This window comes from Bradyrhizobium sp. 17, assembly GCF_023073515.1.
Lineage (GTDB): Bacteria > Pseudomonadota > Alphaproteobacteria > Rhizobiales > Xanthobacteraceae > Bradyrhizobium > Bradyrhizobium canariense_D.
Genome location: NZ_JADPJQ010000113.1, coordinates 152,473 through 207,319, shown reverse-complemented (window position 1 = coordinate 207,319; position 54,847 = coordinate 152,473). Strand labels below are relative to the sequence as shown.

Sequence of the window (54,847 nt, the reverse complement as noted above, 5' to 3'; positions counted from 1 at the left end):
GAGTTTTTCGGCGCGTGCCGGCTCGCTGTCGAAGATACGGATGTCGGTCACGTCAAGGCTCGCCAGGGCAAACGCGATCGCCTTGCCGACGCCGCCGGTGCCGATCACGGCGACTGCGTTTCCAGAGGCCGCCAGCAGCGGCGCGACGGCGCGCGCAAAGCCCGTCGTGTCGGTGTTGTGGCCGATCAGCCGGCCGTTCCTGACGACGACGGTGTTGACCGCCCCCATGGCGGCGGCACCCGGTGCCAGTTCATCGAGCAGCGGGACCACCGCCTCCTTGTAGGGAAAAGTGACGTTGACGCCGGCAAAGCCGAGCCGCCGCACGCCCTCGAGCATCATGCGGAGCCCGCCCGCGTCGGCGCCGGCGACCTCGATGAGCTGGTAATGGCCGCGCAGCCCAAGCCCCTCCGCGGCGCGCTCATGCATGGCAGGGGAGGCAGAATGCGCGATGGGTGCGCCGATCAGGCCGGTCAGGAGCTTTTTGGGTGCGGCGGGTCCGCGCTTTGACATGGTTCGCTATCGTCTCGTTGGGAGCGTTTGATCCCGGCCTTTAGCGGGGAGATCCGCCCAATTCCAAGGGGCTTCCCCCAGGAACGATAGCCTTTCCTCGGCCTAACACAATTACCCTTTTGTGCTGCAAACCTAACATAATGTTATCTCTTCCGCGCCCGTGGCGGCGCGGCCCTGCCTTTGCCCCGCGACGGCTCGACCGCGCGCATCTCCGCGCGCAGGGACTCGATGAAATACTCGACATGAAGCGACAGCGGCGCGCCGCGCTTCACCGCGATATAGGTGTCGAATCGCGTCGGCTCGGTGATCTTGATCAGCTCGATGCCGGGATAGCCCCCATGGGCCACCGTGAACTGGTCGATGATGGCGATGCCGAGCCCCGCCTTCACCAGCGCGCAGACCGTGGTGCCGAAGCGGGCGCGGATGGTGATGTTGTACTCGAGGCGGTGGCGCGCGAAGATCTCGGCCATGATCCGCCCGTAGGGATCATTGGGATCGATGCCGATCAGCGGATAGCGCGTGATCTCGGCGGCGGAGACCTGCTTGCGGCCGGCGAGCTCGTGGCCCGGCGGCACGATGCAATAGAGCTCGCCCGAGGCGAGCGGCATGAAGTCGAGCCCGGAATGCTCCAGGCGATAGCTCATCGCCACGCACTCGCCGCGGCCGAGCATGAGATAGTCGATGGCTTCCTCGAGCTTGAGGATGTTGATGTCGATGCCCAAATCCGGATAGCGCCGCCGGACCCGCTCGATCGCGCGCGGCACCATGACTTGCGAAATGCTCGGCACCGAGCCGATGCGCAATTCCGACAATCCGCCGCGCCCGATCTTGGAGATGATCTCGGAGAGGTCGTCGACCTTCTTGTAGACGCCGTTGATCTGCTCGAAGATGTTCTCGGCTTCCGGCGTCGGGAAATAGCGGCCGTTCTGGCGCTGGAAGAAGCGGATGCCGAGCGAGCGCTCGGTATATTTCACCAGGCGGCTGATGCCCGGCGCCGAAACGTTCAGCAGCTTCGCCGCGCCGCCGATCGTGCCCGTCACCATCACGGCACGGATCACTTCAACCTGGCGCAGCGTCATCATGTCCTGGGCATCCGAAGGTAATCGTGGTCGGCGCTGCCTTTCCCTCTTCCCTTGTGGGAGAGGGCGGATCGCCGCGATAGCGCGAGGCGGGTGAGGGGTTCTCTCCCCGCACGAGCCTCGCGCATTTGAACGCGTGGAAACAACCCCTCATCCGGCGCCATAGCCGATGCGAAGCGTCGGCGTTTTGTTTTAAGAACGGCGGCCGAAGGCCGCCTATGCCACTTCTCCCACAAGGGGAGAAGGAAGGAAACATTCGCGTTCGGTTGTTCGGTTCAGATCAGAGGAAGGCATGGCGCCGAACGGACCGTTCGTGCGCTCACAGCAATTGCGTGCTAGCTCGCCGGTCCGTCCGGCGTGGCGCTCTCTGCCGGCTTGCTGCGCTCGCTTTGCAGCACCCCGCGTGCGAACTCGATGATCTTCTGCTTGTTTGCCGTTTCGCGGACGGCGAAAAATACGCGGTTGAGTTCCAGGCCGAGCACGCTGTTGAGGGCGATGTCCTCGTCTTCCATCGTGGTTTCCCCGCTTCAGACATTGTAGGTGTATCTTGACGTCCCTTCTTCCACAAGTAGATTAAGCCTTCGGGGTCAATGGGATACCGGGAAACTACGGAATCCGTGAATTGAGGCAGTGCCCCAAGACGTGCTATATCGCACAGCGAGGGTCAGGAAACGCACCGATGTCCGCCGTGGATTATGGCCGGGAAGCGCTCGACTTCATCGAGGGGCTTGGGGCCTATCGCAAGGTGCCCGACGCCATGAATGCGCTCGAATCGGCCTTTGGTCGCTTCGGTTTTGAAACTATCATCGTGACGGGGTTGCCCAATCCCGACCAACAGTTTGCACAGATGGTGCTCGCCAAGCGCTGGCCCGCGGGCTGGTTTGGTCTCTACACCGAAAATAACTACGACCGTTTCGACCCGGTGGTGCGGTTGTGCCGCCAGTCAGTCAACCCGTTCGAATGGTCGGAAGCACCCTATGATGCGGAGCTCGAGCCGAACGCGGCCGAGGTGATGAACCGCGCCACCGATTTTCGCATGACGCGCGGCTTCATTGTGCCGATCCACGGACTCACCGGCTACGAGGCCGCGGTGTCGCTCGGGGGCGTCCATCTCGACCTCAATCCCCGCAGCAAGCCGGCACTGCACCTGATGGCGATGTATGGCTTCGACCACATTCGCCGTCTGCTCGATCCAGCGCCGTATCCCTCGGCACGCCTCACCCCGCGCGAGCGCGAGGTGATCGCCTGGGCCTCGCAGGGCAAATCGGCCTGGGAAATCGGCGAGATCCTGCACATCACGCAGCGCACCGCCGAAGAGCATCTTGCAACCGCCGGGCGCAAGCTCGGAGCCGTCAACCGTACGCATGCGGTAGCACTGGCGATTCGCAACAAGATCATCAATCCCTAAGCGACGTACTGGGAAATTTCCCAATACCGAACCATCCTCTTTTCGCAGAGGGTGCCCTCCATTGAGGATGAATGGGGGTTTTCATGATTCACGCCATTTCTGCAGTAAATCGCCACCTTTACGAAGATGTACTCGATCAGCATTTTCGGCTGCGGCACGACATCTTCGTCGAAGAGCGGCGCTGGGAGACGCTGCGCAGGCCGGATTGCCGCGAAATCGATTCCTATGACGACGAGGACACCGTTTATCTGCTTGCGCTGGAGGGACGCCGCGTCATCGGCGGTCACCGGCTCTACCCGACCACCAAGCCTTCGATGATGAGCGAGGTCTTTCCCCATCTGGCAGCGGTGCGCGGCTACCCGGTGGATCCTCTGGTCTGGGAATGGTCGCGCTACTTCGTCGTGCGCGATCGCCGCGACGGCGCGCTCAACCTGCAACTGATGGCGGCCGTGCAGGAGTTCTGCCTCGGTCAGGGGATCGCGCAGGTCAGCGCGATCATGGAAACCTGGTGGTTGCCGCGCTTTCATGAGGCCGGCTTCGTCGTGACCCCGCTCGGTCTGCCGGCACTGGTGGAGAACGCATGGACCATGGCGGCGACGATCGACATTCTCCGCGAGACGCTCGATGCCCTGCATGATCGCATCGGCGTGCCTTCCATCGTCCAACAGGACGGTCCGCGTATCAATTGCATCGCCCTTGCCAACCTCTGCGGCCTCGCTGCCGCGCAACGAAAGAGCGCCTGAGATGTCGAACATGATGCGGGACAGCCAGATCATGGCGCAGATCAAGGACGAAAATCTGGGCTACATGTCCGACATGGCGCTCGAACTCGCGCAGATGGCGGAAGACACCGGATTGGCGACGCTCGCCTATCTGTTCCGGATGGCGGCGCTGGAGGCCTCGACGGCCAACAGCGTGCTTGCCGAGCCGGATGACCTTCGCCGGCAGATGACGTCGCACTAGGCGTCTCCATCCACACGTTGCGACGAATTCACACCCTCTCTCCCGCAACGGAGGGAGGGTGATCCGTTTGGGTGCGGCAGGTTGACCCATCCTGCGCGGCAGTCTTCTTGCAAGACCGATTGCAGGGCCAGGACCGATCGGATGCATCGGCATGCAACAAAGTGCATGTTGGGTGTCGAATCGCTCTTGCCTCGGAACGATACTGCCATTACCCATTTTTCCGCCTTGTCCAGGCAGGGGGAGCTCTTTCACTGATGGCGACCGTGTTCGAACATCGGCGCGAACCTGCGTGCGCCTGAAAGAGTTTTGATGCTGCTCGTCGTCGAACAGTTCTTGAACGGATTGCAGTTTGGCCTGCTGCTGTTCCTGCTCGCCGCCGGCCTGACGCTGGTGTTCGGGATCATGGATCTCGTCAACCTCGCGCACGGCTCGCTGTACATGATGGGCGCCTATTTCGCCGCGACCTTCGCAGCCTGGACCGGCAGCTTCCTGCTCGGTGCGCTATTGGCGCTCGGCGCGACGCTCGTGCTCGGCATCGTGCTCGAGATGACCGCGCTGCGGCATCTCTACGGACGAGACCATCTTGACCACGTGCTCGCGACCTTCGGCCTGATCCTGTTCTTCAACGAGGCCGTGCGGCTGATCTGGGGGCCGGCCGGCCTTGCGCTGCCGCTGCCGGCCTGGCTCACCGTGCCGGTGCCGATCCTGCCGGGCATTCACTATCCCGCTTATCGCCTCGCCATCATCGTCGTGGCGCTGCTGGTTGCGCTGCTGCTCTATCTCGGCGTGATGCGCACCCGCATCGGCATGCTGATCCGGGCCGGCGCCTCCAATCGCGAGATGATCGGTGCGCTCGGCATCAACATCAAGCTGCTCTACACCCTGGTGTTCGGTCTCGGTGCCGCGCTCGCGGGCCTTGCCGGCTTGATGCAGGCGCCGATCCTCACCGTGCAGATCGGCATGGGCGAGAACATTCTGATCCTCGCCTTCGTCATCATCGTGATCGGCGGTATCGGTTCGATCCGCGGCGCGTTCCTGGCCGCGATCTTCGTCGGCATGATCGACACCCTCGGCCGCGCCTTCCTGCCCAATCTGCTGCGGCAGGTGCTGAGCGGCGCCGCGGCCTCCACCGCCGCGCCCGCGCTGTCCTCCATGCTGATCTATCTGCTGATGGCTATCGTGCTGGTGGTGCGTCCGGAGGGGCTGTTTCCGGCCAACCGCCGATGAAGGCTTTCACTGTGAGCAAGGTCGTCACGGTCCTGCTGCTGACGGGTCTCGTGCTGCTGCCGCTCTATTCGCAAGCATCCGGCAACATCTTCATCCTGACGCTGCTCACCCGCATCGTCATCCTGGCCCTGGCGGCCGCGAGCCTCAACCTCATCATGGGTTTTGGCGGCATGATGAGTTTTGGCCACGCCGCCTATCTCGGCATCGGCGGCTATGCGGTCGGCATGCTGGCGCAGGAAGGCGTGGGCTCGGGCTTCATCCAGTTTCCGGTCGCGCTTGCGGCCTCCGCGCTTTATGCGTTGGTGATCGGCGCGCTGTCTTTGCGCACCCGCGGCGTCTATTTCATCATGATCACGCTGGCGTTCGCGCAGATGGCCTATTACGTCGCCTCGGGGCTGGCGCGTTATGGCGGCGATGACGGCCTCACCGTCTACAAGCGCAGCGACTTCTCCGGGCTGATTAATCTGTCGAACCGCACGCAATTCTATTATCTCTGCCTCGCCTGCCTGTTCGGCGTGGTCTTCCTGATCTGGCGCATCGTCAATTCGCGCTTTGGCCTCGTCCTGCAGGGCCTGCGCTCCAACGAGCAGCGCATGCAGGCGATCGGCTTTCCCTCGAAACGCTACCAGCTGGTCTGCTTCGTCATCTCGGGCATGATGTGCGGCCTCGCCGGCGCGCTGCTCGCCAACAACACCGATTTCGTCAGCCCGGCCGCGATGTACTGGACCCGTTCCGGCGACCTCATGGTGATGGTGATCCTCGGGGGCATGGGCACGCTGTTCGGTCCGGTCATCGGCGCGGTGGTGTATTTGTTGCTGGAAGAGTTCTTGTCGCAGCTCACCGAATACTGGGCGCTGATCATGGGTCCGCTGCTGCTGCTGATCGTGCTGTTCGGCCGCGGCGGCATCATGGGCCTGCTCGGGAGGCTCAATCGTGGCTGAGCCGCTGCTCCGCGTCGACAGGCTGGTGCGCCGCTTCGGCGGCATCATTGCGACGGACAACGTCTCGCTCGACGTTGCGGCAGGCGAGCTGCACGCCATCATCGGCCCGAACGGCGCCGGCAAGACCACGCTGATCAGCCAGCTCACAGGGCATCTGGAGCCGCATTCCGGCAGCGTCTCGCTGGCGGGGCGCGACATCACCTATCTGCCGGCCTATCGCCGCTGCGCGCTGGGCCTGGCACGTTCTTTCCAGATCACCTCGCTGCTGCTCGATTTCACCGCCGCCGACAATGTCGCGCTCGCGGCGCAAGCGCATGCCGGCACCTCGTTCCGCTTCTTCGCCGATGCACGCAAGGAGAAGGGCCTGCGCGATGCCGCACATGCCGCGCTCGATCGCGTCGGTCTCGTCCATCGTGCCGATGTCCTGGTGTCCAGGCTCAGCCATGGCGAGCGTCGCCAGATCGAGCTGGCGGTTGCGCTGGCAAGCAAGCCGAAACTTTTGCTGCTCGACGAGCCGATGGCGGGACTCGGCGTCACCGAATCCCAGCGCATGGTGCAGCTGCTCCAGGAGCTGCGCAAGGAGGTCTCGATCGTCCTGGTCGAACACGACATGCCGGCGGTGTTTGCGCTCGCCGACCGCATCTCCGTGCTGGTCTATGGCCGCGTCATCGCCTCCGGCGATCCGGCCGCGATTCGGGCGAACGAGGACGTCAAGCGCGCCTATCTCGGCGAGGCCCATGTGGTGACGCACCATGGATGACACGCTGCTCGAGGTCGACGGCATCGAGACCTGCTACGGCCTGTCCCAGGTGCTGTTCGGCTTGTCCCTGTCGGTCAAATCAGGCGAGATGGTCTCGCTGATGGGTCGCAACGGCATGGGCAAAACCACGACCATCCGATCCATCATGGGCCTGACGCCGGCGCGCGCCGGCAGCATCCGCTTTGCGGGCTCGGAAGTGCGGACGCAGCCGTCCTACAGGATCGCGCAACTCGGTGTCGGCCTCGTCCCCGAGGGGCGGCAGATCTTCCCGAACCTCACCGTGCGCGAAAACCTTGTCGCGGCAGCGGCCGATCGTTTCGGCAGCAGCAATCCCTGGACGCTGGCGGCGATCTACGTGATGTTTCCTCGCCTGGCCGAGCGCGCTTCCAATATGGGCAACCAGCTCTCCGGCGGCGAGCAGCAGATGCTCGCCATCGGCCGCGCGCTGATGACCAACCCGAAGCTGCTCATCCTGGATGAAGCGACCGAAGGCCTGGCGCCTCTGATCCGCGAAGAGATCTGGAGCTGCCTGTCGCTGCTCAAGAGCCGGGGACAGTCGATCCTGGTCGTCGACAAGAACGTCGACCACCTCGCCCGCATCTGCGACCGCCACACCATCATCGAGCGCGGCAAGACGGTATGGAGCGGCACCTCGGACGAGCTGTTGGCTGAGCCGGATCTGCAGCACAAATATCTAGGGATTTGAGGGTGAGGGCGCGATGCTGGGCGCCGCTCATACGTTATCGTCCTGGCGAAAGCCAGGACCCATAGCCACCGAATTCAGTTTGGCGAAGATTGGCGGTTAGCAGCCGCGTGCGACAACTTTTCCCTGGGGTAATGGGTCCTGGCTTTCGCCAGGACGACATTGGCAATCACCAGTAAATCCCGTGCCGATGCAGTTCGCGAATCACGCGGGCCTCGGTGGATGGCTGGCGACGTTTCGGCTTGGTCATTTCTCTTGTGCTGGCAATCGGCGCGGCACTGGACTGAGTTGCGGCCGGAGCGATCGCGGTTGTCGTCGCAGTCGCTGCCGGAGACGTTGAAGCTGCGGCCGTGGTCGCCGTCTGGACATTCGTGGGTGCTGCCGCCGGAGCTTGTGGCGGCGTGGCTGCTGTCGTTCCCGGCTCGGCGGTCTGCTGGCTCGCATTTGTCGCCGCAAGGCTAAGGCTCCGTGGTCCGCCGGCATAGGCCTGGCTTGCCAGCAGCGACATTGCCGCGATCAGGATCAGCTTTCGCATGACACCCTCCGTTCGCTAGTCAATCGCTCTTACCTAAATCCGCTGGGCCTCTATCGCGACGAGCGACCCGCCCCGATCTCAATCAGAGTGGCGCGGCAGGACAGGCGATAGATCAAACTGAACAGATGACCCCACATGACCGAACTCCTTTGTTGATCACGGAGCAAATCTACATCGCCCGTCTTTCCGGCGGTTTTCGTGGGCCTTGGAAAATGGCTTCGTCGGGAGCGGTGAAATGTCGTCGGAACTGAGCGGACGAAGTCGCCTCACGGGGAGGTGAGGGCGTGTCTGGCTCAAAACACCTCGAAATATTCGCGGTGCTCCCAGTCGGTCACCTCGGACAGGAAGCGGTCGATCTCGGCATTCTTGATGTGGGTGTAATAATCGACGAACTCAGGCCCGAGCTTTTCGCGGAAGAACGGATCGTCCTTCAGCGCGCTGACCGCGTCGCGCAGCGATTTCGGCAACAGCGGCGCCTTGGTTTCGTAAGGCGTGTCGGCCGACGGGCCGGGATCGAGCTTGCGGTCGACCCCGTCGAGGCCGGAGAGGATCTGCGAGGCCATGTAGAGATAGGGATTGGCGGCGGGCTCGCCGATGCGGTTTTCCAGGCGCGTGGCGGCGTCGCCGGCGTCGCCGAGCACGCGGATCATCACGCCGCGATTGTCGCGGCCCCAGATCGCGCGGTCCGGCGCCAGCGAATAGGAGCGGTAGCGCTTGTAGCCATTGATGGTCGGGGTGGTGAACACGGTCGACGCGCGGGCGTGGTCGAGCAGGCCCGCAAGCCAGGCGCGGGCGAACGCGCTGAGCGGCTCGCCGCCGTCTTTGGCCATGAACTGGTTCTCGCCGCTCGCGCGCGAGACCACCGATTGGTGCAGATGCCAGCCGCTCGCGAACAGGTTCGGCAGCTTCGGCCGGCACATGAACGTGGCGTGATAGCCGTGGCGGTGCGCGATCTGCTTCACGGCAGAGCGAAACAGCACCATGTTGTCCGCGGGCTCAATGCCTTTCTTCGGGGCGAAGGTGAATTCGCACTGGCTCGGCCCGAACTCCACCTCGACCGAGCGCAAGGGCAGACCGAGCGCGACGATGTCACGCCGCAAGATCTCCAGCACCGGCTCCATCTGGTCGAAGCGCTGCTCGGTGAGGTATTGATAGCCGTGGCTGAGCAGGCTCACCGAAGGCGGTGTGCCGGGCTGGCCGGCATCCTCCGGGCGCATATGCGGATCGTCGAGCTTGAAGATGTGGAATTCGACCTCGAGGCCTGCCACGAAATCATGGCCGCGACTTGCGAGCTCGTCGAGCACCTTGCGATAGAGCCCGCGCGTCGCGAACGGCACGGGACGGCCGTCGTTGAAATAGAGGTCGCAGAGAACCCAGCCCGTGGTTGGCGCCCATGGCAAAACGCGAAACGTCGTGGGATCGGCGACCATCAGCACGTCGGCCGCGCCCTCCATCTCCTTCATGCCGAAGCCGCCGCCTGACGTGAACACCGGAAACACCGTGCGGTGCGAGGTGTCCTTGGCGAGCATGGTGGTGGTGATGGAGCAGCCGCTCTCCAGCGAGGCGATCGCCTCGGAGGCGACGATGGTCTTGCCGCGCAAAATGCCGTGCTGGTCCGGGAAGGCGAGGCGGATGACCTCGAGATTCTTCTCGTCGACGATGCGCCGCACGCGCAATGCGGCGTCCTTCTGCTCATCCGACCACAGCGCATGACGCGCGACGAAAGTCACTTTGGCAGTTCCTTCTTGCTCGGCGAGAGTATAGCGCACACTGTCATCGTCCGCGAAGGCGGACGATCCAGTATTCCAGAGACGTCCGTGTGTTCACGAGAGGCCGCGACGTACTGGATGCCCCGCTTTCGCGGAGCATGACAGCGGAGAATGTGGAGCCGCCGTCTCGCCTCGCTAGCGGCGAACTGCATTATCACTCCGCCGCCGTCAGGCGATGCACGTTGTCCGCGATCTCCTTCGGCACCGGCGCCGTCCACGGCGCGCTGCGGCGGCGCTTGACGTCGACTTCCATCCAGTAGATCTCCCAGCCTCGGGTCGGCCCGATGCCGTCCATGGTCGCCGGACCCTGGATCGAACGTGCGGTGGCCTCGTCGAGATGCAGCATCGGCTTCTCGCCGCCTGCGACCTTCTCGATCTCCTGCCGCAGCAGGCGCCGGTACTGCACGATCGCCTTGTCGCTCGTGCCGAGGTGCTCCCGGGTGCGGTCCTGGATCGCGCCCATCGATTCCACCGCCCACTGGTCGTGGACGTTGATGTCGGTGCCCATGCCGGTATAGGTCGCCGTCTGCTGCTCGTGCGGATCGAAGCCGTAATCGTTCGTCCCGTTCTTGCGCGATTTGTAATCCGGCAGCTCATAGAGCTCGAGCCGCTGGTCGCGCATCTTCTGCTTGTCCACGGGGTTCGAATAACTGGTGAAGATCGCGTACCAGTAGCAGTTCTCGTCGTCGACCGGCACGTGCCACTGTGTGATCGTCATCTCCGTGCTCATGGGGATGACGAAGCCGTGCGGAAAGAGCTGGTTGGTGACGCGCACATGGGTGCGCTCCTCGTCGATCTCGCGCAGCGCGATCAGCCGCAGGCCGTATTCGGTGTGCTCGACATTGATGATCGGGCGGTCGTATTCGCGCAAAATCTTCGTCATCGGCAAGTCGCTGCCTGCCGATGTGCCGCGGAACTGCTTGCCGTAGGCCGTCGAGGTGTCCTCGTCCTCGAAAAAGCGATGCAGATAGGAGGCGTGCGCGGGGTCGATGCCGACTTCGAGCGCCTGGAGCCAGTTGCAGGCCATGTGGCCTTTGAACGCGAAGGTGTGCGTGCCGGGCGCGACGAAGCAGTCGAGCTCGGGAAATGCCGGCGGCTCGCCCTCGCCGAGATAAGCCCAGAGGATGCCGCTCTTCTCCACCACAGGGTAAGAGCGCTGACGGATGTTCTGGCAGAGCTTTGAGTCCTTCGGCTCCGCCGGCGTCTCGATGCATTGCCCGGTGGCGTCGAACAGCCAGCCATGGAAGGCGCAACGCAGGCCGCCATGCTCGAGCCGTCCGAAGGCGAGATCGGCGCCGCGATGCGCACAGTGGCGATCGATCAGGCCGTAACGCCCCGTCTCGTCGCGGAACAGCACCAGGCTTTCGCCGAGCAATCTGACGGGACGGATCGGTCGATCGCCGTCGAGCTCGTCCACCAGCGCCGCCGGCTGCCAGTAGCTTCGCATCAGCTTCCCGCAGGGGTCCTTCGCACCGGTGCGGGTGATCAGGTCGTTCTGCTCCTGGCTCATCATGGCGAGTGCATCCTTTATGGAATGGCGTTTGTTCGCCTATTGAACTAATGGGCGAATTATGGCATGCCTTGACGCGGCAGCAAGCACTATTTTGCACGAATGACCCGACACCATGCCCAAGCTGAAGCGAAGCGAGAGCGACGAACGCGCGACGGATTTCGTCGAGAGCCTCGATCGCGGGCTGCGCCTGCTGCAATGCTTCGGCATCACGGCCGGCCCGATGACGCTGAGCGATCTCGCCCGTGCCGCTGAGCTTCCCCGCGCCACCGCGCGGCGCATGCTGTTCACGCTCCAGCGCGGCGGCTTCGTCAGTGGCGACGGGAAGCTGTTCTCGCTGACGCCACATGTGCTGACACTCGCCGCGTCGTATCTGCGGTCGAGCCAACTCGTCACGGTCCTGCAACCGGTGCTCGACCGCGTCGCGACAGCGGCCAACGAAATCTCCTCGCTCGCGGTGCTCGACGGCGATGAGGTCGTGTTCATCGCGCGCAGCAGTCCGGCGCGGATGTTCTCGGGCGGATTGGAAATCGGCTACCGGCTTCCGGCCTTCTGCACTTCGGTCGGCCGCGCCATGCTCGGTCAACTCGACGATGCCGAGCTTGCTGCGCGCCTGACGGCGACGAAGCGCGAAGCGCTGACGCCGCAGACGGTAACCGATCCCAAGGTGCTGCTCGCGCGCACCGTCGCCGATCGCGCGCAGGGCTATTCGCTGGTGGACCGCGAGGCCGAGCCGCATTTCCGCTCGATCTCGGTCCCCGTCCGCCGCTACGACGGCGTGATCGTCGCCGCCATTAACATGGGCGCGCACGTCGATCGCGTGCCGGCGCAGGAATTGATCGAGCGATTTTTGCCGCTGTTGCGTGAGGGCGCGGAGGCGTTGCGGTCGCAACTCTTGTAGCCCGGGTGAGCGAAGCGATACCCGGGAAAGTCATCGTGAAGACCCGGATGTCGCTTCGCTCATCCGGGCTACGCGCCCGTGCAAAAATCACTAGCGGTTGCGCATCCAGTCGGCGAGGCCGGACAACGCCTTGTCGAGGTCCTGCCGCGCTGCGGCGTCCACAACCGTCTCCTCCAGCGCACCGCGCATGCAGAGCATCCACGCGTCGCGCTCGGCATCGCCGATGGCAAAGCCGATGTGGCGCTGGCGCAGCCGCGGGTGGCCCTTCTCGACCGAATAGAGTTTCGGGCCGCCGGTCCATTCGGTGAGATAGCGCTTCAGCACATCCCTGATCAGGCCGAGGTCGTCCGCATGCATCGCGCGGATGATCTTCGCCTCCGGCAGCGTATCCATCCGGTCGTAGAAGCGATCGACCAGTCGATCGATCGTGGCGCTGCCGCCGATCCGCTCGAACATGGCGATTGCGACGTCGCTCTCGGTCATGGGAGTTCGGACCTACAGCGCGACGCTGCGCAGCCCGAAGCTGCGCGCTTCGTTCTGCAGCACCGGCCGGACCGCATCAACCAGGCGCGCCGCGGCGGCATCGACGGACAGCCCCGCCGTGTCGACCACCGCCGTCGCGCGCGCATATAGCGGCTCGCGGCTCAAGAGGATGTTGCGCAGCTCCGCCATCGCGGAGCGGTCGTCGGCCATCGGGCGCAAATCGCCCTGGCGGCGGACGCGGGCCATGTGCTCCTCGGGCTCGGCCTTCAGCCAGATCGTGTAGAACGACGACAGGATCTGGTCGAAGGTCAGAGGTTCGGAGACGATGCCGCCGCCGGTCGCCAGCACCATCAGCTCGTTGCGCGCGAGCAGCTGCTGCAGCGCCGCCTGCTCCATGCGGCGAAAGCCTTCCTGGCCGTAGAGCGCGATGATCTCGGCGACCGACAGCCCGTTCTGCTGCTCGATCTCCTTGTTGAGCTCGACAAAGCTCCAGCCGACCTTCTTCGCCAGCATCCGCCCAAGCGTCGATTTGCCGGCGCCGCGCAGGCCGATTAGCGCGATGCCGCAGAACGGCGCGCGCCGCGGCGCGGAGGCGCTGCCGCCTGCGAGCAGATCTTTTGCTTGTGCGACCTGCGCCGGCGTCGCCTTGCGCAGGAGATCGCGAAACATCTGCCAGTCCGGGGTCGGATCGGCCGAGGGAAGCAGGTCTTCGAGATGCGCGCCCATCGCGTCGGAGACGCGGCGCAGCAGCACGATGGAGACGTTGCCCTTGCCGCTTTCGAGCTGCGCGATGTAGCGCTCCGATATTCCTGATACCTTAGCGAGCACCTTGCGCGACATGCCGCGCAGCGCGCGCATGGTGCGCACGCGCTGGCCGAGCTGTTCGAGAAATCGGGATTCGGCGTCGGGACTGTCGGTCATGGACTGCGGATCATGGGCCTGCTTGAGCGGATGTCTTCTTTTAAAGAGGTCCTGCGGCGCGTATTAATGAAACATAGTGCCTGCTGGCATTGACAGCAAGCCGAGGCGGTGTCTTTCTATGAATTATAATTCTAAATTCAGGGGAGAAGTCCGTGAGCGAGGGATCCTATAACGCGGTGACCTGGCTGCTCGACCGGAACGTCGAGGAGGGACGCGGCAACAAGCTCGCCTTCGACGACACCGTCTCACGCCTCACCTATGGCGAGCTCCAGCGCGAAACGCGGCGCGCCGCCAACATGCTGCGCCGGCTCGGGGGCCGCCGCGAAGAGCGCGTGGCCATGATCATGCTGGATACGGTCGACTTCCCGATCGTGTTTCTGGGCGCGATCCGCGCCGGCATCGTGCCGGTGCCGCTCAACACGCTGCTGACATCAGATCAATACGCCTACATCCTCGCCGATTGCCGCGCGCGCGTGCTGTTCGTCTCGGAAGCGCTCTATCCCGTCATCAAGGACGTCGTCGGCCGCATGCCGGATCTGGAGCATGTCGTGGTCTCCGGCGCCAAACAGAACGGCCACAAGCAGCTCGCCGAGGAGATTGCGGACGAGAGCGATCAGTTCACCACCGCCGCCACCCATTCCGACGAACCGGCATTCTGGCTGTATTCCTCAGGTTCGACCGGCATGCCCAAGGGCGTGCGGCACATCCATTCGAACATGCAGGCGACCGCGGACACTTATGCGAAGCAGGTGCTCGGCATTCGCGAGAACGACGTTTGTCTTTCCGCGGCAAAGCTGTTCTTCGCATATGGCCTCGGCAATGCGTTGACCTTTCCGATGTCGGTCGGCGCCAGCGTGGTGCTCAACAGCGAACGGCCGACGCCCGCACGCATGTTCGACCTGATGAACCGCTACAATCCCTCGATCTTCTACGGCGTGCCGACCCTGTTCGCGGCGATGCTCAACGACGAAGCGATGAAGAGCGAGCGCGGCGGCAAGTCGCTCCGCATCTGCACCTCGGCCGGCGAGGCGCTCCCGGAGTCCGTCGGCAACAGCTGGAGGGCGCGCTTCGGCGTCGATATTCTCGACGGCGTCGGCTCGACCGAGCTGTTGCACATCTTCCTGTCGAACGCGCCCGGCGACATCAAATACGGCTCCTCCGGCAAACCGGTGCCCGGCTATGCGGTGCGGCTTGTCAACGAGGCCGGACAGGATGTCGCCGACGGCGAGGTCGGCGAGCTCCTGGTCGATGCGCCCTCCGCCGGCGAGGGGTACTGGAACCAGCGCCACAAGAGCCGCCGCACGTTCGAGGGGCCGTGGACCCGCACCGGCGACAAATATGTCAGGGATTCCGAGGGCCGCTATACCTTCTGCGGCCGCGCCGACGACATGTTCAAGGTCTCTGGCATCTGGGTCTCGCCCTTCGAGGTCGAGAGCGCGCTGATCACGCATCCCGCCGTGCTGGAAGCTGCCGTCGTGCCCGAAGCCGATCCGGAAGGTCTGCTGAAGCCCAAGGCCTTCGTCGTGCTGCGCCCCGGCGCGACGACGGCGGGCCTGCAGGAGATGCTTAAGGATCACGTCAAGCAGAAGATCGGCCCGTGGAAATATCCGCGCTGGATCGACGTGGTGGATTCCTTGCCGAAGACGGCGACGGGGAAGATCCAGCGGTTCAAGCTGCGGGACGGGGCGAATTGACAACAGGTCGTCATGGCCGGGCTTGACGACGGAGAGAGAAGAGCGACAGAGCATGACCAACCTCGCCCCCACCGGCTTCCTCAGCATCGGCGACGCCAGCCTCGAATACAAATGGCTGGCGCCGCAATCCGCCGATGCACCGACCATCGTCATGCTGCATGAAGGCCTCGGCTCGGTCGGGCTCTGGGGTGACTTCCCCGAGAAGCTGCGAGAGGCGACCTCCGCCGGCATCTTCGTCTATTCGCGCGCGGGCTACGGCCAGTCGAGCAAGGTCGCGCTGCCGCGGCCGCTCGACTACATGCAGCGCGAGGCACTCGACGTGCTGCCGAAGATCCTCGACGCGATCGGCTTCAGGCGTGGCCTGCTGCTCGGCCATTCCGACGGCGCGTCGATCGCGACGATCTATGCCGGCGCGCATCAGGATCATCGCCTGAACGGCCTCGTACTGATCGCGCCGCATTTCATCGTCGAGGACATCTCGGTGAAGTCGATTGCGGACATCAAGACGGCATTTGAGACCACCGACCTGAAGGCAAAGCTCGCGCGCTGGCACACGGACGTCGACAACGCCTTCTACGGCTGGAACGCCGCCTGGCTCGATCCCAAATTCCGCGACTGGGATATCTCGGAATATCTCGCTTATATCCGCGTTCCCGTCCTGATCCTTCAAGGCGTGGACGACCAATACGGGACGCTGCGTCAGGCCGAGATCGCGCAGCACGAATGCTATTGCCCGGTCGATTTGAAAGTCATGTCAGGCGCGGCGCATTCTCCGCATCGCGAAGCTCCGGGAGCGACGCTTCACGCGATTGAGCAATTTGCAGCAGCGGCCCTAGGAGAGGACATGCAACAAAATGCATGTATGGGCCGTTAAAGTCTAGACGCGCGCAACAATATGCATTATTGTGCATCTAACGGTAAACCAAGACGAACTCAAGGGTGGCCCATGGCCGAGGAAGATCGGCGCCTCGCAGGCGGCGCGACATTCATCGATTTCCAGACCGAGCCGTCCCGCTACCGGCACTGGAAGCTCGCGGTTGACGGTGACGTCGCCACCCTGACCATGGACGTCGACGAGAATGGCGGCCTGTTCGAGGGCTATCTGCTCAAGCTCAATTCCTACGATCTCGGCGTCGACATCGAGCTTGCCGACGCGGTCCAGCGCCTGCGCTTCGAGCACCCCGAGGTGAAGGTCGTGGTGATGCGCTCGGCCAAGAACCGCGTGTTCTGCGCCGGCGCCAACATCCGCATGCTCGCCGGCTCGACGCATGCCCACAAGGTCAATTTCTGCAAGTTCACCAACGAGACCCGCAACGGCATGGAAGACTCGTCGGAGAATTCCGGCCAGCGCTTTATCACCGTCGTGAACGGCTCGGCCGCCGGCGGCGGCTATGAGCTCGCGCTCGCCACCGACTACATCATGCTTGCCGATGACGGCGCGTCCGCCGTCGCCTTGCCCGAAGTGCCGCTGCTGGCGGTGCTGCCGGGCACCGGCGGCCTCACGCGTGTGGTCGACAAGCGCAAGGTGCGCCGCGATCACGCCGATTTCTTCTGCACCATCGAAGAAGGCGTGAAGGGCAAGCGCGCCGTGCAATGGCGCCTGGTCGACGAGATCGCGCCGAACAGCAAGCTCGAAGGCAAGGTTGCCGAGCGCGCCAGGGAATTCGCCCAGGCCTCGAAGCGCAAGGGCAGCGGCAAGGGCATCGCGCTGACGCCGCTCAAGCGCATCATCGATGAGACGAGCATCCGCTACGGCTTTGTCACCGTCGACGTCGACCGCGCCGCCCGCATCGCCACGATCTCGATCAAGGCGCCTGAAGCCGCGCCGCCCGCCGATATCGACGGGATGATGGCGCAGGGTGTCGCGTTCTGGCCGCTCCAGGTCGCGCGCGAACTCGACGACGCCATCCTGCATCTGCGTATCAACGAGCTCGAGATCGCGATGCTGGTGTTCAAGAGTCACGGCGACCGCGCCCATGTGCTCGCCTGCGACGCCTTCCTCGAAGCCAACAAGGCGCACTGGCTGGTCAACGAAATCAGGCACTACTGGAAGCGTGTCTTGAAGCGCATCGACGTCACCTCGCGCACGCTGGTGACGCTGGTCGAGCCCGGCTCCTGCTTCGCCGGCACGCTCGCCGAGCTCGTCTTCGCCGCCGACCGTTCCTACATGCTGATCGGCACGCGCCAGGGCGACAACCGCCCGCCGCCGTCGATCGAACTGTCAGCGATGAATTTTGGCCCGTATCCGATGAGCCATGGCCTGACGCGGCTTCAGTCGCGCTTCCAGGCCGATCCGTCCGATGTGGAACGCGCGGAAGCCACGACGGGCACCGCGCTGGACGCCGAGCAGGCCGAAGAGCTCGGTCTCGTCACCTTCGCACTCGACGACATCGACTGGGACGACGAGGTCCGCGTGTTCCTGGAGGAGCGCGCCAGCTTCTCGCCCGACAGCCTCACCGGCATGGAAGCCAACCTGCGCTTCGTCGGCCCCGAGACGATGGAATCGAAGATCTTCTCGCGCCTCACCGCGTGGCAGAACTGGATCTTCCAGCGCCCCAACGCGGTCGGCGAGGAAGGCGCGCTGCGCCGCTACGGCAGCGGCCAGAAGCCGAAATTCGATATGACGCGAGTGTAGAGCGCGAATGGAGAGTGGCGAATAGCGAATAGAGACGTCATTCGCCTCGCTATTCGCGATCCCACAATTCGATGCCCGCGATTTAATGAACTAGTCCCACACGGGAGGTCTTCCATGAACATCATGAACGTCGACTACTCGACCAAGATTCCGAACAACGTCAATTTGGCCGAAGACCGCCAGGTGCTCAAGGCGCTGGAAGGCTGGCATCCCGGCTACATGGACTGGTGGAAAGACATGGGGCCGGAAGGCTTCCAGGAATCGCTGGTGTACTTGCGCACCGCCTATTCGGTCGATCCGCGCGGCTGGGCCAAGTTCGACTATGTGCGGATGCCCGAGTATCGCTGGGGCATTCTCCTTGCTCCCCAGGAAGAGAACCGCGTCGTGCCGTTCGGCGAGCATTTTGGCGAGCCGGCCTGGCAGGAAGTCCCGGGCGAGTATCGCGCCATGCTGCGCCGTCTGATCGTGATCCAGGGCGACACCGAGCCCGCCTCCGTCGAGCAGCAGCGCCATCTCGGCAAGACCGCGCCCTCGCTGTACGACATGCGCAATCTGTTCCAGGTCAATGTCGAGGAAGGCCGTCACCTCTGGGCGATGGTGTACCTGCTGCAAAAGTACTTTGGTCGCGACGGACGTGAAGAGGCCGACGATTTGTTGCGCCGCCGCTCGGGCGACGCCGACTCGCCGCGCATGCTGGGCGCCTTCAACGAGGCGACGCCGGACTGGCTGTCCTTCTTCATGTTCACCTACTTCACCGACCGCGACGGCAAGATGCAGCTGCACTCGCTTGCGCAGTCCGGCTTCGATCCCCTGTCGCGCACCTGCCGCTTCATGCTGACGGAAGAAGCGCACCACATGTTCGTCGGCGAGACCGGCATCACCCGCGTCGTGCAGCGCACCTGCGATGCGATGCGCGAAGCCGGCATCACCGATCCCACCGACATCGCGAAGGTCCGCGCGCTCGGCGTGATCGACCTGCCGACCATTCAGAAGAAGCTGAACCTGCACTATACGCTGTCGCTCGATCTGTTTGGCTCGGAAGTCTCGACCAACGCGGCGAACGCCTTCAACACCGGCATCAAGGGTCGCTATCACGAGACCCAGATCGACGACGATCATCAGCTCAAGAACGCCACCTATCCGGTGCTGAAGTTCATCGACGGTGAGATCAAGCTCGTCGACGAGCCGGCGCTGACCGCGCTCAACATGCGCCTGCGCGACGATTACAGCCAGGATTGCGTCAAGGGCATGCTGCGCTGGAACAAGGTGATCTCGACCGCGGGCTACCAGTTTCAGCTCAAGCTGCCCAACGTCGCCTTCCACCGCCATATCGGCGAGTTCAAGGGCATCCACGCGACGCCCGACGGCATTTTGATCGACGATGCCACCTGGGCGAAGCGCAAGGACGAATGGCTGCCCTCGACCGCGGACGGCGACTTCATCACCTCGCTGATGCAGCCCGTCACCGAGACCGGCCAGTTCGCCTCCTGGATCTCACCGCCGAAAGTCGGCATCGACAACAAGCCCGGCGATTTCGAATATGTGAGGATCGAGTCGTAAGGGCCGCCAGCGAGGCGCGACGGCCGCGCTACATACTCACCTGTCGTCCCGGCGAAGGCCGGGACTACACCGGAGTGTGAGGTGAGGGCGTCGTGCTGACGCGCCCCCGCCTACCCCGCGATCTCCAGCCCCGCGTTCGCGTACACCACGCCGCCATCCACCGCGATGGTGTTGCCGACCACGTAGTCACCCGCGCGCGAGGCGAGATAGATCGCCACGCCGGCCATGTCCTCGTCGGTTCCGATCCGCCGCGCCGGAATGCGCTTGGCGACCTCGTCCGAATGGTCGCGCGCAGCCCGGTTCATGTCGGACTTGAACGCGCCGGGCGCGATCGCGGTGACGTTGACGTTGTCCTTGATCAGTTTCGTCGCCATGCGCCGCGTCAAATGGATCACCGCGGCCTTGCTCGCGGCATAGGAGTAGGTCTCGCCGGGATTGACGAAAATGCCGTCAACCGAGGCGATGTTGATGACCTTGGCGGGCCGCTCATGCGAAGCCGCCGCGCGCAGCGGCTTGGCCAGCGCCTTGGTCAGGAAGAACAGCGACTTGACGTTGAGGTCCATCACCTTGTCCCAGCCGCTTTCGGGGAATTCGTCGAACTCCGCGCCCCAGGCAGCCCCTGCATTGTTGACGAGGATGTTGAGCTTCGGCTCCAGCTTGATGATTTCGCGAGCGAGCCTGTCGCAGCCGTCGACGGTCGAGATGTCGATCGGCAGCGCGATGCACTCACCGTCATATCGGCCTGACAGCTCTCTCGCGGTGGCCTCGCAAGGTCCTGCCTTGCGCGCGGTGATGTAGACCTTCGCGGCTCCCGCGCTGAGAAATCCCGCCGCGATCATCTTGCCGATGCCGCGCGAACCACCGGTCACCAGCGCGACGCGGCCTTTGAGCGAGAACAGATCGTTGAACATGGTGCCTCCCTTGGTGTTTGGCGACGTTTTGAGCGGGGTAGGGAGGGGAGTCAAGGAAAGTGCCGCATCGTCGTCCTGGCTTTCGCCATGCGACGTCCGAGTTCGGGCAGCCAAGACGGAGAGATTAAGCCGCCGCGATCCTGCGGAAGCCGTTCCACATCGCGGTCGCGGCGCCCGAGGTCAGCACCGGCAGAATCCGCGTGTCCTGGTAATTGCCGTTGAGCGAGACCCGTGGCAGCGCCGTCATGCGGCCGGCGTCTTCGGCGAACAGCATGCCGGGCCGCGTCGTCACCGCGGTCTTGAAGCCGGCGGATGCAGCGAGCACGAATTCACGCTCGCCCGCCGCCTCGCGATCGCCATAGGGATAGGCCAGATGTTGAACGTTGCGGCCGAGCGCCTGCTCGATCCGCGCGCGGCTCACGGCCATCTCCTGCGTGGCGATCGCTTCGCTTTGCTTGGCGAGATTGCAATGGCTGACGGAATGCGCGCCGATCGTGACCAGGGGATCGGCGGCAAATGTCTTCACCTCGTCCCAGGACAGGCAGAGGCTGCGGCACAGCGCGGCCATGTCGACGCCGTACTTCGTGCAGAGCGCCTCGATCTCGCGCTTGAGATCGTGCTCGCCGGGCAGTGCGCGCAACCAGTCGTGCAGGCGATCGAACGCCACCTGCTTGGCGGCTGGCGTCGTCGCATCGAGCCGCAGCGCGGCATTGCCGATCGTCACCTCGATCTGCTCGGTCTTGGCGATCACGGCCTCCAGCGCCTCCCACCACAGCCGGCCCGTCCCCTCCGCGAAATCGCTGGCGACATAGACCGCCAAGGGCGCGTCAAATTCGCGCAGAACCGGCAGCGCAAAATCGAGATTGTCGCGATAGCCATCGTCGAGCGTGAAGGCGGCGAAGCGGCGGTCGAACCGGCGCCGCACCAGCCGCTCGTGCAGCTCGTCCATGCTGACGATGTCGATCTCGCGCGCGCGCAGGTGGCGCAGTGTGGCACGCAGGAATTCGGGGGTGACTTCGAGATGCCGGTTCGGCTGGAACGCCGCGCCGCGGGCCGGCCGCACGTGATGCAGCATGAATATGGCGCCGACGCCCGACAAAAGCGGACGCAACAGGTGGTGGGCGCCGCTGAAATAGAGTGCTTCCAGCCCGGCGCGGATGACGTTGTTACGGAGTTGTTTCATGACCCGCTGGCGGACTTTGGCATTCCGCTTTCAACTTACGGAAGAACCCTTGAAGAAAAAGTTATTCCAATTGTCCAGGCCCGGCCTTCGGAAGGGCGTCATTTCCGGTTTGACAGCCTGCCAAGGGTTTGTTTTGTCTCCGGTTCCAGAGTTCGGGTCGTCGAATGCACAAGCTTTTCAGGTGGGCCAGCAAATGGTGGCCGGGGCTGATCCCCTTGGCCGTCATGTGGGGATTTGCGGCCTGGAATAACACTTTGCCGGTCGAGGCGGACCTTTCCGCCCGCAGCTCGGCGGCGCTAAAGGATACCGTTCTGGACAAGACCCGGATCGCGGTGGATGGCCGCGACGTCAGCCTGGCTGCGGACGCGTTTTCTGAGGAGGGGCGCCGCGACGCTGTTGTGGCGGTCGAGACCGTCCCCGGCGTGCGCCTGGTCGACGACCGGACCCGCCTCGTGCCCGAGGCAAAGCCCTTCGTCTGGAACGCCGAGCGCGACGTGGTGCGGGTGACGCTGTCAGGCTCCGCGCCCCTGCCGTCGATGAAGGGCCGCCTGACCGAGGCGGCCCGCAAGGAGGTCGGCGGCACCGAGGTGGCCGATCAGATGGGTTTGGCCCGCGGCGCACCGCCGCGGTTCGAGGCGGCTGCGATGCTGCTGCTCGACCAGATCGGCAAGCTCAAGGACGGCAAGATCACGATCACAGACACCAAAGTCACTCTGTCAGGGATGGCGCGCGATCTCGGCGGCCGCGAAGCGGTCGCAGCGGCCCTTAAAAACCTGCCCGAGGGCTTTTCGATCGCCGCCAACGATGTCAAGGCGCCGCCTTACGTGTTCCAGGCTTACAAGGATCCGGTGGCCGCGACGGTGACGCTGACCGGCTATGTTCCCGACAACAATGTCCACGCGGCCATCGCCACCAGCGCGTCGCGGAAATTCTTCAACGAAAAGGTTGTCGACAATCTCAAGGCCAGCGTCGGCGCGCCCGGCTCCTTCAGCCCCGCCGTGGTCGCAGCGCTCGGCGCGCTGTCGCGACTGTCGACCGGCACGCTCGTCGTGTCCGACCGCGAGGTGAAGCTGTCGGGCGATGCGCTCTATGAAGGTGCCGCCAACGACATCCGCACAGGCCTCGGCAAGGATTTTCCGAAAAACTGGCAGTACAAGCCGGAAATCACGGTGAAACCCGCGGCCGGGCCGGTCGACGGCACCGTGTGCCAGCAATTGTTCTCCGAGCTCTTGGCCAAGGCCAAGATTCGCTTCGGGGCGAAGCGCGCCGAGATCGATCCGGATTCCGCCGGCATTCTTGATCATCTGATCGAGACGGCATTGCGATGTCCCACCACCAATATCGAGGTCGCCGGGCATACCGATGCCGACGGCGAGGATTCCTTCAACCAGGCACTGTCGGAGAAGCGCGCGAAGGCGGTGATCGACTACCTGGTCAAGGCCGGCTTGCCTGGCAACCGGTTCACCGCGGTCGGCTACGGCAGCACGCAGCCCGTCGCCGGCAATGACAGCGAAGACGCCAAGGCGCAGAACCGCCGCATCGAATTTCTGGTGAGGTGACGATGCCCTATCTCGTCTCGTTCCATCTGGGCTGGCTGATCGGCTCGCTGCTGCTCGGCTTCTGCATGGGCTGGATCTCGGTGGTCCAACGCGGCAACGGCACCTCGAAGGTGACCGCGCGCTGGCTCGCCGTGCTTGTTGCCGGCCTGGTCGCGGCCTCGTTCGCGCATGTGGTCCCCGGTCGCTTCGGCTACTGGCTCGACCTCGGCCTGGTCATGTTCGCCTGCTACCTCGTCGGCGGCGGCATCGGCGCCTGGCTGCGCGACCGTGTGGTCGCGCGCAGCATGCCACCGGCCTGAGCGGCTGAGCTGAGAGGCAAACGCGCGCCCGCTATCGCGCTCATCAACTTGCGCTGCCATCAGATTTCCAGGGCGACAAAGCGCGCTTGACAATAATACGTACGTACGTATTGTAACGCCATGCCCAAGCCCTCGCTCAAAGACGCCATTCTCGACGCCGGCCTGAAGGTCATGTTTCGGACCGGCTATCACGGCACCAGCGTGCGCGACGTCACCACTGCTGCGGGCGCGCCGCAGGGGTCCTTCACCAATCATTTCCGCTCCAAGGAAGCGTTCGCCTCCGAGGTGCTCGACCGCTACTTCGAGATCACAAGGGGGCTGGTCGCCGAGGCGCTCGACGACACCTCGCTGACCCCGCGGGCTCGGCTGAAGCGCTACCTGGACATCATCATTGGCCGGCTCGAAGCGGACGGCTACGGCCGCGGCTGTCTGATCGGCGATCTCAGTCTGGAGGCGACCGGCAGCAGCGAGATGCTGCGCGCGCGCCTTGCGGCCATCTTTGCTGAATGGCGCATGCCGTTCGCCGCCTGCATCAGGGATGCCCAAACCAGCGGCGAGATCGCATCCGATTTCGAGCCCGAGGAGCTCGCAGACTTCCTGCTCGCGTCCTGGCAGGGCGCGATCCTGCGCATGAAGGTCGACCGCAATCCCAAAGCGCTCGAACGTTTCAAGAGCATCGCATTCCAAACCGTGTTCAAGGAGCTGACATGACCAAGCAGATCGACATCAAGCTTCGCAAAGCGTCCGTCCTCGGAAGCGGCATGGCCTATCGTGAGGCAGGCGCGCAGAACGCGCCGGTCGCGCTCTTCCTGCACGGCAATCCGACGTCCTCGCACATCTGGCGCAACATCATGCCCCTGGTGTCACCGGTCGCGCATTGCCTCGCGCCCGACAACATCGGCTTCGGTCAGTCCGGCAAGCCCAACATCGCCTATCGCTTCTTCGACCACGTCCGCTATCTCGATGCCTTCATCGAACAGCGCGGCATTACGTCGGCCTATCTGGTCGCGCAGGATTGGGGCACGGCGCTCGCATTTCATCTTGCGGCGCGCCGGCCGGATTTCGTGCGCGGCCTTGCCTTCATGGAATTCATTCGTCCGATGCCGACCTGGCAGGACTTCCACGACACCGAGGTTGCCGCAGAGCAGGAGCATGCCGAGGCGGCGCGGGCGGCCTTCCGTAAATTCAGGACGCCGGGCGAGGGCGAGGCGATGATCCTCGAGGCGAATGCCTTCGTCGAGCGCGTGCTACCCGGCGGCATGGTCCGCAAGCTCAGCGATGACGAGATGGCGCCCTATCGCGCGCCGTTTCCAACACCAGAGAGCCGCCGGCCCGTTCTTGCACTTCCGCGCGAACTGCCGATCGCAGGCGAGCCCGCTGACGTTTATCAGGCTCTGCAGTCCGCGCATGCAGCGCTGGCCGCGTCGTTCTATCCAAAGCTCCTGTTCACCGGCGAGCCCGGAGCTCTGGTCTCACCGGAATTTGCCGAACGGTTTGCAGCCTCCCTGAAGCACTGCGCGCTGGTTCGTCTCGGCGCCGGCCTGCATTTCCTCCAGGAGGATCACCCCGAGGCGATCGGGCGCTCCGTCGCCGGCTGGATCGCGGGCATCGAGGCAGTGCGCCCGCAGCTTGCGGCCTGAGCAGAACGCTACCTCCGAACGACGTGCTCATCGCGGCCGCTGGCGGGCGGCCGCAATGACGTCTGTGATGTCGCAGTGCAACCGGATGATCGAGCGCGAGCCGTCGGCCACGTAATCGTGCGCGCCGCAGCGGCCGCGCGCGGCGCGACCCTCTTTCAACAGCGAAATCCCGCCCATAGATTGATTTCGACTTAAGCCGTGACGGAACATTGTACGGCCGAAATCATCAAAACTTCATGGCGTCTGCGCCAGGATGGCCATGGAGATTCGCGTCAGGCTTGCCGCCGAAAGCGCCAAACCGTGCATCAGGAGCCCGCAACCTGCCTAAAACCTTGAAGCCACGACTTTTTGTTCGAATTGTCGAATTCCACTCCGCCCCAAAACGCGCTAGTGGAGGGGCAGGGGGCATGCGCGATGCCGGAGCCGCCGGCGAGGATTCGTCGGGTGCCTGCGTGTCGTCCGCCTGTTCGCCGGCCACCCTGGCCGCTGAAGCGTTGTTCGAGGTTTAGATGCTGGAAGCCATACGCAGGGCGATGTCGTTTCTGCGCCAGAAGCAAATCCTGCATAAGCTTGGAGTTGTGATCAGCGTCGCGGTCATCGGCATCGCTTGCTATGTGCTCTACCACATGCTGCGCGGCATCGATGTCAACGAAGTCCTCGAAGCGATCAAGAGCACCGAGCCGAGCCAGATCGCGATGGCGGCGCTGTTCGTCGCTGCGGGCTATTTCACGCTGACCTTCTACGACCTGTTCGCCGTGCGCGCGATCGGCCATCCCCACGTGCCCTATCGGATTAACGCGCTCGCTGCCTTCACCAGCTATTCGATCGGCCACAATGTCGGCGCCAGCGTCTTCACCGGCGGCGCGGTGCGCTACCGCATCTATTCCGCCTATGGCCTGAACGCGATCGACGTCGCAAAGATCTGCTTCCTCGCCGGCCTGACCTTCTGGCTCGGCAATGCCGCGGTGCTGGGCCTCGGCATCTCCTATCATCCGGAAGCCGCGGCCTCGATCGACATGCTTCCGCCCTGGCTGAACCGGATGCTGGCGATGATGATCATCGTCGGACTGGTCGCTTACGTGGTCTGGGTCTGGACCCAGCCGCGCATGGTCGGCCGCGGGCCCTGGACCGTGATGCTGCCGGGCGGCCCGCTGACGCTGCTCCAGATCGCGATCGGCATCATCGATCTCGGCTTCTGCGCGCTCGCGATGTACGTGCTGGTCCCTGACGAGCCCAATCTCGGTTTCGTGGTGGTCGCGGTGATCTTCGTCTCGGCCACGCTGCTCGGCTTTGCCAGCCATTCGCCCGGAGGCCTTGGCGTGTTCGACGCGGCGATGCTGGTCGGGCTCTGGCAGATGGACCGCGAGGAGCTGCTGGGCGGGATGCTGCTGTTCCGCGTCCTCTATTATCTGTCCCCTTTTGTCATATCTGTAATCTTGCTGACGTTTCGCGAAGTTATCATCGGCGCACGATCGAAGCGCCTGCAGCAGGCTGCGCTCAAGCTCGACCCCGGCCCCGCGCCTGAAGCCGCTTACGTGAGAAAGCGCAGCGACAGCGGCGCCTGACCGGCGCAAGGCCTTTTGGAGAAGCCCGCCCCGATGGCGATCGACGCCCCAACTTCTCCCTCCTCCCCGCCCTGGTCCGACCGGCTGCGGCACTCGACCGTCATCCTGATCGCCGCGGCGCTCGCGCTATCCGTGGTGGTCTCGCTGGGGGAATTATCGGCGCTGCATGCGATTGCGGTGTTCCTCTGCATCGCGGCCGCAGCGCTGATCCCGTGGCGCCTGCACGATACCGCCGCCTCGCGCGAAGAGACCCGCCGCGTCAACCCGGTCGAGAGCGCGGCGGTCGCCGCAGTGGTCGCCGGCATGCCCGATCCCGCGGTGCTGCTCGACCGCGCCGGCCGCGTCATCCATCTCAACGCCGCAGCCGCCCAGCTCGCGCCGGCACTGCGCCGGAATGAGCTCGCCCAGTTCGCGCTGCGCTCGCCCGAGATCATCACGGCGCTGCGCGAGTCGATCGCGACCACCGAGCCGCGGCGCGCGACCTATCTCGACCATGTCCCGGTCGATCGCTGGATGGAGCTGACCATCACGCCGGTGCCGGTGCCGACCACCTTTGGCGGCGCCGACAAATGCATGCTGATGACCTTTCACGACCAGACGCCGCTGCGCCGGGTCGAGGAAATGCGGGCCGATTTCGTCGCCAATGCCAGCCACGAGCTGCGCACGCCGCTGGCCGCGCTGTCCGGCTTCATCGACACGCTCCAGGGCCAGGCCAAGGACGATCCCAAGGCGCGCGAGCGCTTCCTCGGCATCATGCACAACCAAGCCACCCGGATGGCGCGCCTGATCGACGATCTCTTGTCGCTGTCGCGGGTGGAGCTGTCGGCCCATGTGCGGCCCGACACCCTGGTCGACCTGCTGCCGATCATCTTGCAGGTCGCCGATGGGCTCGAGCCGCTGGCGCGGGAACGCCAGGTCGAGGTCGAGACCCAGCTGCCCGAGACCCCGGTGCTGATCGCGGGGGACCGCGAGGAGTTGCTCCGCCTGTTCGAGAATTTGATCGAGAACGCGCTCAAATACGGCGCCTCCGGTGGACGCATTATCGTGTCGCTGATATCAGGCGCGGCCCCTGATGGAACTCAGGAAATCCGGGTGCTGGTCCGGGATTTCGGCCCCGGCATCGCGCCGGAGCACCTGCCGCGGCTGACCGAGCGCTTCTACCGGGTCGATGTCGGCGACAGCCGCTCGCAGGGCGGCACCGGCCTGGGATTGTCGCTGGTGAAACATATTCTTAACCGTCATCGCGGCCGGCTTTTGATCGAAAGCGTGCCCAAACAGGGCGCCACTTTCACCGCCTGTTTTCCCCAGGGCAAGCCTGCGGCTCTGAGCTAAATTCCAGCGATTTCAGCTGCTTAACACTGTCATCCGACTGTCACCAAACCTTCGTAAAAGCTCAGCTGTCCGCTCCTAAAGGGGCGGCACGGGGAGCGCGATCGGGCGCGGATGGCGCTTCGCTCCCCTGTATGGAGACCAGCATGAATTTCCTCAAAACACTCGTCGCTGCTGGCATTGTCGCCGCATCGACGACGGCGGCCTTTGCTGCCGACATCACCGGAGCCGGCGCGACGTTCCCGTTCCCGATCTATTCCAAATGGGCCGACGCCTACAAGAAGGAGACCGGCAACGGTCTGAACTACCAGTCGATCGGCTCCGGCGGCGGCATTAAGCAGATCCAGGCCAAGACCGTGACCTTCGGCGCCAGCGATGCGCCGCTCAAGGCCGAGCAGCTCGAGAAGGACGGCCTCGTCCAGTGGCCGATGGTGATGGGTGCCATCGTGCCCGTCGTCAACATCGAGGGCGTGAAGCCCGGTGAACTGGTGTTCGACGGCGAGACGCTGGCCAGCATCTATCTCGGCAAGATCACCAAATGGGACGACGCCGCGATCAAGAAGCTCAACCCGAACGTGAAGCTGCCCTCGGAGGCCATCACCGTGGTCCGCCGTTCGGACGGTTCGGGCACCACCTTCAACTTCACCAACTACCTCGCCAAGGCCAGCGCGGATTGGAAGAGCAAGGTCGGTGAGGGTACCGCGGTCGAGTGGCCGGTCGGCGTCGGCGCCAAGGGCAATGAAGGCGTGTCCGGCAACATCAGCCAGACCAAGAACTCGATTGGCTATGTCGAGTACGCCTATGCCAAGCAGAACAAGCTGACCTACACCGGTCTCATCAACAAGGCCGGCAAGCCTGTGCAGCCCACCGTCGAAGCCTTCCAGGCGGCCGCCTCCAACGCCGACTGGGCCAAGGCTCCCGGCTACTACGTCATCCTGACCGACCAGCCCGGCGAGAAATCCTGGCCGATCACGGCGGCGACCTTCATCCTCATGCACAAGGACGCCACCGACAAGGCGGCCTCGCAGGAAGCCATCAAGTTCTTCCGCTGGGCCTTCAAGAGCGGCGGCAAGGCGGCTGAAGAGCTCGACTACATCCCGATGCCGGATCCGGTCGTTCAGCTGATCGAGAAGACCTGGGCTGCCGACATCAAGAGCTAGGTTCGCGACGCTCGTGCCCCGGATGCGCTGCGCTGCATCCGGGGCACGGACCAACAAAAAACGTATACTATTTGGTACAGGGGATCGGCGTGGCAGAGATGGCCGTTCAGAGCGATGTAATCGACGACGCCGGACCGTATGACCGCGCCAAGGCCTTGAGCGCGTTCAAGCTCGGCGACGTTACCTTCTACTGGATTACGCGGCTCTCCGCGATCTCGGTGCTTCTGATCCTCGGCGGCATCATCATTTCGCTGATCGTCGGCGCTTTCCCGGCGATGAAAGAATACGGCGTCTCCTTCCTGTGGACGCAGCGCTGGGCGCCCTCCGCAGATCCGCCGGTGCTCGGCGCGCTCGGGCCGATGTACGGCACGCTCGTCACCTCCTTCATCGCGATGCTGATCGCCATTCCCGTGGGTCTCGGCATTGCGATCTTCCTCACCGAGCTCTGCCCGCAATGGCTGCGCCGCCCGATCGGCATGGCAATCGAGCTGCTCGCCGGTATTCCCTCGATCATCTACGGCATGTGGGGCTTCTTCGTGTTGGGTCCGTTCCTGGCCAACACGTTCCAGCCCTTCATGATCAAGATCTTCGACGGCGTTCCCGTGCTGGGCGCGATCTTCGCAGGTCCCCCGTCCTATCTCAGCCTGTTCAATGCCGCGCTGATCCTTGCCATCATGGTGCTGCCCTTCATCACCTCGATCTCGGTCGACGTGTTCAAGACGGTGCCTCCGGTCCTGAAGGAAGCCGCCTACGGCGTCGGCTGCACCACATGGGAAGTCGTCCGCAGCGTGGTGATCCCCTACACCCGGGTCGGCGTCATCGGCGGCATCATGCTGGCGCTGGGCCGCGCGCTCGGCGAGACCATGGCGGTGACCTTCATCATCGGCAACTCGTTCCGGATCTCGTCATCGATCTTTGCGCCGGGCACCACGATCTCGGCGGCGATCGCATCCGAGTTCGCCGAGAGCGACGGCCTGCACCAATCCGGCCTGATCCTGCTCGGCCTCCTGCTGTTCGTTCTGACCTTCTTCGTGCTCGCAGCGGCGCGGCTGATGCTGATGCGGCTGGAAAAGAAGGCGGGGAATTAGCGCCATGAATCCGATCTATTCACGCCGACGCCGCAAGGACATCGTCGTCCGCGGGCTCTGCATCGCCGCAACCGCCTTCGGCGTCACCTGGCTCGCGCTGATCCTGATCACGCTGCTCTACAACGGGCTGGCGGGACTCAATGTCCAGCTGTTCACCGAGAACACGCCGCCACCGGGATCGAACGAGGGCGGTCTGCTCAACGCCATCGTCGGCTCGCTGATCATGACCGTGATCGGCGTCGGCATCGGCGCGCCGCTCGGTATGTTCGCCGGCACCTATCTCGCCGAATACGGCCGCAATGACCGGCTGACCTCGGTGATCCGCTTCATCAACGACATCCTGCTCTCGGCGCCCTCGATCATCATCGGCCTGTTCATCTACGGCGCCGTGGTGGTGCCGATGCGCGGCTTCTCGGCGATCGCAGGCTCGCTCGCCCTCGCGGTCATCGTGATCCCGGTGGTGCTGCGCACGACCGAGGACATGCTGCTGCTGGTGCCGAACGCGTTGCGCGAGGCGGCCTCGGCGCTCGGCCTGCCGCGTTCGCTGGTGATCAAGCGGATCGCTTATCGTGCTGCCCGATCGGGTCTCATCACCGGCGTGCTGCTCGCGACCGCTCGCGTCGCCGGTGAAACCGCGCCGCTGCTGTTCACCGCGCTATCGAACCAGTTCTTCAGCCTCGGCCTGAACAAGACGATGGCGAACCTGCCTGTGACCATCAACAACTTCGTGCAGAGCCCCTATGCCTATTGGAAGCAGTTGGCCTGGAGCGGGGCGCTGCTCATCACCCTGACCGTTCTTGCCCTTAATATTTTCGCGCGCATCCTTGGCGCCGAGAGGACCGCAAAATGAGTGATCTTTCCGTGTCGATGAGCGCGTCCGGTGGACTGCCGCACGCGGCGGTGCTGCCCGAGGCGCCCCCCAAGGTGACCGTGCGTAACCTGGACTTCTATTACGGCGAGCACCATGCGCTGAAGAACATCAACCTGACGCTCGGCGCCAACCGCGTTACGGCGTTCATCGGTCCGTCGGGCTGCGGCAAGTCGACCCTGCTGCGCATCTTCAACCGGATGTACGACCTCTATCCCGGCCAGCGCGCCACCGGTCAGCTCATGCTCGATCAGACCAACATTCTCGACCCCAGGCTGGACCTCAATTTGCTGCGCGCCCGCGTCGGCATGGTGTTCCAGAAGCCGACGCCGTTCCCGATGACGATCTACGAGAACATCGCGTTCGGCATCCGTCTCTATGAGAAGATCTCGAAGTCCGAGATGGACGGCCGCGTCGAGAAGGCGCTGCGCGGCGGCGCGCTGTGGAACGAGGTCAAGGACAAGCTCAACGCCTCCGGCCTGTCGCTCTCCGGCGGCCAGCAGCAGCGCCTCTGCATCGCCCGCACCGTCGCGGTGCGGCCCGAGGTGATCCTGTTCGACGAACCCTGTTCGGCGCTCGACCCGATCTCGACCGCCAAGGTCGAGGAGCTGATCCAGGAGCTGTCCGAGGATTACACGATCGCTATCGTCACCCACAACATGCAACAGGCGGCGCGCGTCTCCGACAAGACCGCCTTCATGTATCTCGGCGAGCTGATAGAGTTCGACGACACCAGCAAGATCTTCACGTCGCCGTCAGATCGGCGCACGCAGGATTACATCACCGGCCGGTTCGGCTAGGAGACGCGACATGGGTTCTGAACATACCGCAAAGGCTTTCGACACCGACCTCCAGGAACTCACTCGCCTGGTCGCCGAGATGGGCGGCATCGCCGAGCGCATGATCGTCGAGTCCGTCGACGCGCTGATCCGCCGCGACGTCCCGCTCGGCCAGCGCGTCGTCGCCATCGACACCGAGCTCGACGCGCTGCAGAAGCGCATCGAGGAGCGTGCGGTGCTCACCATCGCCCGCCGCCAGCCGATGGCGGTCGATCTGCGCGAGATCGTCGGCGCCATGCGCGTCGCGACCGATCTCGAGCGCATCGGCGACCTCGCCAAGAACATGGGCAAGCGCGTCGCGGCGCTGGAGACGGACTTCCATCCGCTCAAGCTGTTCCGCGGCCTCGAGCACATGACCGACCTCGTGCAGCAGCAGGTCAAGTCGGTGCTGGACGCCTATGCCGCGCATGATTTGCCGGCGGCGATGGCGGTGTGGAAGGGCGACGAGGAAGTCGACGCCATCTGCACCTCGCTGTTCCGCGAACTCCTCACCTACATGATGGAGGATCCGCGCAATATCTCGTTCTGCATCCATCTGATGTTCTGCGCCAAGAACATCGAGCGGATCGGCGACCACGCCACCAATATCGCCGAGACCGTGTTCTACATGATCGAGGGCCAGGCGATCACCGACAAGCGGCCGAAGGGCGACATGACGACCTTTGCCAACACGGTACCGAACACCTGAAGACTTAAGGAGCGACGACCCGATGGGCGCACGCATTATGGTGGTTGAGGACGAGGAAGCCCTGACCGAGCTTCTCCGCTACAACCTCGAAGGCGACGGCTATGACGTCGAGACGGTGATGCGCGGCGACGACGCCGACACCCGCCTCAAGGAGCACATCCCCGATCTGATCGTGCTCGACTGGATGCTGCCGGGCCTGTCAGGCATCGAATTGTGCCGGCGGCTTCGCACCCGTCCCGAGACCAAGCAGCTCCCGATCATCATGCTCACCGCGCGCGGCGAGGAGAGCGAGCGGGTGCGGGGTCTTGCGACCGGCGCCGACGATTACATCGTCAAGCCGTTCTCGGTGCCGGAGCTGCTGGCGCGCGTGAAAGGCCTGCTGCGGCGCGCGAGCCCGGAGCGCCTCGCCACCGTCCTTGCTTTTGGCGACATCGAGCTCGACCGTGACAAGCGCCGCGTGGCGCGCTCGGGCCGGCCGATCGATCTCGGTCCGACCGAATATCGCCTGCTGGAGTTCTTCCTGGAGCATCCGGGACGGGTGTTCTCGCGCGAGCAGCTGCTCGACAGCGTCTGGGGCCGCGACATCTATATCGACGAGCGCACCGTCGACGTGCATATCGGCCGCCTGCGCAAGCTGCTCAATCTCGGCCGCGAGCAGGACCCGATCCGCACCGTCCGCGGCGCCGGCTACGCGCTGGATGATCGCTTCGCGAAGGCGGAGCAGGTGTAGGGTTGCAGGCTTGTTTGTTGGCGAGCTGTCCCTGCATTCTCAGCCGTCGTCCCGGACAAGCGAGCGAAGCGAGCGCTGATCCGGGACCCATAACCACCGAACGTGGTTTGGCGAAGACTCGGAGTGACCCCTTCCGCACGATTATTGCGTGCTCGGAGTATGGGTCCCGGCCCCCCGTGCGCAATTGCGCACTAGGCCGGGACGACACTGAAATTGTTGAACTGTCTTCGCGTGACGACTAACGGGGACCCGGCTTTACCGGTGCGCGGCGCCGATCCGACGCGGGCTGGTACGCAACGCGCGAGTGCTGGGCGCAATAGGGCAGTCCGGACAGCGCCCTTCCACCGCAGAAGAAGAAGTCCGGGCTCGAGGGATCGCCGACCGGCCAGTGGCAGGTCGCCTCGTTCAATTCCAGCAGCGACAGCCGCTGGCTCATCGGCACCACGTTGTCGTAGGTGACCGGATCCGGCTCAGCCTCGACCTCGAAGGCCTGCGCCAGCGCGGTGTTGCCGCGCGAGATCGGGCGGCTCACCCGCATCATGTGCTGCGCGGGGCGCGCCTTGCGCGGCCGCGGCGCTGCCGATGATGGGCTCTTGGCGCGGCCCGAAAGGCCGAGCCTGTGCACTTTGCCGATCACGGCATTGCGGGTCACATTGCCGAGCTCCGCCGCGATCTGGCTGGCCGAAAGTCCGGCCTCCCAGAGCTTTTTCAGCTGCTCGACGCGATCATCGGACCAGGTCAAAACCGTCATTGCACCCTTTCCCTCGCTGCGCGCCAGCCATCCTGGGGCCTCGCAGCGAATGCCTAAGCCTTCAAAAACCCGTGCCGCCAGAATCCCTTAAGGCTCGCCGGGCGCGTCTTGAACGCCCGAACGTTTACGCCGGTACATAAGGACTTAAAGATCAGAACCACTGCACGAGATGTCGTATCTGACAATCCAAACGCTACAATATGGCGTGACTCCCGCGCAAGAGTCCGCCGACTCGCTTCCACATGTTCCGTGGCCAAATCCCGCAAAATCGGCACCGCAAGACTACGGATTCAGCGTTTCGCGAGGCTTTCCGGGCGGCATTGACACCCGTTTCACCAGGCCTAAGATAGTCGCACGTGCCGCCCTCAAGAGGCGGCACGTTTCGTTTTCCGGGCCGGTCGATGGTGCGTTGCGCAATGCACGCTCACTCCGTCCGCAACATTCAAGTGACCATCATGACTAACAGCGCAGCGCCGCATTTGCTCCCCGTTTTCGCCAGGTCCGACCTTGGTTTCGAGCGTGGCGAAGGCTGCTGGCTGATCGCGACCAATGGCGAGCGCTATCTCGATTTCACCTCCGGGGTGGCGGTGAATGCGCTCGGCCATGCCCATCCGGCGCTGGTCGCGGCGTTGCAGGAGCAGGCCACCAAGCTCTGGCACATGTCGAATCTGTTCCAGAGCCCGGACGGCGAAAAGCTCGCCGCGCGCCTGTGCAATGAAAGTTTCGCGGATTTCGTGTTCTTCTGCAATTCCGGCGCCGAAGCGCTGGAATGCGTGATCAAGGTCGTGCGCCGTTATCACGCCGCAAAGGGTCATCCCGACCGCTATCGCATGATCACCTTCGAAGGCGCCTTCCATGGCCGCACGCTGGCGACGCTGGCCGCAACGGGATCGGCAAAATATCTCGAAGGTTTCGGCCCTCCGATGGAGGGCTTCGACCAGGTTGCGCATGGCGATCTCGATGACGTGAAAAAGGCAATCGGTCCGCAGACCGCCGGCATCCTGATCGAGCCGATCCAGGGCGAGGGCGGTGTGCGTTCGGCAACGCCCGCCTTCCTGAGGGCGTTGCGCCAGCTCTGCGACGAGAAGGGTCTGTTGCTCGCCTTCGACGAGGTGCAGACCGGCATGGGCCGCACCGGCGATCTGTTCGCGTACCGCCGCCTTGGCGTCGAACCCGACGTGATGTCGCTGGCCAAGGCGCTCGGCGGCGGCTTCCCGATCGGCGCCTGCCTTGCGACCGCCGAAGCGGCGTCCGGCATGACGCCGGGCTCGCACGGCTCGACCTTCGGGGGCAATCCGCTCGCGATCGCGGCTGCGAACGCCGTGCTCGACGTCATGCTCAAGCCCGGCTTCTTCGACCACGTGCAGAGGATGTCGCTGCTGCTCAAGCAGAAGCTCGCCTCCGTGATCGACCGTCACGGCGATGTCGTCAGCGAAGTGCGCGGCGAGGGCCTCCTGATCGGCATCAAGGCCGTGGTGCCCTCCGGCGATCTCGTTGCAGCCTTGCGCGACCAAAAGCTGCTCACCGTCGGTGCCGGCGACAATGTCGTGCGTTTCCTGCCGCCTTTGATCGTCACCGAAGCCGAGATCGAGGACAGCGTCGGGCGGCTCGAGCGCGCCTGCACCGCGTTGTCCGGCAACAAGCGGGCGGCAAGCTGATGAGCAAGTCGCCCGATAAAACACCGAAGCACTTCCTCGATATCAACGAGCTGCCGCTGTCGGAGCTCAAGCGCATGCTCGCTGCGTCCTCCGCGATGAAGGCGAAGCAGAAGGCGCATCAGCCGGTCAGGCCGCTCGAAGGCAAGACCCTGGCGATGATCTTCGAGCGCCCCTCGACGCGGACGCGGGTGTCTTTCGACGTCGCCATGCGCCAGCTCGGCGGCGAGCCCATCATGCTCACCGGCGCCGAAATGCAGCTCGGCCGCGGCGAGACCATCGCCGACACCGCGCGCGTGCTGTCGCGCTATGTCGACGCCATCATGATCCGCATCCTCAATCACGATGCCCTGCTGGAGCTTGCAGCGAACGCCACCGTGCCCGTCATCAACGGCCTGACGCGCCGCTCGCATCCCTGCCAGGTGATGGCGGACCTCATGACCTACGAGGAACATCGCGGCCCGATCGAGGGCAAGACCGTGGCCTGGACCGGCGACGACAACAACGTGCTCGCCTCCTGGGCGCACGCCGCCGAGCGCTTCAAGTTCCAGCTCAATGTCGCGACGCCTCCGGAACTCGCGCCGAAAAAGGCGATGCGCGACTTCATCAAGGCGACCGGCGCGCCGATCATGCTCGGCACGGATGCCGAAGCCGCCGTGCGCGGCGCCGATTGTGTCGTGACCGACACCTGGGTGTCGATGGGCGACAAGGAAGGCAAGCACCGCCACAACGTGCTCAAGCCCTATCAGGTCAATGCGCAGCTGATGTCGCTTGCCAAGCCGGATGCGCTATTCATGCACTGCCTGCCCGCCCATCGCGGCGAGGAGGTCACCGACGAGGTGATCGACGGTCCACAATCCGTCGTGTTCGACGAGGCCGAAAACCGCCTGCACGCGCAAAAGGGCATTCTGGCCTGGTGCTTCGACGCGGTGAAGTAATCCGGGCCGGTATCCGCCGTGCCGGCGAAGTAGGTCTTCATCGTCGTCCTGGCCTTCGCCAGGACGACACCGAATTTGCCGTGCTTGCGTACGATCCGTGCTGCATTCTGGATGCAGCCCTCACCCCTTCCAATTCCGCCTTCCGACCCCAGATAAAGCGCCATGGTTTCCCAATCCCCTGATATGAAAACCGGGCCTGAAGGCCCGGTTCGCGCGCCATCCGCGGTTCCGATCGATGACGCCGTGCTGCCTTACGAGGTCGACGCGCTCGATGTGCGCGGTCGGCTGGTGCGGCTTGGTCCGGCGCTCGACGAAATCCTGACCAAGCACGATTATCCCGCGCCGGTCGGCAAGCTGCTCGGCGAGGCCATCGTGCTGACCACGCTGCTTGGCTCCTCGCTGAAGTTCGAGGGCCGCTTCATTCTCCAGGCCCAGACCGACGGTCCGGTGTCGTTCCTGGTCGTGGACTATCAGGCGCCGGATCGCCTGCGCGCCTATGCGCGCTACGACGCCGCGCGACTCGGCGAGGCCAAAGATACTGGCACGCATTCCGGCGCGCTGCTGGGCCACGGCCATCTCGCCATGACCATCGACCAAGGCCCCGACATGAGCCGCTACCAGGGCCTGGTCGCGCTCGACGGCGGCAGCCTCGAAGACGCCGCTCACGAATATTTCCTGCGCTCCGAGCAGATCCCGACACGCGTGCGTCTCGCTGTCGGCGAGGAATGGCGTTCGAACGACGGCGGCAAGCATCGCTGGCGTGCTGGCGGCATGCTGATGCAGTTCCTGCCGAAGGCGCCCGAGCGTGCGCGGCAGGCCGATCTGCATCCCGGCGATGCGCCCGAAGGCGTCGAAGTGCACGCCGTCGCTGAAGACGATGCCTGGGTCGAGGCACGCTCGCTGATCGAGACCGTCGAAGACGTTGAGCTGATCGATCCGGAGCTGTCCGGGGAGCGGCTGCTCTACCGCCTGTTCCACGAGCGCGGCGTGCGCGTGTTCAATCCGCTGCCCTTGAAGGCGCAATGCTCCTGCTCGCGCGATGCGGTGGCATCGATGCTAAAGAGCTTTTCGTCTGACGACCGTGCCGCGATGGTCAAGGACGACAAGGTCGTCGTGACCTGCGAGTTCTGCAGCTCGGTGTACGAGTTCACGCCGGATGAAGCAGGCGTGGAAGACGCGTAAGGCGTTAGCCTGCAGGTGCGATAGGGTCGGCCAAAGCGGAGCGCGCCCACCATCTCCTGCCCTAGTTCAACACCCGCTTGTTGTCCGGGCTGTCCAGCGAGAACGTCGGCACGTCAATTTCGAAGCGCTCGCCAGTCGCGCTGACCATCTGGTAGCGGCCGGTCATGAAGCCCGAGGCGGTCGTGAGCGGGACGCCGGAGGTGTATTCGAAGCGTTCGCCGGGCGCGAGCGTCGGCTGCTCGCCGACGACGCCCTCGCCCTTCACCTCCTGCTGCCGGCCCGTGGCGTCGGTGATGATCCAGTGCCGCGTCTTGAGCTGCACGGTCTCGTCGCCGGAATTGGTGATGACGACGGTATAGGCCCAGAAATAACGGGAGCGGTCAGCCGACGACTGCTCCGGAACAAAGTTCGGCTCGACGGTCACTTCGATCTGGCGGGTCACGGCGCGGTACATGATTGCCATCATACCGAAAACCGCCCGGGAACCAAACGCCGGAGACGCCTTGGCGACATCGTCCCGCCAGAATTCGCAGGGAAGTACACGTCCAAATGGGCTTGCAAATGTACTTGCTTGTGATCCGGTCGCTTTGCGAGATGACGGCCGGACCGGTACACTCCTTGCCACGTCGCGATTTGCGGAAGGGTTTTTAGGCCCCCGATGACCATTGCCGACCAAGTGACGGGATCGACGATCGCGGGAACCGCTAAACCTGTGGAGGTCAAGTCCGCGGGAGCGAAGCGGCGCGCGGCCGCGCCGGCCATTTCGCTGCCAGCCATCGGCGAGCGCGAGCTCCGGCTGGACCTATTCCGCGGCCTTGCGCTGTGGCTGATCTTCATCGACCATTTGCCGCCGAGCCTTCTGACCTGGTTCACGATCCGCAATTACGGCTTCAGCGACGCCACCGAGATCTTCATCTTCATCTCCGGCTATACCGCCGCCTTCGTCTACGGTCGGGCGATGCTGGAGTCCGGCATCGTCGTCGCCACCGCGCGCATCCTGCGGCGCGTCTGGCAGATCTATGTCGCCCACGTCTTCCTGTTCACGATCTTCCTTGCCGAAATCTCCTACGTCGCGACCAGGTTCGAGAACCCGCTCTACACCGAAGAGATGGGCATCATGGATTTCCTCAAGCAGCCCGACGTCACGATCGTGCAGGCGCTGCTGCTGCGCTTCCGTCCGGTCAACATGGACGTGCTGCCGCTCTACATCGTGCTGATGCTGGCGCTGCCCTTGATCCTGTGGCTGATGAAGTGGCGCCCCGACGTGACGCTCGGCCTCTCGGTCGCGCTCTACGCGGTGACCTGGGAATACGACCTCTATCTGTCGGCCTATCCGAACGGCTTCTGGGCCTTCAATCCCTTCGCCTGGCAATTGCTGTTCGTGTTCGGGGCATGGTGCGCGCTCGGGGGTGCGCGACGCATGTCGCACATTCTGGCTTCGCGGGTGACGATGTGGATCGCGATCGCCTATCTGGTTGCGGCATTCTACGTGACGCTGACCTGGTATGTGCCGCAGCTCTCCCACTTCATGCCGAAGCGGCTCGAGCAGTGGATGTATCCGATCGACAAGGCCGACCTTGACGTGCTGCGCTTCACGCATTTCCTGGCGCTGGCCGCGCTCACCGTGCGCGTCCTGCCCCGGGACTGGCCGGGCCTGAAATCGCCCTGGCTGCGGCCGCTGATCCTGTGCGGCTCGCATTCCCTGGAGATATTCTGTCTCGGCGTCTTCCTCGCCTTTGCCGGCCATTTCATCCTGGCCGAAGTCTCGGGCGGCCCGGTCATGCATGCGCTAATAAGTCTCTCCGGAATCCTGATCATGTGGGCCATGGCCTGGCTGATTTCGTGGTACAAGCGGGTGGCTGACAAGAGCGGTTCGAAAACCAAAAGCGCCGTCGGCAGCGCCGATATGGCGGGAGGGGGCTGATGAAGGCGAAGGTTTTCCTGAGCCTGATCCTGCTGTGCGGTGGTCTCGCCGCGCCTCCGGCGCGCGCGGACGATGCTGCGCCGGCTGCTTCAGCCGCGCCCGCAGCCTGTGAAGTGCCGTCCTATCTGCTCACCAGCGAAAGCCAGCTTCCCAAGGTCGCCGATGCCGTGAAGGCCGGCAAGCCGCTCGAAATCCTGGTCATCGGCAGTCGCTCGACCACGATTCCGGCTTCCGAGGACGCCTCTTATCCGGCGCGGATGCAGGCCATCCTGAAGGACAAGCTGCCGCCGTCCGAGACTGTGCACGTCTCCGTAGAAATACAGAGCAAGAAAACGGCCGAGGAGGCGGCTGCCAGCTTCGTTAAGCTGATGGAAGCAAAAACGCCTACTTTGGTCATCTGGCAGACCGGGACTGTCGATGCTATCCGAGCCATCGATCCCGATGATTTTCGTGGCGCGGTGACCGAAGGGGTTGTTGCGTTGCAAAAGGCAGGGGCTGACGTCGTCTTGATGAATTTGCAGTACAGTCCGCGTACCGAAACCATGATCTCGGTGCCGCCATACCTCGACAATATGCGGGTGGTGGCGCAGGAGCACGATATTCCGCTGTTCGATCGGTTCGCGATCATGCGGCAGTGGAATGATCAGGGCCAGTTCGACCTATTCAGCCCGTCGCGCGGGCCCGAGTTGGCGAAGCAGGTCCATGATTGCCTTGGCCGGGCGTTGGCACAGTTCCTGATCGACGCTGCCCATCTGGAGCCGGCCCAGCAGCAAAATTGAGGTCTAGCGTTAATGAGTTCTCTCCGCCCTTTTTGCCTGACGGCATGGCTGGCTGTGCCCGCAGCAGCGGTGCTGCTGTTGCTGAGTCCGGCCTCGCAGTCCCACGCGCAGACGCAGGCCGCGCAGGCAACACCGGCCCCGCAGCAGTCGGCTGATCCGGCTCCCGCTTCACCGTCCCAGACCACCGTCGCAGCGACGTCCCCCGACCAGCGCGGCATCACGGCGCGCGCCATCGACAAGGTGAAGCAGGTCGCGAAATCCGCCGGCGACATCTTTAGCCGCGTGCCCTGCCTGTCGCCGAAGGGCGGCTCGAAGGCGATGGGCTCGCTGCCGCATGTCGCGGGCAAGCTCGTCGCCGGCCAGCCCGTCGTCATCGTCGCGTTCGGCTCGTCGTCGACCGCGGGATTCGGCGCGAGCTCGCCGGAGTTCAACTATCCCAATCGCCTTGCCGCGCAGCTGCACCGGCACTATCCGACCGCCGACATCACCGTCGTCAATGCCGGCGTCGGCGGCGAGGATGCGCCCGAGATGATGAAGCGTCTCCAGAAAGAGGTGATCGACGTGCATCCGGATCTGGTGATCTGGCAGGTCGGCACCAATGCCGTGCTGCGCAATCTCGATCCTGGCGAGACCGCCAAACTGGTCGAGGACGGCATCGCTCGCATCCAGGCCACCGGCGGCACCGACATCGTGCTGGTCGATCCGCAATATTCGCCCGCCGTCAACCAGCGCGCCGAGAGCGCCGGCAAGATGGTGAAGCTGCTCGGCAAGGTCGCCGAGCTCCGTCACGTCGGCATCTTCCCGCGCTTCGAGGTGATGCGCGACTGGCACGAGAAGCAATCGCTTCCGGTCGAGAGTTTCGTGATCGCCGACGGACTGCACATGAACGATTGGGGCTATGCCTGCTTCGCCCAGCTCCTCGGCGACGACATCATTCGCTCCGTCGGCCAGATCAAGCTCGGCGTGAACGTGCCCGCGGACGTGCGGACGTACCGGCCAATGTGACTTGTCGTCCCGGCCCCCATGCGCAATTGCGCACTAGGCCGGGACGACAATAACTCACGCCTTCTCCAGCGCCGCGGTCAGATCCTCGATCAGATCGTCCGCGTGCTCGAGGCCTGCCGAGAAGCGGATGAATCCTTCGCTGATGCCGAGCGCGGCGCGGTCCTCCGGCTTCAAACGCTGATGCGTCGTGGTCGCGGGATGGGTGACGAGGCTCTTGGCGTCGCCGAGATTGTTCGAGATCTTGGCGAGCTTGAGCTCGTTGAGCACGCGGAACGCCGCCTGCTTGCCGCCCTTGACCTCGAGGCCGACCAGCGTCGAGCCGCCGCGCATCTGCTTCTTCACCAATGCAGCCTGCGGATGATCGGCGCGGCCGGGAAACACCAGCCGCGAAATCTTCGGATGGCTCGCCAGCACGTCCGCGATGCGCGCCGCCGTCTCGGTCTGCGCGCGCACGCGCACGGCGAGCGTCTCCAGCCCCTTGAGCAGGACCCAGGCGTTGAACGGCGAGATCGACGGGCCGGTCTGGCGCATGAAATTGTGGATGTGCTCGGCGATGAACGCTTCCGAGGACAGGATGATGCCGCCGAGACAGCGGCCCTGGCCGTCGATGTGCTTGGTCGCGGAATAGACCACGACGTCGGCGCCGAGCGCGAGCGGGCTCTGCCAGATCGGGGTGGCGAACACGTTGTCGACGACGAGCCGCGCGCCGCCACTATGCGCGATCTCGGCAATGCCGGGAATGTCGAGCACGTCGAGCGTCGGATTGGTCGGGCTCTCCAGGAAGAACGTCTTGGTGTTCGGCTTCATGGCGCGCTGCCACTGGTCGAGATCGAGGCCGTCGACCAGCGTGGTCTCGATGCCGTAGCGCGGCAGTAAATCCTGCACGACGTAGAGACACGAGCCGAACAGCGCGCGCGAGGCCACGACGTGATCGCCGGCCTTGAGCGGCGCCAGGATCGCGGTCGTCACCGCGGCCATGCCGGTCGCGGCCGAACGTGCCGCTTCGGCGCCTTCGAGCTCGATCATGCGGCGCTCGAACATCGAGATGGTCGGATTGGAGTAGCGTGAATAGATGAAGCCGGGGTCCTCGCCCTTGAACCGCGCCTCGCACTCCTCAGCGCTGTTGTAGACGTAGCCCTGGGTCAGGAACAGCGACTCCGACGTCTCGCCATATTGCGAGCGTAAGGTGCCGGAATGAACCAGGCGAGTTTCGGGACGGTAGTGGGCGGTTGGCGCCGGGGACTTCGACATAGGACCTCCTGAAGTGACCATCGAGAATGGTCACAAAAAAACCGGCCTGGAATATCTCCACGGGCCGGGATCACAGAGGTCCCCGGCCTGTTTAGCGACTTATTTAACGTGGCTGCAAGCCGGCCGGCTCAAATCACCACGGGATAAGTCATGCTCATATTCCGCAATGCCCTTTCCGTCAAGACGTCCATCGGATAGCCGTAAAACGCTCATATTTCCCGCATGTCGGGATGTGTTTGATCCCTGATGAGGACCCCGGGTTGACGTTCACGGTCGCCGCCGACGCCAATGGTATCCTGCCCGACCGCATGATCGCGGCGATGGCGGAGGGCGGTCTCATCCTGCCCGCTTACGACTTCGTCGAAAGCCAGATCCAGCCGGCGAGCCTCGATTTGCGTCTTGGCGATATCGCCTATCGCGTTCGCGCCAGCTTCCTGCCCGGTCCCGGCGCCACGGTCGCCGAGCGCATCGACGAGTTGAAGCTGCACGAGTTCAGCCTCGCCGACGGCGCGGTGCTGGAGACCAACTGCGTCTACATCGTGCCGCTGCTTGAAAGCCTCGCGCTGCCGCCGGAAATCGTCGCGGCCGCCAACCCGAAGAGCTCGACCGGCCGGCTCGACGTCTTCACCCGCGTGATCGCCGACGGCACCCGCCGCTTCGACATGATCGGTGCCGGCTATCACGGCCCGCTCTATGCCGAGATCAGCCCGAAGACGTTTCCGGTGCTGGTCAGCGAGGGCTCGCGCCTGAGCCAGGTGCGCTTCCGCACCGGCGATGCCATCCTCAACATCGACGACCTCGAGGCGCTGCACGCGACCGAGCGTCTCGTCGATATCGACGATGCCGACCTCACCGGCGGCGTCGCCGTCTCTGTTGATCTCTCCGGCGAGAAGAGCGGCGGCTTCGTCGGCTACCGCGCCAAGCGCCACACCGGCGTCATCGACGTCGATCGCCGCGCCGGCTATTCCGTCGAGGACTTCTGGGAGCCGATCTCGGCCCGTCCCGACGGCAGCCTGATCCTCGATCCCGGCGAGTTCTATATCCTCGCGTCGAAAGAGGCGGTGCAGGTGCCGCCCGATTACGCCGCGGAGATGGTGCCGTTCGATCCGCTGGTCGGCGAGTTCCGCGTGCATTATGCCGGATTCTTCGATCCCGGCTTCGGCTATGCCGGCGCCGGCGGGCTAGGCTCGCGCGCCGTGCTCGAAGTGCGCTCGCGCGAGGTGCCGTTCATCCTCGAGCACGGCCAGATCGTCGGCCGCCTCGTCTACGAGAAGATGCTGGCCCGCCCCGACGCGATGTACGGCCAGCGCATCGGCTCGAACTACCAGGCGCAGGGCCTGAAGCTGAGCAAGCATTTCCGGGTGTAGGGATAGCCTCACCTTCCGCGGTCATGCCTCGGCTTGACCGGGGCATCCAGTACGCCGTAGCCTATTGGTTCGATCACATCCGCCTCTGGAATACTGGATCGCCCGATCAAGTCGGGCGATGACACCGAATCTGTGTCAAGATGGGAAGTGAATCCGGGCTACGTCCGAGGTGGCGAAATGACAGATCAATCCGAACTCGACGCAAGAATCCTCGACGACGTCGCCGACGCGCTGATCTATTCGGATCGCTCCGGCACGATCATGCGCTGGAACCGCGCATCGTCCGCACTGTTCGGCTTCTCGGCGGACGAAGCGCTGGGCCAGAATCTCGACCTGATCATTCCCGAACATCTGCGCGCCGCGCACTGGAAAGGTTTTGAGGCCGCGCTTGCCAGCGGCGCGATGAAGCTTGCGGGCAAGCCGACACTGACCCGCGCGCTGCACAAGGACGGACGCAAGCTCTACATCGAGATGACCTTTGCGCTGGTGCGGGACGCCGCTGGAGTGGTGCAGGGATCGGTGGCGATGGCACGCGACGTCACCGAGCGCGTCGAGCGCGAGCGTGCCGCCAAAGCCTCGCAAACTAAGCCTGCGCAAAATTCGTGATGCGGAATTGGCGCGCCGGCGTGCAGGGCTCCCTGCGTGCGGCTCAGCTTGTCCGTCACCGGATGCAGTGACACACTCGATCAGAACAACGATCGGGAGCGAACATGACCGCACCAGACCCCGCGCAGGAAGCTCAATGGAAACGCTGGCGCGCGGTTGCCGATCTCTATCACGCCTACTTCACCGGTCTGATCCTCACCGTGGTCACGCGTCGCGGCACGGCAGATGCTGCGGAGTTCGTCTTTCGCGTGTTCCGCCGCCAGCAGCAGGAGCGCTTCCTGCCGGGGCTGGAGAAGCTCGGGCTGAGCCATCTGCCGCCCGCCGTGGCAGCCGCGCAATATCACTATCTCTCGAACTGGATCGGCGGCGTGCACGTCGAATACATGTATGAGAGCGACCGCAAAGCCTGGATCCGCTATCCGCCGCCGCGCTGGATCTGGAAAGGCACTGCCATCTGCGGCGTGCCGGGCGAAGTCTCGCGCGCGATGCTGCGCGGCTGGCACGCCAACAACGGCGTGGCGCTCGGCGATACCAGATTGGGGTTCGTCTGCACCAAGCAGAGCGTCGACGGCCAGGACGGGCTCGAAGGCTACTATTATCAATATGACCAGCCCCTCGAGCTCGACCAGCGCCTCGTGTTCGCGCGGCACCTCGAAGCCCCGCTGTTCGATGCAGCCGCGGCTCCGGCGTTGCCGGTCGCAAGCTGGCCAAGGCCGAGACTGGAAAAAGCCTATCGCAACTATGCGATGGAATATGTGCGCACCGCCGCGCCCGTGATGGTGCAGCTGTTCGGTCCGGAGGATGCGGGCTATCTCCTGCACCTCACGGGCAAGCTGATCGGGATGCAATATTTCGATGAGGTCGCTGCGGCGCTGTCGATGGGCCGCGGCGGTGCGAGCGAATTCGCGACGTTCCTCAACGCGCTGTTTGTCGCGCAGGACGATGCGGCTGAGACGACGCAATCCGAGGGCACGTTCGAAATCCGTCAGCAGAGCTGGAGGTTGATGGAAGACGGCGCCGATAACCACTCCGCTTGCGCCAAGGTGCTGGCGGGGTTGTTCGAGGGGCTTGCGGCCGGGTGCGGCCGGCACATCGGCGTGCACCTGTCCCCGACACCGAGCGGTCGTCCGCCATTGCTCTGGACGATTGGGTAGACGACGGCGTCACCGCGCTGCCGCAGGGCACGCCTGCACCTAGCGCAGGAGGAATCGCTGCGCGTCGTGCTAACAAGCCTCTTGTTGCGCCCTGCGCGAACCAATTCATTGGCACACCCAAGCATTGCTGCGCCGGAAATGGCGCTTTGCCCGGAGAGGACATGTCAGACATCGCCGAAATCCCGGTCGATGAACAAGAGCGTCCGCTGCCGCCGCCTCCGCGCCCCGTGAGGAGCGCGCTGATGGACGGGCCGATCCTGCGCACGCTGCTCGGGCTGGCCTGGCCCAACGTGGTCGCGCTCTCAGCCGGCACCTGCACCGTGATTGCGGAGACCTCCTATATCGGACGGCTCGGCGTGGAAGCGCTGGCCGCGATGGCGCTGGTGTTTCCGACAGTGATCCTGACCATGACCATGTCAGGCGGTGCGATGGGCGGCGCGGTGGCCTCCGCCATCGCGCGCGCGCTCGGCGCGGGCGATCGCGAGCGTGCCGGGACGCTCGCCGCGCACGCGCTGCTGATCGGCATCAGCTTCGGCCTCGTCTTCATGCTGGGCATGCTGATCTTCGGGCCCAAGGTGCTTGAGATGCTCGGCGGCCGCGGCGACGTGCTGACGCATGCGATCGCCTACACCCAGGTGTTTTTCGGCGGCGCCGTGCTGCCCTGGCTGCTCAACACCATGGCCGGCGTCCTGCGCGGCACCGGCAACATGAAGCTGCCGTCGCTGTTGATCCTCAATTCCGCGGCCTGGCAGATCGTGCTCGGTGGCACGCTTGGCCTCGGCCTCGGTCCGGTGCCGCAATTCGGCATGCGCGGGGTCGCCGCCGGCGCGCTGATTGCCTATTGCATGAATATCGGCGTGATGGGCTGGTACCTGTTCTCCGGCCGCGCCCGCGTGACGCCGAAGCTGCGCGGACTTCGCATCCAATGGGCGATGTTTTTCGACATCCTCAAAGTGGGCGCCATCGCCTGCTTCTCGCCGCTGCAATCGGTGCTGACGATCTCGATCTTCACTCACATGCTTGCGAAATTCGGCACCGCGATCCTGGCCGGCTACGGCATCGGTGCGCGGCTGGAATTCCTGCTGACCTCGATCGCGTTCTCGTTCGGCATCGCCTCGGTGCCGATGATCGGCATGGCGGTCGGCGCCGGCCGCATCGCCCGCGCCCGGCGCATCGCCTGGATCGCAGCGGCGAGCGCCTTCGTCGCCGTCGGTGCACCGGCGTGCCTGGTCGCGGCCTTCCCCGATCTCTGGGTGAACATCTTCACGGACAGCGCGACCGTGCGCGCCACCAGCCACCAATATTTGTCGACAGTGGCGCCGTTCTACGCCTTCATCGGCCTCGCCTCGACGATGTATTTCTCGTCGCAGGGCGCTGCGAAGGTGATCGGCCCGGTGCTGGCGCAGACCGCGCGGCTGATCTACATCTCGGCTGTCGGCTGGTGGCTGTCGACGCATGATGCCACCGCGCAAAGCTTCTTCTGGCTGGCGGCGAGCTCGATGGTCGTGCTCGGCCTGCTCTCGTGCTCCAGCGTGGTGCTGACACGCTGGGGACCGCGCCAAACCAAACCTGCGATCAGGCCGGCTCTGTCGGCCGCCGCGGACTAGCGGTGCCTGTGGCGGCGATGGCCGCCACCACCGCCGACATTGGCGAGCCGCATCAGTTGCGGAATCATCGCCATCATGTCGCCGCCACCGGCGCCGCCGAGCATGCCCATGATATCGCCGCCGCCGATGCCGCCCATTCCGGCCGGCATGGTGCCGCCTCCACCCATCGGCGCGTAGCCGCCGTAATTGGGCGCGCCGAAACCGCCGCCGAGGTTGCCGGCGCCGAGGCCGCCAATGCCACCGCCGCCCATCATGCCAAGACCACCACCGCCATTCTCCATCATGCGGCTCATCATCGGGCCCATGGTCTGCATCATCATGCCGAAGCGGCGCTTGCCCATCTTGGCCTTCATCATCTCGAGCATCGGCGCCATCTGGGTCATTATGTCCTCGCCGCCGGCACCGCCGCCGCCGAAGAACTGCGCCTTTGCCGGCGCGCTCGAAATCGAAAACATCAGCAGCACGGCGGCCGCCTGGCAGATCACCTTGTCCGCACCTCTCATGGCCTGCTCCTCGCGTGCGTGGCGCCGCCGGGAGAGCGGAGCCAACCGGACGCACGGCGCCATCGTTATTGCGGACGAGGGCTGGGCTCTGTGAGAAAGATCACGCAGCTGCGGCCGGAAACGCGCGGTGTATGGCGGCGACGGCGTCCTTGGTCTGTCCCTGCACATAGGGCGCGAGCTCGTTCGGCAGCATGTCGATGATCCAGACCAGGCGGCATCTCGCCTCGCCCTCGGCGATCACCTGCACCGAGGCGCTGTAATGCTTCAGCCGCTCGTTGTTGATCGCGTAGACCAGCCGTTGCCGCGCATCGTCGCAATCGACCAGCACCTCGCGCGCCACCGATCCGTTGGCGAAGGTGACGATGCGCGTGTCGCCGTCGAGCGTGCAGGCCGTGACGAAGCCCGGCGCCAACCGCCGATGCAGCGCGCCGAAATCGCGCACGGCATCCCAGACGTCGCGCGCTGGGGCGTTGAGGGGAATGTCGTTGTGGATGGAGGCCATGATGCAATCCTGGTTGAGTTCCTTGATGTAGAGAAGCGAGCGATAGCGCCGTCATCCCAGCTGTCATCGCCCGACTCCATCGGGCGATCCAGTATTCCAGAGGCCGCTGTGATTGAATCGAGGAGCTGCGGCGTACTGGATACCCCGGTCAAGCCGGGGGATGACAGCGTGTGTGTGTGGTGAGGGCTGCCGCGTTCACACACAGACCGCCTCAACATTGTTGCCATCGGGATCGATCAAAAACGACGCGTAGTAAGTCGGGCTGTAATCCTTGCGCGGGCCGGCGCCGCCATTGTCGCGGCCACCGCTCTTCAAGCCCTCGCTGTGGAATGCCTTGACCGCGTCATGATCCCCCGCGCGAAACGCGATGTGCACGCCATCGGCTTTGCGCCCCTTGTTCAGGTGCAGCCACAGCGCCGGCTCGCCCTTCGGCCCGAAGCCGGCATAACCATCGCCACTCGAGCACACGACATAACCGAGCGGCGCCAGCACCGCGGTGTAGAAGCGCGTGGCGGCGTCGAGGTCGGCAACGCGCAATCCGATATGGTCGTACATGGTCGTCTCCATTGCCAAAGCGCGCCACAATCGGCGCGCGCCGGAGACGAACCTAGTCAGTTGAGGGCAAGCTGCTCTTGGAGAATCTTGCGCTCTCCCTTCGAAGCCTGGCGGAACTTGGTCGGCGATACACCAGCGGCGCGGTGGAAGGTGCGGACGAAGTTGGAGAGATCGCCGAAGCCGACGTCGTAGGCGATGTCGGTGACTGCGATGTCGTCGTCAGTCAGCAGCCGCGCCGCATGCCGCAGCCGCGAGCGCACCAGATATTGATGCGGAGTGACGCCGAGCACGGCGGAGAACAGCCGCAGGAAGTGGAAGGGGCTGAGGCCTGCCTGCCGTGCCGCCTGTTCGAGGTCGACCTCGGCATGCGAGTTGGCGTCGATCCAGAGCGCGGCTTCCACGGCGCGGCGGCGATCACGCGCCGTCGGTGTCGTCGGCTTGCGCGCCTTGCCCGACACGACATCGACGAAACGACCGGTGAGGATCTGCCCGACCTCGTCGAGACCGAGGTCGCTGTTGCCATCTGCCGCCGTCTGGGCGAGCTCGCCCAGCACCATCAGCTCGGGCAACGGTGGCGTCGCGCCGACCTGCCAGACGTCGCTCCGGCCGCCGAGCGCGTCGACCAGATCCTCGCTGAGGAAAAAGGACAGGCAGACGTCGCCGGCGACGTGCTCATGTGTGCAGGTGTATTCCTCGCCTGGCGCGCCGACCAGCATCGAGCCCGCCACCAGCTCGAAGAAGCCGGCGCGGCAATGACAGCCAAAGCTGCCGGCGCGGACATAGGCGATGGAATGGCCGGTGCGGCACTCCGCAAACGGGCTGTCGTCCGGTCCCGCGTCGCAGCGAAACTCGGAGACGGTCATCGAGGGGGTGGTCAGCAGCGTTGTTGCATCCATCCTCCCTATCTAGGTGGAGGGTCTCGGTGGGGCAACGGGCAGCAGGACGTCGAACAGCGTCTTGCTGGCGATCGGATGGGTGCCCTCCAGCGACAGCAGCCGCCGCTTGGAGATTACGCCGCCATAGGGCGAGAGCCGGTCGGTGTAATTGCCGGCCTCCAGCACCCGGTGGCAGGGCACGATCAGCATGTAGGGATTTTTCGCGATCGCCTGTGCCACCGAATGCGCGGCGCCGGAGGCGCCCAGCGCCTTGGCGATCTCGTGATAGGTGCGCGTCTCCCCGCGCGGGATGGCGCAGGCCGCCTCGTAGACCCGCCGGTTGAAGCCGGGCACCCCGCTCGCGTCCAGGCTGACCTCGGAAAAATCAGCATCGCTGCCCTGCAGCAAGCTCACGATGCCCTCGATCGCGAACTCGGCGTTCGCGGAAGGCCGCTGCTCGCGTGCCTCGGGATGGATCTGGAAAATCCGGCGGCGGGTGTCGATCTCCCGCGCCTCCGGCAACTGCACGGCGACGACCCCGGTGCTGCTCCAGATGATGCCGCAGCGCCCTATGGTCGTGTCGAATATCGCGTAGCCATGCCCCACCATACACACGCCCCCACGCAACGTACGCTCTCCCCAGACCGCGACCATAACACCGCCACAATCCGCCGCACCCAAAATCGTACCGGAAACTTAAGAAGGGGCGGGCGGGCTGCGCCAAAGCGCTTGGCGAGATGCGCCGTCTCGGCTAATCAGAGCGGGCGCAAGCTGCGCATCCGCGGGCGTAGTTCAATGGTAGAACGGCAGCTTCCCAAGCATAAAATTGCCGTTTACCTAGTGCCTCCAAAGTCCCTCGAAATCGCAAAAACCCCCTGCATTTGAAGCATTTCGTGCTAACCATCATCCTGTCGCAGAGCACGGGAGCCGGTCCGAAAGCCGGATACTGTCCACATGATGGCCACACGAAAATTGGCGGTTCGCAAGGCTCGCAAAGCTCCCGAAAGAGCGCCGCGAAAGCTCACAGATGATCACATCGAAGCCCTTCGGGAGTTCGCCGATAGCGACGTGGCAGACCGGAGGAGCCACGGTGTGGAGAACGAGCGATCGGAAGGCGTCGAGTATCCCGACAGCATCGTAAAGGGGCTCTTCGTCTTTGTCGGTGCTAACCGGACTATCTGGCGCTTCAGGCGCCGACGTCGCGAGAAGGGGGTCCGCACGACCATTTTCAGGACGCTCGGCGAATGGCCGATGATGAACACGGAGGATGCGCGCAAGACCGCTGAGATCGCGGTTGGCAACGTCCATACTGGGGAAGCTGCGCCGAACAAGCGAAGCTCGATCAGGTTCGAAATCGCCTTCGCTGCCTATCTCGAATATCTCAAGAGTAAGGCGGAGAAGCGGGGTAAGCCACCACGTTGGTTTTACAACGTCAAAATGCTCGGCGATGGGATCATTCTCCCTAAGTTCGCAAAATGGACGCTTGCCGAAATGGCGATGAGCCCGGGTGCTGTCTCGTCGTGGCATGCGGAAATCACGAAGAGGAACGGGCCGGTCTCAGCAAACCATTGCGCCCGCGTGATCCGGGCGACTTACAAGCGGGCGTCTCGGCTCGACGTTTCATTGCCGCAACGTCTCCCGACATCTGCAGTAGAGTTCAACGAGGAGAGCGCAAAGCAGGACGCGCTACCATTTAAGAGCTTCCCCGCATGGCTGAAGGCATGGCGGAAGGTCGATAATGCGATCCGTCAAGCCTATCATCTGACGGCACTTCTAGTTGGACCGCGACCCGGTGAGTTAGCCCGGCTGCGATGGGAAGCATATTCCGACAACGAACGGACGCTCATCATCGCCAAAGCTAAGGCAGGTAAAGACATTGTGATTCCAGTGAGCGAGGAGATCGCCGCCGTGTTGAGGATGGCTCGCAAGGCGGCCGAGGCGCTTGGCTACCCCGTCACCCCTGATGCTCTCATCTTCCCCGGATGTGCTCAGGCGGGACATCGTGACGAGCTGCCAGCGCGCGGTAACATGCTTCGACACACTTATTCGACCGTTGCAGCTGATCTCGGAATAGACGACCTGATCCGCCACTTCATGATGGGGCATGCCCCGGAGGGCATTTCCCAAAAATACATCGCGACGCTGATCTTGGCGAACGGCCCGAAGATGAGAGAAGAGCAGGCGCGCATGTCACGGCGCATTGTCGAACTCCTGGGACTTAACGCGCTGACGCTGAAATGGGAGATCGCGGCAGGGCTCGCGCAGTCACTCTCAGCGGCGGAGGTCAGGGCCGACCGCGACGCAAACGCATTGGCCAAGGCGCAACGCCTTTCGGCGCGTAAGCGCCGTGGAAAGGTGCTAGGACCACGCAAGAAGCCAGCCGAGATAACGCGATAATCTTCGGCTCCGCGCTTTTGACGTTAGCCGTTGACAGCGTCGCTCTTCGAGGCCTCTCCGAACAGGATAGTGTCTAGCTCCGGATCATCCTCCGGCCGCTGCACTCGAACCCACGTCTCACGTTGTAACTCGACTTCACTGGGCCGCGCGCGACCGCTCATGCGAGCGCTTCGCGCGACGCGGTGGTTGAGGGCACGCGCCAACGTTGCCGCCGTGTCGGCATCGAGATGTCGCGCGACGGAATCCAGCGGCGCTTGTTCGATCAACGATGCGAAGAAAGCATCTTCAAACGCAGATGAGTTCGGATCGGCGCCGTCCGTTGCCTTGTAGGCTTGATAAATCGCGTCGTCCAGCAGGGCGCAAAGCCACTCAGGCACATCGTAAGAAAAGCGAGGGAGGGGATAGCCTCGCATCTCAAACTCCTAGGTCTGAAAAATCATCGCGGTCGCGGGCGTAACCGCGCTCTACGGAGCCTGTCCGGCGATCTCGCACTTGAATCCAGCCCTGCTTGCGCATAGCCGCTGCGATGCCCTTGCCGTCGCTCTGGCGGCTGGAAGGAGCGAGCGTAGTTACGTGCTTGGCCGATACCCAAATTTCCGAGTGAGTGATGAATGCGGAAGGCTTGGCTTCGTCACCGATCGTCAGAAGCTTGCCGCCATTGTGATCCGCAATCGAGACACCCGCCCCGTTCGGCGCCACCTTCTCATCCAGCACCTTCAGTGCGGCTGCGTCAACGTCTGACAGAGTATCGGCGAGCGGGTCAACCATCTCACGTCGTGCCGCTTCGCCGCGCGCTTCTGCCTCAAGCGCCTTGTCGAGATACAGCGGCATGCCGAGATCATAAGCGATCATCGCCTCAGCCATCAATTGGTCGCGGTCGCGCTGAAGCGCCTCGATGTCGACAGTCCCGACGCGAACAGGCCACCACCGGCGCTGATCTCCGGGATTAAGGTATTCGACCAACTCGCCAGTGGTTGCATCGGTGTTGAACGAGCCAATGAAGACGCAAGTTCGCGGCTGCTCTGTTAGAAAGTGAGCATACGCGGCGCGAGCGCGCTCAGTTTGCTTCGTAACGAAATTTTTCAGCGCATACTGATCCGCCTTCCGGAGGCCAGCAAGCTCCGCGAGCTCATAGAACCATTTGCCGGTCGTCAGCTCCTGTTGCTTGCGTTCGTCCTCGCCGAGAATTTTGGATTCCGAAAAATTGTCGTCGCCGTCGAATGTGCCGTTGGCGAGAATGCGCACAGCGCTCGATTTGCGCGCGCCCTCCGGGCCTTCCAGCACGAGAACGTGATCGTATTTGGTGCCTGGCTTCATGATGCGTGCAACCGCCGCAGTGAGGACGATCGCGCCTTGCGCTCGCACAAGCCTCGTATCCTTTACTCCGAGATACGTCGTCAGCCATCTGTCGAGCCGCGGCTCGTTATCCCAGTGAAGGCTCTTCAAATAGTCCTTCACCGGATGGAATTCGTTTTGCTCGCATTCGCGGAGAAGGCCGCTCCTGTACGCCTTTTCACTGAGCTCGTGGCCAGTGACCTGCCAACCGACCTCTACAAGTTTCCGCACGACGTGATCTTGAAGCCTGCCACCGAATTGCGAAAGCGCGTGACCGCTGACGAGGTATTCCTGATGGAAAACGTCGAGACGGCAATCGAGACCCAGCGCCTGTATGACCGCGCTCGCGTTCAACTGCGAATTCTTGTCGGGTTTGCCCTTGCCAACGGTTACTGGCCAATCGATGGGCATCGGCTCGATCGGATTAAGGCGTGAGCCTTTTCCCAGCACAACGATAGCATTGGCCATATCGTCGGCTTCAGCCAGTTCTTCCGGTTTCATTTTGCGGCTTGCCATTGGTGCAGTTCCTCAGTGACGGGGGCGTCGATACGTCACGCCGCGAAGCGTCACGAGATTCTTTCCGGCCCGTTCGTCAGCCGCGCGTTGCCGACGTCCCGCGAAGTATTTCCGCGTTAAGAGTTTGTGCTGGCCGCGCGCGAGCTCAAGCGCGGCGCGAGCGTCGAGGAGTTCTCGGGCTGTGATCGCCGTATCGAGTGCGAATTGTGCATCATCGATCTCGGCGCTCAGGCGCTTGGCTTCCATGTACCTCGGCGTCTGCTTGCTGAGTTCGAATTTGCGCAGGACATGCCACATCCGATCGCGCAGCGCGACTTGGTAGAGAACCTCCGCGTCTTGACGTGCGGAGCTCCAGTCGGGCAGGCCGGCGCTTTTGTCCAGCGTGTCGCCCAGCTTCGCGATCTGAGCTGACGTGAGCAGCGTTGGCGCTTCATAACGATGGGGCGGGATGCCCCATGTATAGAGGTGAGCGTTGATGAGAATTTTA

General features: G+C 64.1%; 57 protein-coding genes, 1 pseudogene and 1 riboswitch (3 of these 59 only partly in view). Of the genes and pseudogenes, 35 read left to right on the top strand and 23 right to left on the bottom strand.

The genetic code is table 11. The annotated features are described in order from the left end of the window. The 3 genes from IVB13_RS23665 to IVB13_RS23655 all read right to left on the bottom strand — a co-directional run. Positions 1-510, bottom strand: the 5' portion of a protein-coding gene (locus IVB13_RS23665) for a shikimate dehydrogenase (protein ID WP_018456034.1). Its footprint begins 369 nt before the window's first position; 510 of the gene's 879 nt are visible here — the first part of the coding sequence; its start codon is at positions 508-510; the stop codon falls past the left edge of the window. A gap of 143 nt (positions 511-653) precedes the next feature. After that, positions 654-1,592 (bottom strand): LysR family transcriptional regulator, encoded by a 939-nt coding sequence (locus IVB13_RS23660; protein WP_018456035.1) that lies wholly within the window; start codon positions 1,590-1,592, stop codon positions 654-656. A gap of 332 nt (positions 1,593-1,924) precedes the next feature. Continuing rightward, positions 1,925-2,101, bottom strand: coding sequence for a hypothetical protein (locus IVB13_RS23655; RefSeq protein ID WP_018456036.1), 177 nt, complete (start codon positions 2,099-2,101; stop codon positions 1,925-1,927). Positions 2,102-2,268: 167 nt separating this feature from the next. Between IVB13_RS23655 and IVB13_RS23650 the strand changes: the two genes are divergently transcribed. From IVB13_RS23650 to IVB13_RS23620, 7 genes are all read left to right on the top strand, one after another. Continuing rightward, the gene (locus IVB13_RS23650) at positions 2,269-2,997 is read left to right on the top strand and encodes a LuxR family transcriptional regulator (RefSeq protein ID WP_018456037.1); all 729 of its coding nucleotides are present in this window, start codon (positions 2,269-2,271) and stop codon (positions 2,995-2,997) included. A gap of 83 nt (positions 2,998-3,080) precedes the next feature. After that, positions 3,081-3,740, top strand: a complete 660-nt coding sequence (locus tag IVB13_RS23645; RefSeq protein WP_018456038.1) for an acyl-homoserine-lactone synthase — start codon at positions 3,081-3,083, stop codon at positions 3,738-3,740. Between the two features lies 1 nt (position 3,741). Then, entirely contained in the window at positions 3,742-3,960 is a 219-nt protein-coding gene (locus IVB13_RS23640) for a hypothetical protein (RefSeq protein ID WP_026233073.1), read from the top strand. Between the two features lie 309 nt (positions 3,961-4,269). After that, positions 4,270-5,187, top strand: a complete 918-nt coding sequence (locus tag IVB13_RS23635) for a branched-chain amino acid ABC transporter permease (protein WP_007615745.1) — start codon at positions 4,270-4,272, stop codon at positions 5,185-5,187. Continuing rightward, a complete protein-coding gene (locus tag IVB13_RS23630; protein ID WP_018456041.1) occupies positions 5,184-6,128 on the top strand; it encodes a branched-chain amino acid ABC transporter permease in 945 nt (314 codons plus the stop codon). The genes IVB13_RS23635 and IVB13_RS23630 overlap by 4 nt, the downstream gene beginning before the upstream one ends. Then, a complete protein-coding gene (locus IVB13_RS23625) occupies positions 6,121-6,888 on the top strand; it encodes an ABC transporter ATP-binding protein (RefSeq protein WP_018456042.1) in 768 nt (255 codons plus the stop codon). The genes IVB13_RS23630 and IVB13_RS23625 overlap by 8 nt, the downstream gene beginning before the upstream one ends. Beyond that, on the top strand, positions 6,881-7,594 hold the full coding sequence (locus IVB13_RS23620; RefSeq protein ID WP_018456043.1) for an ABC transporter ATP-binding protein: 714 nt from the start codon (positions 6,881-6,883) through the stop codon (positions 7,592-7,594). The genes IVB13_RS23625 and IVB13_RS23620 overlap by 8 nt, the downstream gene beginning before the upstream one ends. Before the next feature lie 166 nt (positions 7,595-7,760). Here the strand turns inward: IVB13_RS23620 and IVB13_RS23615 are convergent, their stop codons facing one another. The 3 genes from IVB13_RS23615 to IVB13_RS23605 form a co-directional block, all read right to left on the bottom strand. After that, positions 7,761-8,126 carry a hypothetical protein gene (locus IVB13_RS23615; RefSeq protein WP_039799580.1) on the bottom strand — a complete coding sequence of 122 codons (366 nt, stop codon included), beginning with the start codon at positions 8,124-8,126 and terminating at the stop codon, positions 7,761-7,763. A 293-nt stretch (positions 8,127-8,419) separates the two neighbouring features. After that, positions 8,420-9,856 (bottom strand): glutamine synthetase family protein, encoded by a 1,437-nt coding sequence (locus IVB13_RS23610; RefSeq protein WP_026233074.1) that lies wholly within the window; start codon positions 9,854-9,856, stop codon positions 8,420-8,422. 193 nt (positions 9,857-10,049) lie between these two features. Then, positions 10,050-11,408: an aromatic ring-hydroxylating dioxygenase subunit alpha gene (locus IVB13_RS23605; protein WP_204513152.1), complete on the bottom strand. Its 1,359-nt coding sequence runs from the start codon at positions 11,406-11,408 to the stop codon at positions 10,050-10,052. Positions 11,409-11,520: 112 nt separating this feature from the next. On the opposite strand from IVB13_RS23605, the gene IVB13_RS23600 reads away from it, so the two are divergent. Continuing rightward, positions 11,521-12,306 (top strand): IclR family transcriptional regulator C-terminal domain-containing protein, encoded by a 786-nt coding sequence (locus IVB13_RS23600; protein ID WP_018456046.1) that lies wholly within the window; start codon positions 11,521-11,523, stop codon positions 12,304-12,306. Positions 12,307-12,396: 90 nt separating this feature from the next. On the opposite strand, the gene IVB13_RS23595 is transcribed toward IVB13_RS23600, so the two are convergent. Together IVB13_RS23595 and IVB13_RS23590 are read right to left on the bottom strand one after the other, a co-directional pair. Next, complete coding sequence (locus IVB13_RS23595; RefSeq protein ID WP_018456047.1) at positions 12,397-12,789, bottom strand: group II truncated hemoglobin; 393 nt, start codon at positions 12,787-12,789, stop codon at positions 12,397-12,399. A gap of 12 nt (positions 12,790-12,801) precedes the next feature. Beyond that, positions 12,802-13,722, bottom strand: a pseudogene (locus tag IVB13_RS23590) (helix-turn-helix transcriptional regulator); the annotation flags it as partial. A 140-nt stretch (positions 13,723-13,862) separates the two neighbouring features. Here IVB13_RS23590 and IVB13_RS23585 point away from each other — a divergent pair. The 4 genes from IVB13_RS23585 (at position 13,863) to boxB (ending at position 19,599) form a co-directional block, all read left to right on the top strand. Beyond that, entirely contained in the window at positions 13,863-15,404 is a 1,542-nt protein-coding gene (locus IVB13_RS23585) for a benzoate-CoA ligase family protein (RefSeq protein ID WP_247295964.1), read from the top strand. 52 nt (positions 15,405-15,456) lie between these two features. Further along, the gene (locus tag IVB13_RS23580; protein WP_018456050.1) at positions 15,457-16,278 is read left to right on the top strand and encodes an alpha/beta hydrolase; all 822 of its coding nucleotides are present in this window, start codon (positions 15,457-15,459) and stop codon (positions 16,276-16,278) included. A gap of 72 nt (positions 16,279-16,350) precedes the next feature. Continuing rightward, positions 16,351-18,039 (top strand): 2,3-epoxybenzoyl-CoA dihydrolase, encoded by a 1,689-nt coding sequence (boxC, locus tag IVB13_RS23575; protein WP_247295966.1) that lies wholly within the window; start codon positions 16,351-16,353, stop codon positions 18,037-18,039. Positions 18,040-18,162: 123 nt separating this feature from the next. Next, positions 18,163-19,599 carry a benzoyl-CoA 2,3-epoxidase subunit BoxB gene (gene boxB, locus IVB13_RS23570; protein WP_026233075.1) on the top strand — a complete coding sequence of 479 codons (1,437 nt, stop codon included), beginning with the start codon at positions 18,163-18,165 and terminating at the stop codon, positions 19,597-19,599. 110 nt (positions 19,600-19,709) lie between these two features. Here boxB and IVB13_RS23565 read toward each other — a convergent pair whose 3' ends face one another. Both IVB13_RS23565 and IVB13_RS23560 read right to left on the bottom strand, forming a co-directional pair. Next, entirely contained in the window at positions 19,710-20,510 is an 801-nt protein-coding gene (locus tag IVB13_RS23565; protein ID WP_018456053.1) for an SDR family oxidoreductase, read from the bottom strand. A 124-nt stretch (positions 20,511-20,634) separates the two neighbouring features. Further along, positions 20,635-21,693 (bottom strand): polysaccharide deacetylase family protein, encoded by a 1,059-nt coding sequence (locus tag IVB13_RS23560; RefSeq protein WP_018456054.1) that lies wholly within the window; start codon positions 21,691-21,693, stop codon positions 20,635-20,637. A 164-nt stretch (positions 21,694-21,857) separates the two neighbouring features. Here IVB13_RS23560 and IVB13_RS23555 point away from each other — a divergent pair, with 164 nt between their 5' ends. The 4 genes from IVB13_RS23555 (at position 21,858) to IVB13_RS23540 (ending at position 25,191) form a co-directional block, all read left to right on the top strand. Then, complete coding sequence (locus IVB13_RS23555; protein ID WP_247490730.1) at positions 21,858-23,252, top strand: OmpA family protein; 1,395 nt, start codon at positions 21,858-21,860, stop codon at positions 23,250-23,252. A 2-nt stretch (positions 23,253-23,254) separates the two neighbouring features. Next, positions 23,255-23,551 carry a membrane protein gene (locus tag IVB13_RS23550; RefSeq protein ID WP_018456056.1) on the top strand — a complete coding sequence of 99 codons (297 nt, stop codon included), beginning with the start codon at positions 23,255-23,257 and terminating at the stop codon, positions 23,549-23,551. A gap of 120 nt (positions 23,552-23,671) precedes the next feature. Further along, positions 23,672-24,262 (top strand): TetR/AcrR family transcriptional regulator, encoded by a 591-nt coding sequence (locus tag IVB13_RS23545; RefSeq protein WP_018456057.1) that lies wholly within the window; start codon positions 23,672-23,674, stop codon positions 24,260-24,262. Next, positions 24,259-25,191: a haloalkane dehalogenase gene (locus IVB13_RS23540; protein WP_018456058.1), complete on the top strand. Its 933-nt coding sequence runs from the start codon at positions 24,259-24,261 to the stop codon at positions 25,189-25,191. Before IVB13_RS23545 ends, IVB13_RS23540 begins: the two co-directional genes overlap by 4 nt. A gap of 27 nt (positions 25,192-25,218) precedes the next feature. Here the strand turns inward: IVB13_RS23540 and IVB13_RS23535 are convergent, their stop codons facing one another. Continuing rightward, positions 25,219-25,368, bottom strand: a complete 150-nt coding sequence (locus IVB13_RS23535; RefSeq protein ID WP_018456059.1) for a hypothetical protein — start codon at positions 25,366-25,368, stop codon at positions 25,219-25,221. Positions 25,369-25,700: 332 nt separating this feature from the next. On the opposite strand from IVB13_RS23535, the gene IVB13_RS23530 reads away from it, so the two are divergent. The 8 genes from IVB13_RS23530 to phoB all read left to right on the top strand — a co-directional run bounded on the left by IVB13_RS23530 (position 25,701) and on the right by phoB (position 33,458). Further along, entirely contained in the window at positions 25,701-26,756 is a 1,056-nt protein-coding gene (locus IVB13_RS23530; protein ID WP_018456061.1) for a lysylphosphatidylglycerol synthase domain-containing protein, read from the top strand. 33 nt (positions 26,757-26,789) lie between these two features. Next, the gene (locus IVB13_RS23525) at positions 26,790-28,088 is read left to right on the top strand and encodes an ATP-binding protein (protein ID WP_018456062.1); all 1,299 of its coding nucleotides are present in this window, start codon (positions 26,790-26,792) and stop codon (positions 28,086-28,088) included. Between the two features lie 143 nt (positions 28,089-28,231). Beyond that, complete coding sequence (pstS, locus tag IVB13_RS23520) at positions 28,232-29,245, top strand: phosphate ABC transporter substrate-binding protein PstS (RefSeq protein WP_026233076.1); 1,014 nt, start codon at positions 28,232-28,234, stop codon at positions 29,243-29,245. Between the two features lie 98 nt (positions 29,246-29,343). Beyond that, positions 29,344-30,333 (top strand): phosphate ABC transporter permease subunit PstC, encoded by a 990-nt coding sequence (gene pstC / locus IVB13_RS23515; protein WP_018456064.1) that lies wholly within the window; start codon positions 29,344-29,346, stop codon positions 30,331-30,333. Positions 30,334-30,337: 4 nt separating this feature from the next. Then, complete coding sequence (gene pstA / locus IVB13_RS23510) at positions 30,338-31,183, top strand: phosphate ABC transporter permease PstA (RefSeq protein WP_018456065.1); 846 nt, start codon at positions 30,338-30,340, stop codon at positions 31,181-31,183. Beyond that, complete coding sequence (pstB, locus tag IVB13_RS23505; RefSeq protein WP_018456066.1) at positions 31,180-32,001, top strand: phosphate ABC transporter ATP-binding protein PstB; 822 nt, start codon at positions 31,180-31,182, stop codon at positions 31,999-32,001. Before pstA ends, pstB begins: the two co-directional genes overlap by 4 nt. Positions 32,002-32,011: 10 nt before the next feature. Next, entirely contained in the window at positions 32,012-32,728 is a 717-nt protein-coding gene (gene phoU / locus IVB13_RS23500) for a phosphate signaling complex protein PhoU (RefSeq protein ID WP_018456067.1), read from the top strand. Between the two features lie 22 nt (positions 32,729-32,750). After that, a complete protein-coding gene (phoB, locus tag IVB13_RS23495) occupies positions 32,751-33,458 on the top strand; it encodes a phosphate regulon transcriptional regulator PhoB (protein WP_007597871.1) in 708 nt (235 codons plus the stop codon). 238 nt (positions 33,459-33,696) lie between these two features. On the opposite strand, the gene IVB13_RS23490 is transcribed toward phoB, so the two are convergent. Further along, entirely contained in the window at positions 33,697-34,209 is a 513-nt protein-coding gene (locus IVB13_RS23490) for a GcrA family cell cycle regulator (protein WP_007597869.1), read from the bottom strand. Positions 34,210-34,664: 455 nt separating this feature from the next. On the opposite strand from IVB13_RS23490, the gene IVB13_RS23485 reads away from it, so the two are divergent. The 3 genes from IVB13_RS23485 to IVB13_RS23475 all read left to right on the top strand — a co-directional run bounded on the left by IVB13_RS23485 (position 34,665) and on the right by IVB13_RS23475 (position 37,984). After that, on the top strand, positions 34,665-35,867 hold the full coding sequence (locus IVB13_RS23485; RefSeq protein WP_247490728.1) for an aspartate aminotransferase family protein: 1,203 nt from the start codon (positions 34,665-34,667) through the stop codon (positions 35,865-35,867). Continuing rightward, positions 35,867-36,802, top strand: a complete 936-nt coding sequence (gene argF / locus IVB13_RS23480; protein WP_018456070.1) for an ornithine carbamoyltransferase — start codon at positions 35,867-35,869, stop codon at positions 36,800-36,802. Before IVB13_RS23485 ends, argF begins: the two co-directional genes overlap by 1 nt. Before the next feature lie 162 nt (positions 36,803-36,964). Next, positions 36,965-37,984 (top strand): Hsp33 family molecular chaperone, encoded by a 1,020-nt coding sequence (locus IVB13_RS23475; RefSeq protein WP_026233079.1) that lies wholly within the window; start codon positions 36,965-36,967, stop codon positions 37,982-37,984. A gap of 61 nt (positions 37,985-38,045) precedes the next feature. On the opposite strand, the gene apaG is transcribed toward IVB13_RS23475, so the two are convergent. After that, positions 38,046-38,438 (bottom strand): Co2+/Mg2+ efflux protein ApaG, encoded by a 393-nt coding sequence (gene apaG / locus IVB13_RS23470; protein WP_026233080.1) that lies wholly within the window; start codon positions 38,436-38,438, stop codon positions 38,046-38,048. Between the two features lie 204 nt (positions 38,439-38,642). Between apaG and IVB13_RS23465 the strand changes: the two genes are divergently transcribed. From IVB13_RS23465 to IVB13_RS23455, 3 genes are read left to right on the top strand one after another with little or no spacing between them, the layout of a single operon-like run. Beyond that, a complete protein-coding gene (locus IVB13_RS23465; protein ID WP_085349686.1) occupies positions 38,643-39,908 on the top strand; it encodes an OpgC domain-containing protein in 1,266 nt (421 codons plus the stop codon). Beyond that, a complete protein-coding gene (locus IVB13_RS23460) occupies positions 39,908-40,687 on the top strand; it encodes a lipolytic enzyme (RefSeq protein WP_018456073.1) in 780 nt (259 codons plus the stop codon). Before IVB13_RS23465 ends, IVB13_RS23460 begins: the two co-directional genes overlap by 1 nt. Before the next feature lie 12 nt (positions 40,688-40,699). Beyond that, a complete protein-coding gene (locus IVB13_RS23455; RefSeq protein ID WP_026233081.1) occupies positions 40,700-41,692 on the top strand; it encodes an SGNH/GDSL hydrolase family protein in 993 nt (330 codons plus the stop codon). Between the two features lie 54 nt (positions 41,693-41,746). Here IVB13_RS23455 and IVB13_RS23450 read toward each other — a convergent pair whose 3' ends face one another. Next, positions 41,747-42,943, bottom strand: coding sequence for an O-succinylhomoserine sulfhydrylase (locus tag IVB13_RS23450; protein ID WP_007615678.1), 1,197 nt, complete (start codon positions 42,941-42,943; stop codon positions 41,747-41,749). Positions 42,944-43,013: 70 nt separating this feature from the next. Further along, positions 43,014-43,093: riboswitch (SAM riboswitch) on the bottom strand. Positions 43,094-43,203: 110 nt separating this feature from the next. On the opposite strand from IVB13_RS23450, the gene IVB13_RS23445 reads away from it, so the two are divergent. The 4 genes from IVB13_RS23445 (at position 43,204) to IVB13_RS23430 (ending at position 47,677) form a co-directional block, all read left to right on the top strand. Next, positions 43,204-44,310, top strand: a complete 1,107-nt coding sequence (locus IVB13_RS23445) for a 2'-deoxycytidine 5'-triphosphate deaminase (protein ID WP_247295970.1) — start codon at positions 43,204-43,206, stop codon at positions 44,308-44,310. A 177-nt stretch (positions 44,311-44,487) separates the two neighbouring features. Next, a complete protein-coding gene (locus IVB13_RS23440) occupies positions 44,488-44,916 on the top strand; it encodes a PAS domain S-box protein (RefSeq protein ID WP_018456077.1) in 429 nt (142 codons plus the stop codon). Between the two features lie 104 nt (positions 44,917-45,020). Next, positions 45,021-46,070: a hypothetical protein gene (locus tag IVB13_RS23435; RefSeq protein WP_204513160.1), complete on the top strand. Its 1,050-nt coding sequence runs from the start codon at positions 45,021-45,023 to the stop codon at positions 46,068-46,070. 161 nt (positions 46,071-46,231) lie between these two features. Beyond that, on the top strand, positions 46,232-47,677 hold the full coding sequence (locus IVB13_RS23430) for an MATE family efflux transporter (protein WP_085349691.1): 1,446 nt from the start codon (positions 46,232-46,234) through the stop codon (positions 47,675-47,677). Here IVB13_RS23430 and IVB13_RS23425 read toward each other — a convergent pair. The 5 genes from IVB13_RS23425 to IVB13_RS23405 form a co-directional block, all read right to left on the bottom strand. After that, positions 47,674-48,180, bottom strand: a complete 507-nt coding sequence (locus IVB13_RS23425) for a hypothetical protein (RefSeq protein WP_026233082.1) — start codon at positions 48,178-48,180, stop codon at positions 47,674-47,676. The genes IVB13_RS23430 and IVB13_RS23425 overlap by 4 nt on opposite strands. A gap of 100 nt (positions 48,181-48,280) precedes the next feature. Next, complete coding sequence (locus tag IVB13_RS23420; protein WP_018456081.1) at positions 48,281-48,682, bottom strand: SRPBCC family protein; 402 nt, start codon at positions 48,680-48,682, stop codon at positions 48,281-48,283. A gap of 195 nt (positions 48,683-48,877) precedes the next feature. Further along, positions 48,878-49,237, bottom strand: a complete 360-nt coding sequence (locus tag IVB13_RS23415) for a VOC family protein (protein ID WP_026233083.1) — start codon at positions 49,235-49,237, stop codon at positions 48,878-48,880. 56 nt (positions 49,238-49,293) lie between these two features. Continuing rightward, a complete protein-coding gene (locus IVB13_RS23410; RefSeq protein ID WP_018456083.1) occupies positions 49,294-50,133 on the bottom strand; it encodes an AraC family transcriptional regulator in 840 nt (279 codons plus the stop codon). A 9-nt stretch (positions 50,134-50,142) separates the two neighbouring features. Next, positions 50,143-50,721 carry a methylated-DNA--[protein]-cysteine S-methyltransferase gene (locus IVB13_RS23405; RefSeq protein ID WP_018456084.1) on the bottom strand — a complete coding sequence of 193 codons (579 nt, stop codon included), beginning with the start codon at positions 50,719-50,721 and terminating at the stop codon, positions 50,143-50,145. Between the two features lie 345 nt (positions 50,722-51,066). On the opposite strand from IVB13_RS23405, the gene IVB13_RS23400 reads away from it, so the two are divergent. After that, complete coding sequence (locus IVB13_RS23400) at positions 51,067-52,509, top strand: tyrosine-type recombinase/integrase (protein ID WP_247490726.1); 1,443 nt, start codon at positions 51,067-51,069, stop codon at positions 52,507-52,509. Between the two features lie 23 nt (positions 52,510-52,532). On the opposite strand, the gene IVB13_RS23395 is transcribed toward IVB13_RS23400, so the two are convergent. Further along, positions 52,533-52,922 (bottom strand): hypothetical protein, encoded by a 390-nt coding sequence (locus IVB13_RS23395; protein WP_247490724.1) that lies wholly within the window; start codon positions 52,920-52,922, stop codon positions 52,533-52,535. A 1-nt stretch (position 52,923) separates the two neighbouring features. Continuing rightward, positions 52,924-54,360: a virulence-associated E family protein gene (locus IVB13_RS23390; protein WP_247490723.1), complete on the bottom strand. Its 1,437-nt coding sequence runs from the start codon at positions 54,358-54,360 to the stop codon at positions 52,924-52,926. Between the two features lie 12 nt (positions 54,361-54,372). Continuing rightward, positions 54,373-54,847, bottom strand: partial view of a hypothetical protein gene (locus tag IVB13_RS23385; protein WP_247490721.1) — the 3' portion only. The gene runs 5 nt beyond the window's last position; only the last 475 of its 480 coding nucleotides appear in the window; the start codon falls outside the window, past its right edge — the gene reads right to left on this strand; its stop codon occupies positions 54,373-54,375. Then, on the bottom strand, positions 54,845-54,847 hold the end of the coding sequence (locus tag IVB13_RS23380; protein ID WP_247490719.1) for a hypothetical protein. 624 nt of this gene lie beyond the right edge of the window; only the last 3 of its 627 coding nucleotides appear in the window; its start codon lies off the right edge, out of view; the stop codon is at positions 54,845-54,847. The genes IVB13_RS23385 and IVB13_RS23380 overlap by 8 nt, the downstream gene beginning before the upstream one ends.

What these genes read in the sequence shown, in the direction of transcription:
- pstC (WP_018456064.1), top strand. Translation starts at nt 29,344, where the DNA reads ATGGCCGTTCAGAGCGATGTAATCGACGACGCCGGACCGTATGACCGC.
- IVB13_RS23600 (WP_018456046.1), top strand. Translation starts at nt 11,521, where the DNA reads ATGCCCAAGCTGAAGCGAAGCGAGAGCGACGAACGCGCGACGGATTTC.
- IVB13_RS23595 (WP_018456047.1), bottom strand. Translation starts at nt 12,789, where the DNA reads ATGACCGAGAGCGACGTCGCAATCGCCATGTTCGAGCGGATCGGCGGC.
- boxB (WP_026233075.1), top strand. Translation starts at nt 18,163, where the DNA reads ATGAACGTCGACTACTCGACCAAGATTCCGAACAACGTCAATTTGGCC.
- boxC (WP_247295966.1), top strand. Translation starts at nt 16,351, where the DNA reads ATGGCCGAGGAAGATCGGCGCCTCGCAGGCGGCGCGACATTCATCGAT.
- argF (WP_018456070.1), top strand. Translation starts at nt 35,867, where the DNA reads ATGAGCAAGTCGCCCGATAAAACACCGAAGCACTTCCTCGATATCAAC.
- IVB13_RS23450 (WP_007615678.1), bottom strand. Translation starts at nt 42,943, where the DNA reads ATGTCGAAGTCCCCGGCGCCAACCGCCCACTACCGTCCCGAAACTCGC.
- IVB13_RS23430 (WP_085349691.1), top strand. Translation starts at nt 46,232, where the DNA reads ATGTCAGACATCGCCGAAATCCCGGTCGATGAACAAGAGCGTCCGCTG.
- IVB13_RS23400 (WP_247490726.1), top strand. Translation starts at nt 51,067, where the DNA reads ATGATGGCCACACGAAAATTGGCGGTTCGCAAGGCTCGCAAAGCTCCC.
- IVB13_RS23410 (WP_018456083.1), bottom strand. Translation starts at nt 50,133, where the DNA reads ATGGATGCAACAACGCTGCTGACCACCCCCTCGATGACCGTCTCCGAG.
- phoB (WP_007597871.1), top strand. Translation starts at nt 32,751, where the DNA reads ATGGGCGCACGCATTATGGTGGTTGAGGACGAGGAAGCCCTGACCGAG.
- IVB13_RS23490 (WP_007597869.1), bottom strand. Translation starts at nt 34,209, where the DNA reads ATGACGGTTTTGACCTGGTCCGATGATCGCGTCGAGCAGCTGAAAAAG.
- IVB13_RS23660 (WP_018456035.1), bottom strand. Translation starts at nt 1,592, where the DNA reads ATGATGACGCTGCGCCAGGTTGAAGTGATCCGTGCCGTGATGGTGACG.
- IVB13_RS23635 (WP_007615745.1), top strand. Translation starts at nt 4,270, where the DNA reads ATGCTGCTCGTCGTCGAACAGTTCTTGAACGGATTGCAGTTTGGCCTG.
- IVB13_RS23555 (WP_247490730.1), top strand. Translation starts at nt 21,858, where the DNA reads ATGCACAAGCTTTTCAGGTGGGCCAGCAAATGGTGGCCGGGGCTGATC.
- IVB13_RS23390 (WP_247490723.1), bottom strand. Translation starts at nt 54,360, where the DNA reads ATGGCAAGCCGCAAAATGAAACCGGAAGAACTGGCTGAAGCCGACGAT.
- IVB13_RS23535 (WP_018456059.1), bottom strand. Translation starts at nt 25,368, where the DNA reads ATGGGCGGGATTTCGCTGTTGAAAGAGGGTCGCGCCGCGCGCGGCCGC.
- IVB13_RS23580 (WP_018456050.1), top strand. Translation starts at nt 15,457, where the DNA reads ATGACCAACCTCGCCCCCACCGGCTTCCTCAGCATCGGCGACGCCAGC.
- IVB13_RS23415 (WP_026233083.1), bottom strand. Translation starts at nt 49,237, where the DNA reads ATGTACGACCATATCGGATTGCGCGTTGCCGACCTCGACGCCGCCACG.
- IVB13_RS23525 (WP_018456062.1), top strand. Translation starts at nt 26,790, where the DNA reads ATGGCGATCGACGCCCCAACTTCTCCCTCCTCCCCGCCCTGGTCCGAC.
- IVB13_RS23550 (WP_018456056.1), top strand. Translation starts at nt 23,255, where the DNA reads ATGCCCTATCTCGTCTCGTTCCATCTGGGCTGGCTGATCGGCTCGCTG.
- pstA (WP_018456065.1), top strand. Translation starts at nt 30,338, where the DNA reads ATGAATCCGATCTATTCACGCCGACGCCGCAAGGACATCGTCGTCCGC.
- apaG (WP_026233080.1), bottom strand. Translation starts at nt 38,438, where the DNA reads ATGTACCGCGCCGTGACCCGCCAGATCGAAGTGACCGTCGAGCCGAAC.
- IVB13_RS23565 (WP_018456053.1), bottom strand. Translation starts at nt 20,510, where the DNA reads ATGTTCAACGATCTGTTCTCGCTCAAAGGCCGCGTCGCGCTGGTGACC.
- IVB13_RS23630 (WP_018456041.1), top strand. Translation starts at nt 5,184, where the DNA reads ATGAAGGCTTTCACTGTGAGCAAGGTCGTCACGGTCCTGCTGCTGACG.
- IVB13_RS23650 (WP_018456037.1), top strand. Translation starts at nt 2,269, where the DNA reads ATGTCCGCCGTGGATTATGGCCGGGAAGCGCTCGACTTCATCGAGGGG.
- IVB13_RS23465 (WP_085349686.1), top strand. Translation starts at nt 38,643, where the DNA reads ATGACCATTGCCGACCAAGTGACGGGATCGACGATCGCGGGAACCGCT.
- IVB13_RS23605 (WP_204513152.1), bottom strand. Translation starts at nt 11,408, where the DNA reads ATGATGAGCCAGGAGCAGAACGACCTGATCACCCGCACCGGTGCGAAG.
- IVB13_RS23615 (WP_039799580.1), bottom strand. Translation starts at nt 8,126, where the DNA reads ATGCGAAAGCTGATCCTGATCGCGGCAATGTCGCTGCTGGCAAGCCAG.
- phoU (WP_018456067.1), top strand. Translation starts at nt 32,012, where the DNA reads ATGGGTTCTGAACATACCGCAAAGGCTTTCGACACCGACCTCCAGGAA.
- IVB13_RS23475 (WP_026233079.1), top strand. Translation starts at nt 36,965, where the DNA reads ATGGTTTCCCAATCCCCTGATATGAAAACCGGGCCTGAAGGCCCGGTT.
- IVB13_RS23455 (WP_026233081.1), top strand. Translation starts at nt 40,700, where the DNA reads ATGAGTTCTCTCCGCCCTTTTTGCCTGACGGCATGGCTGGCTGTGCCC.
- IVB13_RS23435 (WP_204513160.1), top strand. Translation starts at nt 45,021, where the DNA reads ATGACCGCACCAGACCCCGCGCAGGAAGCTCAATGGAAACGCTGGCGC.
- IVB13_RS23545 (WP_018456057.1), top strand. Translation starts at nt 23,672, where the DNA reads ATGCCCAAGCCCTCGCTCAAAGACGCCATTCTCGACGCCGGCCTGAAG.
- IVB13_RS23485 (WP_247490728.1), top strand. Translation starts at nt 34,665, where the DNA reads ATGACTAACAGCGCAGCGCCGCATTTGCTCCCCGTTTTCGCCAGGTCC.
- IVB13_RS23645 (WP_018456038.1), top strand. Translation starts at nt 3,081, where the DNA reads ATGATTCACGCCATTTCTGCAGTAAATCGCCACCTTTACGAAGATGTA.
- IVB13_RS23440 (WP_018456077.1), top strand. Translation starts at nt 44,488, where the DNA reads ATGACAGATCAATCCGAACTCGACGCAAGAATCCTCGACGACGTCGCC.
- IVB13_RS23420 (WP_018456081.1), bottom strand. Translation starts at nt 48,682, where the DNA reads ATGGCCTCCATCCACAACGACATTCCCCTCAACGCCCCAGCGCGCGAC.
- pstS (WP_026233076.1), top strand. Translation starts at nt 28,232, where the DNA reads ATGAATTTCCTCAAAACACTCGTCGCTGCTGGCATTGTCGCCGCATCG.
- IVB13_RS23655 (WP_018456036.1), bottom strand. Translation starts at nt 2,101, where the DNA reads ATGGAAGACGAGGACATCGCCCTCAACAGCGTGCTCGGCCTGGAACTC.
- IVB13_RS23395 (WP_247490724.1), bottom strand. Translation starts at nt 52,922, where the DNA reads ATGCGAGGCTATCCCCTCCCTCGCTTTTCTTACGATGTGCCTGAGTGG.
- IVB13_RS23530 (WP_018456061.1), top strand. Translation starts at nt 25,701, where the DNA reads ATGCTGGAAGCCATACGCAGGGCGATGTCGTTTCTGCGCCAGAAGCAA.
- IVB13_RS23640 (WP_026233073.1), top strand. Translation starts at nt 3,742, where the DNA reads ATGTCGAACATGATGCGGGACAGCCAGATCATGGCGCAGATCAAGGAC.
- IVB13_RS23540 (WP_018456058.1), top strand. Translation starts at nt 24,259, where the DNA reads ATGACCAAGCAGATCGACATCAAGCTTCGCAAAGCGTCCGTCCTCGGA.
- IVB13_RS23460 (WP_018456073.1), top strand. Translation starts at nt 39,908, where the DNA reads ATGAAGGCGAAGGTTTTCCTGAGCCTGATCCTGCTGTGCGGTGGTCTC.
- IVB13_RS23620 (WP_018456043.1), top strand. Translation starts at nt 6,881, where the DNA reads ATGGATGACACGCTGCTCGAGGTCGACGGCATCGAGACCTGCTACGGC.
- IVB13_RS23405 (WP_018456084.1), bottom strand. Translation starts at nt 50,721, where the DNA reads ATGGTGGGGCATGGCTACGCGATATTCGACACGACCATAGGGCGCTGC.
- IVB13_RS23425 (WP_026233082.1), bottom strand. Translation starts at nt 48,180, where the DNA reads ATGAGAGGTGCGGACAAGGTGATCTGCCAGGCGGCCGCCGTGCTGCTG.
- pstB (WP_018456066.1), top strand. Translation starts at nt 31,180, where the DNA reads ATGAGTGATCTTTCCGTGTCGATGAGCGCGTCCGGTGGACTGCCGCAC.
- IVB13_RS23560 (WP_018456054.1), bottom strand. Translation starts at nt 21,693, where the DNA reads ATGAAACAACTCCGTAACAACGTCATCCGCGCCGGGCTGGAAGCACTC.